Annotated in this window: 59 protein-coding genes (1 of these 59 running past the window's edge); 30 read left to right on the forward strand and 29 right to left on the reverse strand. The window is 52.4% G+C overall.

The genetic code is table 11. From position 1 onward, the window contains the following. Positions 1-178: 178 nt before the first annotated feature. Entirely contained in the window at positions 179-892 is a 714-nt protein-coding gene (locus BN8_RS16205) for a YebC/PmpR family DNA-binding transcriptional regulator (RefSeq protein WP_009282993.1), read from the reverse strand. Between the two features lie 84 nt (positions 893-976). Next, positions 977-2,260, reverse strand: a complete 1,284-nt coding sequence (lysA, locus tag BN8_RS16210; RefSeq protein WP_009282994.1) for a diaminopimelate decarboxylase — start codon at positions 2,258-2,260, stop codon at positions 977-979. A 41-nt stretch (positions 2,261-2,301) separates the two neighbouring features. On the opposite strand from lysA, the gene BN8_RS16215 reads away from it, so the two are divergent. After that, a complete protein-coding gene (locus BN8_RS16215; protein WP_040006165.1) occupies positions 2,302-3,705 on the forward strand; it encodes an alkaline phosphatase D family protein in 1,404 nt (467 codons plus the stop codon). 63 nt (positions 3,706-3,768) lie between these two features. Then, positions 3,769-4,497, forward strand: a complete 729-nt coding sequence (locus BN8_RS16220; RefSeq protein WP_009282996.1) for a 6-phosphogluconolactonase — start codon at positions 3,769-3,771, stop codon at positions 4,495-4,497. Between the two features lie 60 nt (positions 4,498-4,557). Here BN8_RS16220 and BN8_RS16225 read toward each other — a convergent pair whose 3' ends face one another. Continuing rightward, positions 4,558-5,085 carry a DUF2911 domain-containing protein gene (locus tag BN8_RS16225; RefSeq protein ID WP_009282997.1) on the reverse strand — a complete coding sequence of 176 codons (528 nt, stop codon included), beginning with the start codon at positions 5,083-5,085 and terminating at the stop codon, positions 4,558-4,560. Between the two features lie 149 nt (positions 5,086-5,234). On the opposite strand from BN8_RS16225, the gene BN8_RS16230 reads away from it, so the two are divergent. From BN8_RS16230 to BN8_RS16250, 6 genes are all read left to right on the forward strand, one after another. Further along, the gene (locus tag BN8_RS16230) at positions 5,235-7,028 is read left to right on the forward strand and encodes an acyl-CoA dehydrogenase (RefSeq protein WP_040006166.1); all 1,794 of its coding nucleotides are present in this window, start codon (positions 5,235-5,237) and stop codon (positions 7,026-7,028) included. Between the two features lie 151 nt (positions 7,029-7,179). Then, positions 7,180-8,271, forward strand: coding sequence for a YheT family hydrolase (locus BN8_RS16235; protein ID WP_009282999.1), 1,092 nt, complete (start codon positions 7,180-7,182; stop codon positions 8,269-8,271). A gap of 13 nt (positions 8,272-8,284) precedes the next feature. Next, positions 8,285-8,431, forward strand: coding sequence for a HepT-like ribonuclease domain-containing protein (locus BN8_RS33920; protein ID WP_009283000.1), 147 nt, complete (start codon positions 8,285-8,287; stop codon positions 8,429-8,431). Positions 8,432-8,464: 33 nt separating this feature from the next. Further along, a complete protein-coding gene (gene serA, locus BN8_RS16240; RefSeq protein ID WP_009283001.1) occupies positions 8,465-10,465 on the forward strand; it encodes a phosphoglycerate dehydrogenase in 2,001 nt (666 codons plus the stop codon). A gap of 98 nt (positions 10,466-10,563) precedes the next feature. Further along, a complete protein-coding gene (locus BN8_RS16245; protein WP_009283002.1) occupies positions 10,564-11,640 on the forward strand; it encodes an aminotransferase class V-fold PLP-dependent enzyme in 1,077 nt (358 codons plus the stop codon). Positions 11,641-11,806: 166 nt separating this feature from the next. Beyond that, positions 11,807-12,481, forward strand: a complete 675-nt coding sequence (locus BN8_RS16250; protein ID WP_009283003.1) for a hypothetical protein — start codon at positions 11,807-11,809, stop codon at positions 12,479-12,481. A 139-nt stretch (positions 12,482-12,620) separates the two neighbouring features. On the opposite strand, the gene BN8_RS16255 is transcribed toward BN8_RS16250, so the two are convergent. Both BN8_RS16255 and BN8_RS16260 read right to left on the reverse strand, forming a co-directional pair. Further along, the gene (locus BN8_RS16255; protein ID WP_009283004.1) at positions 12,621-13,739 is read right to left on the reverse strand and encodes an acyltransferase family protein; all 1,119 of its coding nucleotides are present in this window, start codon (positions 13,737-13,739) and stop codon (positions 12,621-12,623) included. A gap of 82 nt (positions 13,740-13,821) precedes the next feature. Next, positions 13,822-14,685: an SMP-30/gluconolactonase/LRE family protein gene (locus BN8_RS16260; RefSeq protein WP_009283005.1), complete on the reverse strand. Its 864-nt coding sequence runs from the start codon at positions 14,683-14,685 to the stop codon at positions 13,822-13,824. A gap of 198 nt (positions 14,686-14,883) precedes the next feature. On the opposite strand from BN8_RS16260, the gene BN8_RS16265 reads away from it, so the two are divergent. After that, positions 14,884-15,093 (forward strand): hypothetical protein, encoded by a 210-nt coding sequence (locus BN8_RS16265; protein ID WP_009283006.1) that lies wholly within the window; start codon positions 14,884-14,886, stop codon positions 15,091-15,093. A gap of 153 nt (positions 15,094-15,246) precedes the next feature. Then, entirely contained in the window at positions 15,247-15,825 is a 579-nt protein-coding gene (locus BN8_RS32535) for a dTDP-4-dehydrorhamnose 3,5-epimerase family protein (protein ID WP_009283007.1), read from the forward strand. Here BN8_RS32535 and BN8_RS16270 read toward each other — a convergent pair. Genes BN8_RS16270 through BN8_RS16280 form a run of 3 tightly spaced genes read right to left on the reverse strand, consistent with a single transcriptional unit; the run spans position 15,734 to position 18,791 of the window. Further along, positions 15,734-16,621, reverse strand: coding sequence for a glycosyltransferase family A protein (locus BN8_RS16270; protein ID WP_040006167.1), 888 nt, complete (start codon positions 16,619-16,621; stop codon positions 15,734-15,736). The genes BN8_RS32535 and BN8_RS16270 overlap by 92 nt on opposite strands. Further along, a complete protein-coding gene (locus tag BN8_RS16275) occupies positions 16,618-17,532 on the reverse strand; it encodes a Gfo/Idh/MocA family protein (RefSeq protein WP_009283008.1) in 915 nt (304 codons plus the stop codon). The genes BN8_RS16270 and BN8_RS16275 overlap by 4 nt, the downstream gene beginning before the upstream one ends. A gap of 5 nt (positions 17,533-17,537) precedes the next feature. After that, positions 17,538-18,791 (reverse strand): MFS transporter, encoded by a 1,254-nt coding sequence (locus tag BN8_RS16280; protein ID WP_009283009.1) that lies wholly within the window; start codon positions 18,789-18,791, stop codon positions 17,538-17,540. A gap of 119 nt (positions 18,792-18,910) precedes the next feature. Between BN8_RS16280 and BN8_RS16285 the strand changes: the two genes are divergently transcribed. Further along, positions 18,911-19,555 (forward strand): phosphoribosylanthranilate isomerase, encoded by a 645-nt coding sequence (locus BN8_RS16285; protein WP_009283010.1) that lies wholly within the window; start codon positions 18,911-18,913, stop codon positions 19,553-19,555. A gap of 91 nt (positions 19,556-19,646) precedes the next feature. On the opposite strand, the gene BN8_RS16290 is transcribed toward BN8_RS16285, so the two are convergent. Continuing rightward, positions 19,647-20,093 carry an Hsp20/alpha crystallin family protein gene (locus tag BN8_RS16290; RefSeq protein ID WP_009283011.1) on the reverse strand — a complete coding sequence of 149 codons (447 nt, stop codon included), beginning with the start codon at positions 20,091-20,093 and terminating at the stop codon, positions 19,647-19,649. A gap of 310 nt (positions 20,094-20,403) precedes the next feature. On the opposite strand from BN8_RS16290, the gene BN8_RS16295 reads away from it, so the two are divergent. Continuing rightward, positions 20,404-21,741 (forward strand): tetratricopeptide repeat protein, encoded by a 1,338-nt coding sequence (locus BN8_RS16295; RefSeq protein WP_009283012.1) that lies wholly within the window; start codon positions 20,404-20,406, stop codon positions 21,739-21,741. Positions 21,742-22,093: 352 nt separating this feature from the next. Here the strand turns inward: BN8_RS16295 and BN8_RS16300 are convergent, their stop codons facing one another. The 4 genes from BN8_RS16300 to BN8_RS16315 form a co-directional block, all read right to left on the reverse strand. After that, positions 22,094-23,617: a T9SS C-terminal target domain-containing protein gene (locus BN8_RS16300; RefSeq protein ID WP_009283013.1), complete on the reverse strand. Its 1,524-nt coding sequence runs from the start codon at positions 23,615-23,617 to the stop codon at positions 22,094-22,096. 221 nt (positions 23,618-23,838) lie between these two features. Then, positions 23,839-24,201 (reverse strand): DUF4180 domain-containing protein, encoded by a 363-nt coding sequence (locus BN8_RS16305; protein ID WP_009283014.1) that lies wholly within the window; start codon positions 24,199-24,201, stop codon positions 23,839-23,841. Then, on the reverse strand, positions 24,201-24,836 hold the full coding sequence (locus tag BN8_RS16310; protein ID WP_009283015.1) for a hypothetical protein: 636 nt from the start codon (positions 24,834-24,836) through the stop codon (positions 24,201-24,203). Before BN8_RS16310 ends, BN8_RS16305 begins: the two co-directional genes overlap by 1 nt. Before the next feature lie 696 nt (positions 24,837-25,532). Then, positions 25,533-26,288, reverse strand: a complete 756-nt coding sequence (locus BN8_RS16315) for a formylglycine-generating enzyme family protein (RefSeq protein ID WP_192579065.1) — start codon at positions 26,286-26,288, stop codon at positions 25,533-25,535. Between the two features lie 399 nt (positions 26,289-26,687). Between BN8_RS16315 and BN8_RS33340 the strand changes: the two genes are divergently transcribed. Further along, entirely contained in the window at positions 26,688-26,909 is a 222-nt protein-coding gene (locus BN8_RS33340; protein ID WP_040006168.1) for a hypothetical protein, read from the forward strand. On the opposite strand, the gene BN8_RS32910 is transcribed toward BN8_RS33340, so the two are convergent. Both BN8_RS32910 and BN8_RS16325 read right to left on the reverse strand, forming a co-directional pair. Further along, entirely contained in the window at positions 26,882-27,337 is a 456-nt protein-coding gene (locus BN8_RS32910; RefSeq protein WP_144051755.1) for a hypothetical protein, read from the reverse strand. The genes BN8_RS33340 and BN8_RS32910 overlap by 28 nt on opposite strands. Next, a complete protein-coding gene (locus BN8_RS16325; protein ID WP_192579066.1) occupies positions 27,325-27,867 on the reverse strand; it encodes a Panacea domain-containing protein in 543 nt (180 codons plus the stop codon). Before BN8_RS16325 ends, BN8_RS32910 begins: the two co-directional genes overlap by 13 nt. A 1,460-nt stretch (positions 27,868-29,327) precedes the next feature. On the opposite strand from BN8_RS16325, the gene BN8_RS16330 reads away from it, so the two are divergent. Continuing rightward, on the forward strand, positions 29,328-29,576 hold the full coding sequence (locus BN8_RS16330) for a hypothetical protein (protein ID WP_051041087.1): 249 nt from the start codon (positions 29,328-29,330) through the stop codon (positions 29,574-29,576). A gap of 10 nt (positions 29,577-29,586) precedes the next feature. Here BN8_RS16330 and BN8_RS16335 read toward each other — a convergent pair whose 3' ends face one another. Next, on the reverse strand, positions 29,587-30,129 hold the full coding sequence (locus tag BN8_RS16335) for a tyrosine-type recombinase/integrase (protein ID WP_009283018.1): 543 nt from the start codon (positions 30,127-30,129) through the stop codon (positions 29,587-29,589). A 246-nt stretch (positions 30,130-30,375) separates the two neighbouring features. Beyond that, positions 30,376-31,146: an AMP nucleosidase gene (locus BN8_RS16340; protein WP_009283020.1), complete on the reverse strand. Its 771-nt coding sequence runs from the start codon at positions 31,144-31,146 to the stop codon at positions 30,376-30,378. A 124-nt stretch (positions 31,147-31,270) separates the two neighbouring features. Between BN8_RS16340 and BN8_RS16345 the strand changes: the two genes are divergently transcribed. Continuing rightward, entirely contained in the window at positions 31,271-31,723 is a 453-nt protein-coding gene (locus tag BN8_RS16345) for a type I restriction enzyme HsdR N-terminal domain-containing protein (protein ID WP_009283021.1), read from the forward strand. Positions 31,724-31,735: 12 nt separating this feature from the next. Here the strand turns inward: BN8_RS16345 and BN8_RS16350 are convergent, their stop codons facing one another. The 7 genes from BN8_RS16350 to BN8_RS16380 all read right to left on the reverse strand — a co-directional run bounded on the left by BN8_RS16350 (position 31,736) and on the right by BN8_RS16380 (position 38,542). Then, positions 31,736-32,812, reverse strand: a complete 1,077-nt coding sequence (locus tag BN8_RS16350; protein WP_009283022.1) for an AI-2E family transporter — start codon at positions 32,810-32,812, stop codon at positions 31,736-31,738. A gap of 157 nt (positions 32,813-32,969) precedes the next feature. Next, positions 32,970-34,346 carry an L-serine ammonia-lyase gene (locus tag BN8_RS16355; RefSeq protein ID WP_009283023.1) on the reverse strand — a complete coding sequence of 459 codons (1,377 nt, stop codon included), beginning with the start codon at positions 34,344-34,346 and terminating at the stop codon, positions 32,970-32,972. A 150-nt stretch (positions 34,347-34,496) separates the two neighbouring features. After that, on the reverse strand, positions 34,497-35,279 hold the full coding sequence (locus tag BN8_RS16360) for an oxygenase MpaB family protein (protein WP_009283024.1): 783 nt from the start codon (positions 35,277-35,279) through the stop codon (positions 34,497-34,499). After that, positions 35,276-36,034, reverse strand: a complete 759-nt coding sequence (locus tag BN8_RS16365) for an OmpA family protein (RefSeq protein ID WP_040006169.1) — start codon at positions 36,032-36,034, stop codon at positions 35,276-35,278. The genes BN8_RS16360 and BN8_RS16365 overlap by 4 nt, the downstream gene beginning before the upstream one ends. Positions 36,035-36,086: 52 nt before the next feature. Continuing rightward, a complete protein-coding gene (locus BN8_RS16370) occupies positions 36,087-37,088 on the reverse strand; it encodes a bestrophin family protein (RefSeq protein ID WP_009283026.1) in 1,002 nt (333 codons plus the stop codon). 95 nt (positions 37,089-37,183) lie between these two features. Continuing rightward, complete coding sequence (locus BN8_RS16375; RefSeq protein WP_009283027.1) at positions 37,184-37,588, reverse strand: OsmC family protein; 405 nt, start codon at positions 37,586-37,588, stop codon at positions 37,184-37,186. Positions 37,589-37,627: 39 nt separating this feature from the next. Continuing rightward, the gene (locus BN8_RS16380; protein ID WP_009283028.1) at positions 37,628-38,542 is read right to left on the reverse strand and encodes a pirin family protein; all 915 of its coding nucleotides are present in this window, start codon (positions 38,540-38,542) and stop codon (positions 37,628-37,630) included. Between the two features lie 297 nt (positions 38,543-38,839). Between BN8_RS16380 and BN8_RS16385 the strand changes: the two genes are divergently transcribed. Beyond that, a complete protein-coding gene (locus BN8_RS16385; RefSeq protein WP_009283029.1) occupies positions 38,840-42,367 on the forward strand; it encodes a PAS domain S-box protein in 3,528 nt (1,175 codons plus the stop codon). Between the two features lie 114 nt (positions 42,368-42,481). On the opposite strand, the gene lepA is transcribed toward BN8_RS16385, so the two are convergent. Both lepA and BN8_RS16395 read right to left on the reverse strand, forming a co-directional pair. Beyond that, a complete protein-coding gene (gene lepA, locus BN8_RS16390) occupies positions 42,482-44,269 on the reverse strand; it encodes a translation elongation factor 4 (RefSeq protein ID WP_009283030.1) in 1,788 nt (595 codons plus the stop codon). 222 nt (positions 44,270-44,491) lie between these two features. Beyond that, on the reverse strand, positions 44,492-44,845 hold the full coding sequence (locus tag BN8_RS16395) for a hypothetical protein (protein WP_009283031.1): 354 nt from the start codon (positions 44,843-44,845) through the stop codon (positions 44,492-44,494). A 550-nt stretch (positions 44,846-45,395) separates the two neighbouring features. Between BN8_RS16395 and BN8_RS16400 the strand changes: the two genes are divergently transcribed. Next, on the forward strand, positions 45,396-45,875 hold the full coding sequence (locus BN8_RS16400; RefSeq protein WP_009283032.1) for an Lrp/AsnC ligand binding domain-containing protein: 480 nt from the start codon (positions 45,396-45,398) through the stop codon (positions 45,873-45,875). 6 nt (positions 45,876-45,881) lie between these two features. Here the strand turns inward: BN8_RS16400 and BN8_RS16405 are convergent, their stop codons facing one another. Further along, positions 45,882-46,961, reverse strand: coding sequence for an SMP-30/gluconolactonase/LRE family protein (locus BN8_RS16405; protein WP_144051757.1), 1,080 nt, complete (start codon positions 46,959-46,961; stop codon positions 45,882-45,884). Positions 46,962-47,083: 122 nt separating this feature from the next. On the opposite strand from BN8_RS16405, the gene hslV reads away from it, so the two are divergent. From hslV to BN8_RS16420, 3 genes are all read left to right on the forward strand, one after another. Further along, complete coding sequence (gene hslV, locus BN8_RS16410) at positions 47,084-47,623, forward strand: ATP-dependent protease subunit HslV (protein ID WP_009283034.1); 540 nt, start codon at positions 47,084-47,086, stop codon at positions 47,621-47,623. A 98-nt stretch (positions 47,624-47,721) separates the two neighbouring features. Then, positions 47,722-49,206, forward strand: a complete 1,485-nt coding sequence (locus BN8_RS16415) for a sensor histidine kinase (RefSeq protein WP_009283035.1) — start codon at positions 47,722-47,724, stop codon at positions 49,204-49,206. After that, the gene (locus BN8_RS16420) at positions 49,160-49,624 is read left to right on the forward strand and encodes a response regulator (protein ID WP_009283036.1); all 465 of its coding nucleotides are present in this window, start codon (positions 49,160-49,162) and stop codon (positions 49,622-49,624) included. Before BN8_RS16415 ends, BN8_RS16420 begins: the two co-directional genes overlap by 47 nt. Positions 49,625-49,742: 118 nt before the next feature. On the opposite strand, the gene dacB is transcribed toward BN8_RS16420, so the two are convergent. Together dacB and BN8_RS16430 are read right to left on the reverse strand one after the other, a co-directional pair. After that, positions 49,743-51,287 carry a D-alanyl-D-alanine carboxypeptidase/D-alanyl-D-alanine endopeptidase gene (gene dacB, locus BN8_RS16425; protein WP_229368092.1) on the reverse strand — a complete coding sequence of 515 codons (1,545 nt, stop codon included), beginning with the start codon at positions 51,285-51,287 and terminating at the stop codon, positions 49,743-49,745. 156 nt (positions 51,288-51,443) lie between these two features. Continuing rightward, on the reverse strand, positions 51,444-51,749 hold the full coding sequence (locus tag BN8_RS16430; protein ID WP_040006171.1) for a helix-turn-helix domain-containing protein: 306 nt from the start codon (positions 51,747-51,749) through the stop codon (positions 51,444-51,446). 145 nt (positions 51,750-51,894) lie between these two features. Between BN8_RS16430 and BN8_RS33345 the strand changes: the two genes are divergently transcribed. The 10 genes from BN8_RS33345 to BN8_RS16475 form a co-directional block, all read left to right on the forward strand. After that, entirely contained in the window at positions 51,895-52,068 is a 174-nt protein-coding gene (locus BN8_RS33345) for a hypothetical protein (protein WP_192579067.1), read from the forward strand. Positions 52,069-52,094: 26 nt separating this feature from the next. Further along, positions 52,095-52,682, forward strand: a complete 588-nt coding sequence (locus tag BN8_RS16440; RefSeq protein WP_009283040.1) for a hypothetical protein — start codon at positions 52,095-52,097, stop codon at positions 52,680-52,682. A gap of 59 nt (positions 52,683-52,741) precedes the next feature. After that, positions 52,742-53,071, forward strand: coding sequence for a hypothetical protein (locus BN8_RS16445; protein ID WP_009283041.1), 330 nt, complete (start codon positions 52,742-52,744; stop codon positions 53,069-53,071). Positions 53,072-53,131: 60 nt separating this feature from the next. Further along, on the forward strand, positions 53,132-54,025 hold the full coding sequence (locus BN8_RS16450) for a hypothetical protein (RefSeq protein WP_009283042.1): 894 nt from the start codon (positions 53,132-53,134) through the stop codon (positions 54,023-54,025). Between the two features lie 21 nt (positions 54,026-54,046). Then, the gene (locus tag BN8_RS16455) at positions 54,047-54,667 is read left to right on the forward strand and encodes an OmpH/Skp family outer membrane protein (RefSeq protein WP_009283043.1); all 621 of its coding nucleotides are present in this window, start codon (positions 54,047-54,049) and stop codon (positions 54,665-54,667) included. Then, positions 54,664-55,386: a hypothetical protein gene (locus BN8_RS16460; protein WP_009283044.1), complete on the forward strand. Its 723-nt coding sequence runs from the start codon at positions 54,664-54,666 to the stop codon at positions 55,384-55,386. The genes BN8_RS16455 and BN8_RS16460 overlap by 4 nt, the downstream gene beginning before the upstream one ends. A 1-nt stretch (position 55,387) precedes the next feature. After that, entirely contained in the window at positions 55,388-55,603 is a 216-nt protein-coding gene (locus BN8_RS33350) for a hypothetical protein (protein ID WP_040006172.1), read from the forward strand. Positions 55,604-55,851: 248 nt separating this feature from the next. Further along, entirely contained in the window at positions 55,852-55,989 is a 138-nt protein-coding gene (locus BN8_RS33355; protein ID WP_192579068.1) for a hypothetical protein, read from the forward strand. Beyond that, positions 55,986-56,204, forward strand: a complete 219-nt coding sequence (locus BN8_RS16470; protein WP_009283047.1) for a hypothetical protein — start codon at positions 55,986-55,988, stop codon at positions 56,202-56,204. The genes BN8_RS33355 and BN8_RS16470 overlap by 4 nt, the downstream gene beginning before the upstream one ends. 242 nt (positions 56,205-56,446) lie before the next feature. Further along, positions 56,447-56,714, forward strand: the 5' portion of a protein-coding gene (locus tag BN8_RS16475) for an HNH endonuclease signature motif containing protein (RefSeq protein ID WP_009283048.1). 80 nt of this gene lie beyond the right edge of the window; the window shows 268 of its 348 coding nt (coding positions 1-268); its start codon is at positions 56,447-56,449; its stop codon lies off the right edge, out of view.

Here is a 56,714-nt window from a genome sequence, read left to right on the forward strand (position 1 = left end):
CAACGCCCCCCCGCAGGTGCTCAAGGGCTGGGTGTAGCTCATCCGGGATGGTGTATCGATGAGATAGGAAGGAAGGGGGAGAAAGGAGGAAAGGGAGGAGAGGAGGAAGGGGAATGCGCTAGTCAACCAGCAAGCACTCCCCTTCCTCCTCTCCTCCCTTTTCTCCCTTCCTCCTTCTTTACCGCATATTATGATAAACGTTCTGCACATCGTCGTCTTCTTCGATGCGCTCGATTAGCTTCTCAACATCGGCAACTTCCTCGTCGGTCAGCTCTTTGTAATCGTTGGGAATCCGTTCGAATTCGGCCTGCTTAATCTCGTACCCCTTTTCTTCGAGGAACTTCTGAATAGCGCCGAAAGCCGTAAATTCGCCATAGATGACGTACTGATTGGTTTCTTCGTCCAGTTCGACTTCTTCGCCCCCTACGTCAATCAGCTCGAACTCAAGCTCTTCCTGATCAACACCTTCGGCCGAAATTCGGAATACGCTTTTACGATCGAACATAAAATCAAGCATCCCTTGTGTACCCAGGCTCCCTCCCAGTTTGTTGAGGTAGCTGCGGATGTTGGCAACCGTCCGGTTGTGGTTGTCTGTAGCGGTTTCAATCACCAGGGCAATGCCGTGGGGCGCATAGGCTTCGTATACAATCTCTTTGTAATCCTCCTGCTCCTTCGACGATGCTTTCTTGATGGCCCGCTCGACGTTATCCTTCGGCATGTTGGCCGCTTTGGCGTTCTGGATAACCGCCCGTAGCCGTCCGTTCGTATCGGGATCAGGACCGCCGTTCTTAACAGCAATCACAATATCTTTACCAATTCGGGTGAAGGTCTTGGCCATTTGACCCCACCGCTTCATTTTGCGCGCTTTCCGGTATTCAAACGCTCTTCCCATTGTACTAAAGGGTTTTCAGTTGACAGTTTTTGAGTTGTGATTTGGAGTTGTCGTTACATCAAGCAGACAACGACAAACCACAAACTATATGGTTTGCTCAATTACGTCCGCATTCAGCACAGGCACATCCACCTGACCACGCAGCAAATCCTCGAATGTTTCGCGCTGCCGGATCAGATACGGCGTTCCGTCGTATACCAGCACCTCGGCAGGACGCACCCGTGAATTGTAGGTTGAGGCCATACTAAAGCCATAGGCACCCGCATTCTCAAACGATAGCACATCGCCGGGTCGAACCTCCGGCAGCGACCGGTCGGTAGCAAACGTATCGGTTTCGCAGATATAGCCTACGACCGTGTACAGGCGCTCTGGTCCGGTCGGGTTCGATACGTTCCTGATGTGGTGGTAGGCGTCGTACATCATCGGGCGGATCAGGTGGTTGAGGCCCGAATCGACCTGCACGAACGTCCGTGACGGGTTTTCTTTTACGACGTTAACGCCCACCAGCAGGTGACCGCTCTCGCTCACCAGCAGTTTACCCGGCTCAAAGCAAAGCTCCAGTTCACGGCCGTAGCGTTCGCAGAACGCCCGGAACGCCGAAGAAACCTTAGCGCCCAGATCGGCCAGGTCGGTGGCATAATCGCCCGGATGATACGGCACTTTGAAGCCGCTTCCGAAATCAATGAAGCGCAGGTTCGGATAATCAGCGGCCATGTCGAACAGCACGTCGGCAATCTTCAGGAACGTATTGCCGTCTTTGAAGTCCGATCCGGTATGGATGTGCAGTCCTACGACCGGAATGTTATACTGCTCGATGAGCCCTTTGATCTGCACCCGGTAGTCGTTCGGAATACCAAATTTGGAATCGCCGTGGCCGGTCTGAATCTTGAAGTTCCCGCCTTCCGCAATGCTCGGATTGATCCGTAGGGCAATGGGGTACTGACTGCCGTAGGTCTGGCCGATCTGCTCCAGCAGAGGCAGACTGTCGACGTTCAGTTGTAGCCCCATCCCGATTGCTTCCTGGATTTCGGACCAGGCATTACCGCTCGGGGTGTACATAATCTGCGTCGGCTCAAACCCGGCCAGCAAAGCCAGTCGTCCTTCGTTGACCGAAACAACCTCCACATCGATTCCCTGCTGCCGCATAAGTTTCAGGATGGACAGGTTCGTCAGTGCTTTGGCCGCGTACTTTATTTTGAGATTAACTCCGCGGAACGAAGTCCGGAGCAAGCTGATTTTTTCGATAATTTTGTCGGCATCGTACACATAGAGTGGCAGGCCAAACTGGTCGGCAATCTGTAGTACGTCAACGCCCTGAATCTGATAGCGGCCCGTCGTAGTTGCCGAGCCTTGATTGTCAATATGCATGGTTCATGAAACGAACCGCAAAATTACTTTATCTTTCTCCCATGTACAAAATTAGCCGCGTACTCTTGTTGTTGATTTGGTGGATCGTAGCGGTAAGTCTGTCGTTTGGGCAGGTACCACCCAAAGCAGCATCGACGACCAGTGCCACATCCCGGCCCTCCCAGTCCGGAACTATCCAGTCCGGGACCATCCAGTCTGGGCCGATGGTGGGCTACTCCGAAATGCGGGAAGTCATGCTCTGGGTACAAACCAAACAGCCCGCCCGCGTCCAGATTCGCTACTACGAACCGGGTAATCCAACGCAGGCGCGTCTCACCAACGAAGTCAGGACGGAGGCCAAAACGGCTTTTACAGCCCACCTGCTCGCCGATCAGGTGGAACCCGGCAAAAAGTACGCGTACGACGTGTTGATCGAGGGCCGAAAGGCGAGCCTGCCCTACCCGACTCAGTTCCAAACCCAAAACCTGTGGCAGTGGCGGACCGATCCCCCGGCGTTTCGGTTCGGCGTCGGAAGCTGCACGTACGTCAACGAACCGGCCGTTGACCGCCCCGGGACGCCCTACGGCGACGGCTACGAAATCTTCACGGCGCTGGCCGCTCAGAAACCGGATTTCATGCTCTGGACCGGCGACAATACGTATACCCGCGAAGTGGACTGGAATTCCCGCACGGGTGTCCTGCGCCGGTATACCCACACCCGGTCGCTGCCCGAAATGCAGCCGCTGCTGGCCGCTTCCCACAACTACGCCATCTGGGACGATCACGATTACGGCCCCAACGATTCGGACCGTAGCTACTGGATTAAACCGGTTACCCTCGAAGCCTTCAAACTGTTCTGGGCGAACCCTAATTTCATCTTTGACGAGGGTTGCACCGGTACGTTCTTCTGGCAGGATTGCCAGTTTTTTCTGCTCGACGACCGCACGTTCCGCGCCCCCAATGAGATGCCCGATGGACCGGAAAAAGTGTATTTTGGACAGAAGCAGCTCACCTGGCTGATCGACGCCCTTCGCTTCAGCCGCGCTACGTTCAAGTTCATCGTAACGGGTGGACAGGTCATCAATCCAGTGAAAGCGTTTGAGAATTACTCGATGTACGGCACCGAACGCGACCAGTTGCTCAAAGCCATCGCCGACGCCAACATTCCGGGGGTGCTGTTCATCACCGGCGACCGCCATCATACGATTGTGCATAAACTGGATCGGCCCGGTACGTATCCCCTCTACGACCTGACCATTTCGCCCCTGACATCCGGCCCATCGAAACCACGTCCCGACGAACTACAGCAGCCTACCTTCGTAGACGGCACCCTCGTAACCGACCGTAACTTCGGCCTGTTCAGCGTCAGCGGCCCACTGAAAGACCGGGTGCTGACCATCGACGTATACGACCAGAAGGGGACGAAGCGCTGGAACCGGACCATTCGCGCCAGTGAGCTGAAGTGAGGCCGATGCTACGGTATCTCTGTTATCAGCCTGTGCGACTTACAAAAGCTACTACCAATTACCATGAATCTACAACGTTTCCCTGACCACAATACCTTATCCCAACACGCAGCCGAACGGATTGCCGCTATCATCCGCAAAAAACCGGACGCCATCATCTGCCTGGCCTCAGGCGATACCCCCATCGAAACCTATCGGCGGTTTGTCGCGCTGGTGCAGGCCGGAGCGGTCGATGTGAGCCGGTGTACGTTCGTTGGTCTCGACGAGTGGGTAGGCTTCGGACCGGACGACATGGGTAGCTGCTCGTATTACGTGTACCGCGACCTGCTGACGCCCCTGGCGCTCCGCCCCGAGCAGATCTACTATTTCAACGCTAAAGCCGACGATCTCCTGGCTGAGTGCGAACGCATCGACCGCGTTATTCTGGAGCGAGGTGGTCTGGATCTCCTGCTGGTCGGAATGGGCATGAATGGCCATATTGCCCTGAATGAGCCGGGGACGCCCTTTACCAACTACTGCCACGTGGTCGAACTGGCCGAAACCACCAAAACCGTAGGTCAGAAGTATTTCGCCGAGGAAACAACCCTTACGCAGGGCATCACCATCGGGCTGCGCCACCTGACCGAAGCCCACGAGGTGATTTTGCTGGTGAGCGGTGCCCAAAAAGCCCCCATGCTACATCAGGCCCTGACCGGCCCCGTAACGGAGGAAGTTCCGGCCAGCATCATGCAGACCCACTCCAACGCCTACGTCTGGGTTGACGAAGCCGCCGGGAGTCAGCTTCCGGCTTGAACTAAAAAACCGGCCAGGTGGCCGGTTTTTTAGTAATGATTACTACGTTTGGTCTTTTTACTACGACTGGCCGTGCTTTTGTACGGGTACTGACACCGTCATGTTATCCCAGGCAATGGTTATGCTGCTGTTCGCGGGCGTAATGGTCAGTTTCTCGATAGGCGTTTTAGCCGCCGATACCGGCACTTTCACCTGAGCGACGTCACTGCCTTTGATTTTATCATAATCATAGGCGCCCCATTGCCCCAGCGTGCTGTTCAGAATGACTGTCCACTCCTTCTCGTTGGGAATCGTATAAAGCGTATACGTACCGGCTTTTACCATTTTACCGCCAAACATTACGTCATTCTTAAACGTAATCTCAGTAGCTTCATTAGCGCCTGTCCGCCATACTTTACCGTACTTTTCCAGACCTTTATCACCAAAAATTACCCGTCCCCGCTTCGACGGCTGACCATAAGCAACTTTGATGGATCTGTCAGGACTTTCGGTAGTCACACGTGGACTCATGGGGGGCTTTTTTTCCTGAGCCTGTGCCATGGATACCATTGCAAACAGGATAATCAGAAAGGCACTGATCTTTTTCATACGTACGAATTGGTTTTGTAAGTATCGTTGAATACGACACAAAGTAAACGATAGTTTTTGGTGTCCAATATAAATAACAAGCAGATTTACTGTATTTTTACTGACTAATGGTATGCATGCATACCACTTTCCTCAACCGTTCTGTCCATATGGCAACTACTTATTTTAGCAAACGTAATCTGCAGTTTCTGCTCCACGAAGTCTTTCGGGCTGAGGAACTGACTCAATATGAGTACTTCAGTGCCCATGATCGGGAGACCTTCAATCTGGCTCTGGACTCGGCAACCTACATTGCCGACACCCTCATGCATCCATATCTGAAGGAGATTGACAAGAACCAGCCGGAGCTCAAAAACGGCCAGGTGACGGTGCATCCAAAAATCAAAGAATACCTCAAAGCCATGGGCGATGCCGGCCTGATTGGCGCCGGATTCTCCTTCGAACACGGCGGGCAACAGCTACCGGAACTGATCAGTTCCAGCATTGGCTTCATCCTGATGGCGGCCAATAACGGCATGATGTACACCGGCCTCACATCGGGGGCGGCTCACCTCATCACGTCATTTGGTTCGCCGGCGTTGCAGGCAGCGTACGTACCCAACATGCTGGCCGGTACGTGGCAGGGCACTATGGCCCTTACCGAACCGCAGGCAGGCTCCTCTCTATCCGACGTTGTTACGACCGCTTATCCGCAACCCGATGGCACTTTCAAGATCAAGGGGCAGAAAGTTTTTATTTCGGCCGGCGACCACGATGCCACCGATAACATCATTCACCTGATGCTGGCCCGCATCGAAGGAGCACCCAAGGGGACTAAGGGTATTTCGCTGTTTGTGGTACCGAAATACCGGCTCGACGGCACCGATAACGACGTTACGTCAACGGGGATTTACCACAAAATGGGTCAGCACGGGGTTCCGGCCATGCACCTGACGATGGGTGAGCACGACGATTGCGTCGGTTACCTTGTCGGTGAGCCGCACCACGGGTTGCCGTATATGTTCCAGATGATGAACGAGGCCCGGATTGGGGTGGGTATGACAGCCGCAGCCATCGCTACGGCGGCTTATCACGCGGCCCTTCAGTACGCCAGAGAACGGCCGCAAAGCCGTCGGCTGAACGAAAAGAGCCAGCTTGACAGTCCGCAAACGCCCATCATCAACCACCCCGACGTTCGGCGGATGCTGCTGTTTCAGAAAGCCGTTACCGAAGGAGCCCTGTCGCTGCTGCTCGAAGCGGCCCGGCTCTACGACATCAGCCAGGTAGCCGAGGGCGAAGAGAAAGAAAACGCCTTCCTGCTGCTCGACCTGCTGATGCCGATGGCCAAATCATACCCCTCGGAGATGGGCGTTCAGTCGGTGAGTCAGAGTGTGCAGACGTTTGGCGGGTACGGCTACACGGAAGATTTTCCGGTGGAACAGCTTTACCGCGACATTCGCATTACACCCATCTACGAGGGCACAACGGGCATTCAGGCACAGGACCTGCTGGGTCGGAAGATGACTATGAAGGGCGGCAAGGCTCCGCAGTTGCTATTCGCCGAAATAAGCAAAACCATTGCTGAAGCTGGTACGTTCGACGATCTGAAGCCGTACGCCGACCAGCTCACGGCCGAGTTGAAACGAACACAGGACGTTATGATAGCCCTGATGCCTCACGCACAGCAGGGAAATATCGAACGCTACCTGTCCGACGCTACGTTGTTCCTCGAACTGATGGGTATCGTAGTCGTAGCCTGGCAGTGGCTGAAGCAGGCTGTCGTGGCAAAACAGGCCCTCCTCACCCAGAATCCACAGGGCGACGAACTGGCCTTTTACGAAGGCAAAATTCACACAATGAAGTTTTTCTTCCACTACGAAGTACCCAAAACGCTGGGACTTGCCGTTCGGCTGAAAGATACGGAAGTGCTGACAATCGTGTCGGAGAAAGAGCTGGCGCTCTAGGTAATTAAATCAACCGTAAAGGCTTTTTCAATAAGAGCCTTTACGGTTGATTTAACCAGGCATAACAGCAGGTTATTGGGCATTCTATACTTTTAATCGGTCGCATGCTGATAACCTTGTACCTTTGCAGTTTAGTCAACTGCGTTGTCGAATGCCCTTGATTACTCCATCGAGTTATCAGCCACCGGCCCGGCTTTGGAACGGCCACCTGCAAACGATTGCTCCCTCCTTGTTCCGCAAGGTTACGGTTTCCTACACCCGCGAACGTATCGACACGCCCGACGATGATTTTCTGGATCTGGACTGGGCTGAGGGTTTGGGGCGTGGGGCTGGGGGTAATAGGCATGGAGCTGAAGGCATGGGGCTTAGGGCGAGGGAGGCAGCGTATGAAGGCATAAGCTCTGTGTCCCAGGCCCCACTCTCAAAACCGCCCTTGGCCATCCTCTCCCACGGTCTCGAAGGCGACACGACCCGGCCGTATCTGGCGGGCATGGTTCGGCATTTGACCCAGAACGGCTTCGACTGTCTGGCGTGGCACTACCGCTCGTGCAGTGGCGAACTCAATCGGCAGGCCCGGTTCTACCACATCGGCGAAACAAGCGATCTGGATATTGTCATTCAGTACGCCCTCAGCAAAGGGTATACGACGATGTATCTGGTCGGTTTCAGCGCAGGCGGCAACGTAACGCTCAAATACCTCGGTGAGCGGGGCGAAACGGTACATCCGGCCATTCAACGAGCCGTCGTGTTTTCGGTACCACTGGACCTGATCACCGCCACCAAACGACTCGAAACCTGGGATAGCCTCATTTACAACTACCGATTCAGCCGGACGCTCAAGCGTAAGGTGTTCGAGAAAGCCAGGGTGATGCCGGATAAAATCAACATCAACGGCTTACGAAAAGCCCGGACCGTACGTGAATTTGACGATCTGATCACGGCCCCGCTCCACGGCTTTCGGGACGTAACTGATTACTACACCCGCAATAGTTCGCTGCAATTTGTATCGAAGATTACCGTACCGACGCTCATTGTCAACGCCCGGAATGACCCGTTTCTGTCGCCCGAGTGTTTTCCGGAACAACTGGCGCGGGAACTACCAAACGTATGGATGGAGTTTCCACAGCAGGGCGGCCACTGTGGCTTCCCCCCAAAGACCGGCGGCATTAGCGGTACGTACTGGTCGGAAGAGCGGGCCGTATCGTTTCTGAAGCAGCCAGTGGAACCAGATATCGTTCCGTGATCAGCACCCGACTATGGCGTGGTTACGTATCATACAAACCCGCCACATTCCGGTTCATGATTACTTTGGTATCGATTATGAGATTATTTGGCGAATTATAACCGTACCTTTGCCTCCACTTCAACAAACTATCGGACAGATATTAAAAAGAGTCGCCTGACGACTCAGTTGTTGAATCAGCCTGAATACTACTATGCTTACCAAAGCTCCCAACGTTGGCACAGCCGACCAAGGTCCAACTCCGACAGATCGTAATTCAGCCGAGCGCGGCCCGGCCGAACGTGGCCCAGCCGATCGTGGCCCGGCCGATCAAACGTACTTTGTCATCGATTTCGACAGCACTTTTACGAAAGTTGAAGCGCTCGACGTGCTGGGCGAAATCTCACTCATCGGCCGGCCCGACCGCGACGATGTGCTGAATCAGATCAAGGTTATCACCGACCGGGGTATGTCGGGCGAAATCTCACTGGCCGAATCGCTTCGACTTCGGCTGGGACTGCTGAATGCGCACCGGGATCATCTGCCGGCGCTCATCGAAACCCTGATGGGTAAGATTTCGGATTCATTTCAACGTAATAAAACCTTTCTGACTGAAAACGCCGACCGCATTTACATTGTGTCGAGCGGTTTCAAAGAGTTCATCGTTCCCATCGTTACAGCGCTGGGTATCAAGGAAGAGCACGTATTTGCCAATACATTCGAGTTCGACGAAGCGGGTAACATTACCGGCTGCGACTGCGATAATCCGCTCTCGACCGACAAAGGCAAGGTGAAACTCATCCGCGACCTGAACCTCGACGGCGACGTATACGTCATTGGCGATGGCTACACCGACTACGAAATACGTGAGGCTGGGCTGGCCAATAAATTTTATGCATTTACGGAGAACGTAGTCCGTCCGAAAGTAATCGAGAAAGCAGACTCGATCTCGCCTTCTCTGGACGACTTTCTGTTTGAAAACAAGCTGAGCCGTAGCCAGTCGTATCCGAAGAGCCGGATCAACGTACTGCTGCTGGAAAACGTACACCCGGTAGCCGTACAGTTATTCGAGCAGGAAGGCTTCAACGTCGAGATTCGCAAAGGCGCCCTCGACGAAGACGAGTTGATCCAAGCGATTCAGGGCGTTCATATCCTGGGTATCCGGTCGAAAACACAGGTAACGCGCCGGGTCATTGACAGCGCCAATAAGCTGATGACCATTGGTGCGTTCTGCATCGGTACGAACCAGATCGACCTCGAAGCCTGCACCGAAAAAGGCATTGCGGTGTTCAACGCGCCCTACAGCAACACCCGGTCGGTGGTGGAGCTGGCCATCGGTGAGATTATCATGCTCATCCGGAACATCGTTCCCAAGAGCAACCTGATGCACCAGGGCGTTTGGGACAAATCGGCAAAGAATAGCTTTGAGGTGCGGGGCAAGAAGCTGGGCCTGATCGGCTACGGCAACATCGGTACGCAGCTCTCGGTTGTGGCCGAAGCCCTGGGCATGGAAGTGTACTTCTACGACGTAGTGGACAAACTGGCCCTTGGCAACGCCCGCAAATGCAAGTCGCTGGACGAGTTGCTGGCGGTTTCGGACATCATCAGCCTGCACACCGACGGCCGGAAGGACAATAAGAACCTGATCAGCTACCGGGAGTTCGGGATGATGAAGAATGGGGTCATTTTCCTCAACCTGTCGCGGGGCCATATCGTAGATATTCCGGCACTGGTCGATGCCATCGAGCGCGGAAAGGTAGCTGGAGCCGGCATCGACGTATTTCCCTACGAGCCCAAAACCAACCAGGAGGAGTTCATGAGCGATCTGCGCAACCTGCCGAACGTTATCCTGACCCCGCACATTGGTGGAAGCACAGAAGAAGCACAGGAGAACATCGGCAACTTTGTGCCGGGTAAGCTGCTCGAATACATCAACAACGGCAGCACCTACGGCAGCGTCAACTTCCCCGAACTGCAGCTTCCCTTGCTGAAGGGGTCGCATCGACTGCTGCACATCCACGCCAACGTACCGGGCATTCTGGCGCAGATCAATAACATCTTCGGCAAGTATCACATCAACATTCAGGGTCAGTACCTGAAAACGACTGAGCAGATTGGGTATGTTATTACCGACATCGCCAAAGACTACTCCGACGAGGTCGTGCAGGAGTTAAAGAATATTGATAATACCATCAAGTTCAGAATGTTGTATTAAAAGGAGGAGGGCAGAAAGGAGGAAGGGGAGGAAAGGGAAAGCAACAGTGCGCCCTTGCCCCTTCCCTTCCTCCTTTTCTCCTTCCTCCTTTCCTCCCTATGAAAAACACCTACTTCACGCCCGGCCCGGCCGAGTTGTATCCAACGTTTTATCAACACCTGCAAACGGCGCTGGATGAGCAGATCGGCTCAATTTCGCACCGCAGCCAGAAGTTCCGGGATATTTATAAGCACACCGACGAGCAACTCCGTATCCTGCTGGATATTCCGGCAACGCACGGTATTTTCTTCACCGGTTCGGCGTCGGAAGTGTGGGAGCGGATACTACTCAACTGCGTCGAGCACGAGAGCTTTCATCTGGTCAACGGGTCGTTTTCGAGAAAGTTCTACGATTATGCGCAATCCTTGCACAAATACGCCCATCTCTACGAAAAGCCGTTTGGCGAGGGCTTCGACTATGCCGACGTAGAGGTGCCGGAGTATGCTGAACTGGTGTGCGTGACCCATAATGAAACCTCGTCGGGGGTGCAGATGCGGCCGGCCGAAATCCATAAACTCAAACGGAAATACAGCAAGAAGCTGTTCTGCGTGGATATTGTTTCGTCGGCCCCCTACCCCGATCTGGACTTCAGCATTATCGATTCGGCCTTCTTTTCGGTGCAGAAAGCATTCGGTATGCCCGCCGGACTCGGTGTCTGGATCGCCGGGAAGTCCTGCCTGGAAAAGGCCGAGCGCCTGCAACGATACGATAGCATGACGATTGGTGCCCATCATACGCTGCCGACGCTCTGGAAAAACTACCAGACGTTCGAAACGCCCGCTACCCCGAACGTACTGGCCATCTACATTCTGGGTAAAATTGCAGAAGATTTCAACCGGATCGGCATCGACACCATCCGTCGGCAAACCGAGGAAAAAGCCCGGATGCTGTACAAATTCCTGGATAATCACGCCGACTATGAGCCATTCGTAAGCGAAGAACGGCACCGCTCGCAGACAGTCATTGTAGCAAAAACGAAGCAGCCTTCTGCCGACGTAATCAACGCGGCAAAGCAGGCCAATATGATTGTAGGCAGCGGTTATGGCAAGTTTAAGGAATCGCAGATACGCATCGCCAATTTTCCGGCAACGACGATTGAACAGGTAACGGCCCTTATTGACCAATTAAAAAAGTAAGCATCAGAATTAAACATTATAGAGTAAAAAGTCCTCTGTTGATCAACAGAGGACTTTTTTATTGCATTTTACCGATAATATCCATTTAAAGCCATAAACCTTAGATTTCTTTTTTTGTTAAAGAGTTAGTGGTATCAGATACACAAGAACGTATAACTCAACGACTATGAAATCTGTATTGATTACGTCAACCATATTGCTGTGTATGTCAGCAACTGCATTCGCGCAGAACGATTCGACAAACCGCGATCGACCCATTATCAGCAACGAAACCGAGCAGGAAATCCGACAGAAAGCGAATAAGGTTAAGGAGGATATCGAAGAAGAAGTTGAAGAAAGCCGTGCCTACATCCGCAATAACCAACTGGACTGGTTTCAGCCGGGCAGTGTCTTTATTGGCGGTGGTCTGGGCGTCGGGACGGGCGGTGGCAATGCCTACCTGGCCCTGAACACCCGCGCCGGTTATTTTTTTCAGGAGGGATTCATGGGTGGCCTTCGCTACGATTTTGATCGTCGGGTCGGCGAACGCTATCGGGCACGCCAGGCGGGTCTTTTTGTCCGGTATTATCCGTTCCGGACGCGGGTGAGCAGCTTCCTGGGGGCAGGCTATAACTTCGGCCGTGAGTTCTCGGACAACATTCCGGAAGACCAGAAAGCCCGCTACAACAGCGTTAATCTGGAAATTGGCATCATGTTCTGGATACTACCCAGCCTTGGCTTTGAAGGGGCGTTTGAAAACAACTACTACGACCGCGTCGACCCGGCAGCGGGACGTAGCAAAGGCGGCCGGTTCAAATTCGGCATCAACTACTATTTCGGCCGGACCGGGCAGCGGTTGTAATACTTATACAACTAAACTGGGACGGTGCCCTGGTGGTGTCAGGTTCGGAACCTGACACCACCAGGGCACCGTCCCAGTTTAGTTATACGGTTTACTGTTTACAGTGGGCGACTCATTGCCTAAACTGTGAACAGTATTCTTACGCGGCTACTTTCTGAACGGCGGGCTCCGGCGACATCGTGGCAATTCGCTTCTTAAGCTGCTTCTTCATATAGTTGCGGATCGGCTTCTCCATGCCTTCGTACACGGCCGCCGACACAGCAATCAGCACGACCAGGAACGCGACGCACACGTATTTGTAGGGCCAGTCGACGAATTCATCGAAGAAATACAGCATCAGAATGGACACGGGCACCTGTAGAATGAAGAGACCATAGCCAATCTCGCCGAGGTATATGAGCGGTCGGGTGCTCATCAGTCGGGTGAGCCAGTTCTCGGAAAGACATATGCTCATGATGATGAACAGGAAGACCGGCGCGAAAATGATGCTGTTTTTGAACAGTACCTGTGTGGCAAATCCCATGATAAGCAGCATTGCTACCCCTCCGGCCCAGGCAGCCATGTGGACTTTTGAGACACCGGCTTTCAACTGTGGGTAGTGACGTACCATAACGAATCCGCCAAGCATCCCAACAATGAATTCCGGTACGTGGAACGGAGGCCAGTAGAAGCCCCAGTCGACCGGCATCCCGCTCTGAACACAGACAAAATGTACCATTAGGCTAGCCACCCAGATCAGTATGATGTTACGGACCAGCGTCGGCGTTTCCTGCTTGTTCATCCAGCCGTAGAGAGCCGGTGCCAGCAGGCTAAGCAGCACCTCGATGCAAAGCGTCCAGCTTACGTAGTTGTAAATCAGGGCGTAGTCGGGATACCAGGCGTGCAGCAGCAGGGCGCTCAGAATCACTTTATCGGCCCGCAGCGGGGGGACATCGGCCGTAGGATTATAGCTCACAACGGCCAGTTGCAAGCCGATGGTCATTACCAAGGCCAGAATGTGGAGGGGGTAAATCCGGGCAAAGCGATTTATCCAGAACAGCTTGGAGGGGATAGCCTTCGGTGCTTCGCCGTTGCGTACGATCGACACGATCAGCAGAAAACCCGTCAGCACGAAAAAGTAGCTGAGCAGCGAATTGGCGTACTCGAGAATGTGGCCGAAGAACGGGACCGCCAGCATCGCTTCGGAGTGTCCGAAGTGAAACAGCAGCACGATCATGGCCGCAATGAAGCGGGTAAATGTTAGTTGGGGGAAGCGCATAACGGTAGCAGAAAGCGAGACGTATCAGCAAGGTTACCGAACTCCCCCCAACTTCGCAATGAAATTTAGTAGATGGATGTTCCTATTCTACGCGGTAAGCCACCAGCCTATTGGTAAAAAACGTAGGGACAACCAGCAGCTTACGGCCCGCAACGTACTCGATATCGGCCGAGTTGATCTTCTGGCCGCGGGTGTCGAGCAGTTGCTGCCTGGTGCCGTCGGCGCTGACGTGGAAAATCTGGCCGTTCCAGTCAGAAACGAAAAAGTTGCCTTTACCCTCCGGAACGATACCATCCGTGGCGGCCATACCATCTGCAATGGTCGTCATGGTTTTCGTATTGAGATCGAGCGCCCGCAGCGCACCGATTTTCGTGCTGCCGACCATCAGTCGGTTCTTGTCGACCGCCAGCACCCCGTTCGGGTTGTTCAGTTGATCACCCTCCATCAGCACCTCCCACTTGTCGTCTTTCAGGCGGTAGAGTTTATTGAAGCGGCTGTCGGAAACGTACACCGTCCCATCTTTAGCTACCGTAACGTCGTTCAGAAAAGCGGCTTTGGTATCAACTGCATCCCAGGTTTTCTCGGCCTGGCCGGTTTCGACATTGATCGCCACCAATCGGTACACATCGGTCACGTACAACCGGTTTTTGTAAAGCCCCATGCCTTTGGGTGCATTCAGCCCTGATGTCCAGCGGAGGTTTTCAATCTTTCCGTCGAGCGATACTTTCGAGATAAACCCATTTCCATCCAGGCCATCGGGCTTCCCATCAATATTGGCTACGTATAGCACCTTGGCTTTGTCGTCGTACAGCACCGATTCGGGCGTACGGAGGGTGGTATCAGTTTCCCAGGCTTTCACGAGCTTCATGGGCTTCGGCTTGAAGGCGGGAGACAAAGCAGCCAGTCCAAGGCTGGCCAGGAGTGCGGTTAAGGTAACAATCTTCATAGAACCACTAGGATATAGTATGACAAAAAACGCAAAAAATTTTATTGCAAAAAAAGGGGGCTTTATAGTGTATACGTTTCAAAAATGGTGGAAACCATAGAATTATTCCAACCAATCGATCAAGAACGCAAAAAATTTAATCAAACAATCTGAAAATGAACTCGTTTACTACCTCGCACACAAAAACAAAACAGGGTTATGGAACAACAACAGTCTCTCGCTACGTGGTCTCAGACACCCACGTTACAGCTAAAGGAAAGCATCCGTGACATGATCCGGCTGCAACGTGATTACCAGGTATCAGACGAACTTTTCTGGGAAATTTTTAACGTCAGGGTATTGCTCAACGAGCAGATCGACGTCAATACGTTTATTCGGGAACTTGAGTATCCGTCTGCCAGAGCCTGATTGTGTGTCCTCATCCGTCATGCCGGCCCCCCCTACCCCAGCATGACGGATGCCATGGCACATTGTTACATTCAGACGCCAAATCGCTTTCTCCCTGCAATTTTTGTTTACAATTACGTAATTTAGGGCCGATCTGCCACATATCTGCCCTTGATGATAGTAGAAATCCACCCTTCCTCTCCTGGTCTTTCGGCCGGTCAGCCACTGGCCGGTGTTGACTGTAAGTCACTTACCGAACATCAGGACCAACGCGGCTCGTTCACCGAAGTTTTCCAGCAATACTGGAGTACCTGCCTGACGCCAACGCAATGGAGTCTGGTCCGCTCTGAACCGAATGTGTTTCGGGGCATGCACCTGCACCAGCGCCACGACGAGTATTTTTGCCTGATCGAGGGGCATTGCCTCGTGGGTTTATACGACGCCCGGCCCGACTCGCCGACCCGCAACCAATGGGCACTGTATGAGTTGTTCGGTACGGATCTGAAAGCAATTGTTTTTCCAAGGGGTTTGCTGCACGGCTGGTATTTCTTCACGCCGTCGGTTCATTTGCAGGCCGTATCGGAATCGTTTGTCGACTATGGCCACGACGACAACCACGGTTGTCGCTGGGATGATCCGGATCTGGGCATTACCTGGGGTATTACCGACCCGATTCTTTCAGATCGGGCCAATAGCTTTCCTCCGCTGCGTCATCTGCTGGCGGATTTAGCCAACGCTGCACCTTCCAGCTAAACCAGCCTGGCAGTTCTGACAGGCTACGGCCTCGCAGGGCCAGCCACGATAACCGCATGTGATTTCGATCCTGAATCAGGTGCATCAACGCCTGATCGACTACCGCATCTATACCATCCGGCTGCTCCAGTCGGGCGCTCCAGGGCTTTAGCTCCTCGTAGCGTTGCTGCGTACTCCAGCCAGGGTGCCCGCCCCGTTTAAAATACAACAGGGTCGGTAGCCAACCCGCCACCGGCCGGCAATCCGGCTGGGCCAGCATCTGTTGCCACATATACCGATCGGTTGGGATGCCGGCCGGGGTTGTTCGCCAGCCGTATGGCAGTGACCGGTAGAAATCGAGGGTATGTCCAACGGCCGATAGAATGGCCTGCACGGCTACGTCGGCTTTGGTGGGTCGATACGGTATAAACAGCCGCTGGTCGCGCCGAACCTGGTAAAAGTTCGTGGCCGCCAGATTACCCGTTTCCAGCAGCCGGTCCAGCGTTTGCAGGTGGTTCGGTAGCCACAGGTCGCGGTCGCAGAGGTAGGCAACCAGCCGGCCCCTGGCTTCCTGCAGCGCTTCGTGCCGATATACCTCCCCCCGACGCGGGTGTTTTGGGTAATCGAAGAAACGAATTCGGGCATCCTGCCGCATCAAGTCGTGGATGGTGTCGCGTGTCTGGTCGTTTACCCCATCGCCGATGATGAACACCTCCAGATCCGGCACCGTTTGCCGCAACACGCTGCCAACGCAGAACGGCAGCAATGGCCCCCGGTCGGTAGTAGTGGGAATAAGAACTGTGGCCGTCAGGCTCATGCGTTTTTTTGGCTCAAAGCTATTAATTCTTCCAGAACCCGCACCACCTCAATCCCCTCGGCCAGATCGCTGACCGGTGGCTCTCCCCCTCGCAGATAGTTCAGAAAAGCAGCCAGTTCCCGTTGCAGCGGGGGCGCTGCGTCAAAAAACCGACGTTCGTGCAGACGGGCGTCGGGTGGGGTCTGGTCGGTTCCTCGCCAGATATCGACGTAATTGACCGTTTCATCTGCCAGCACCGCTACGCCCTCCGTACCATGAAGCCGGACCTCCCGGCGTTTATCCGCGTAGCGGGTCGATACGTCGATCACTAATCCGGGCCGATTGCCCAGTAGCGCAGTCATGCTCCGAATCGCCGTACCGTGCCGCTCCACAATTGCTGCCCTGGGCGCTGGAATATGTCCCAGTATTTCCAGCCCAATGGTGAGATCATGCGGTGCCAGCGTCCACAGACTATCCGTATCGGTGCGCGGGCTAGTCCAGTTGGTACGGGTCGTTTTCAGCAACAATACCTCCCCCAGTTCGCCGGAGCGGGCCAGGTCCCCGAGCAGTTGAACACCGGCATGGTAGCGCCAGATGTGCATCAGGAACGTAGGTGGTAACGACAACCGGCTAATGGCCACCGCATCGGCATAGGAAGTCGTCAGCGGTTTTTCGACAAAGATGGGTTTACCGAATGATCTGATCTGCGTCAGTACGGTCAGGTGCGTCGTAGCGGGCGTCGCCACAATAAGGCCATCGCAGTTACAAAGAGCATCGGGCTGGTTCGTTACGGCCAAAGCCCCATGCTGCAGGGCCCGCTGCCTTCGATCGGCATCCGGATCGCAGACCGTCACGGCAGCACCGAGCGTAATCAGATCGTTCAGTATGTTCCGGCCCCAGATACCGCAACCGAGCAGTCCAATGTGAAGCATAGGAATCAGCTTAATCGAACATCAAACAACTCCCTCGACCGGGCGTACACGAAGGCGACAACTACCAGGGTGACAATGCCCCCCAGCATGACGGATGGTACGGCCCCCAGCAGACTAGCCGCCAGACCAGACTCAAAAGCACCGATTTCATTAGACGAGCTGACAAAGATACCATTCACGGCCGCCACACGCCCACGCATGTGATCGGGCGGGAAGATTTGCAGGATTGTCTGCCGGATAATCACGCTGACACTGTCGAAAGCGCCGGTGAGGGCCAGCATGATCAGGGACAGGTAAAAATTGGTAGAAACGGCAAAAATTAGCGTTGCAGCGCCGAAGCCTGCTACGGCCAGCAGCATGTTCCGCCAGGCATTATACGTGGGTGGATATTTGGCCATGAGCAGCATCGTCACGACGGCTCCCACCGACGGAGCTGCCCGCAGAAAGCCCAGCCCCTCGGCCCCTACCTTCAGAATATCTTCGGCAAACACGGGCAGGATGGCCACTACGCCACCAAACAGCACCGAAAACAGATCGAGCGATATAGCGTAGAGCACGATGCGGGTTTTGAACACAAACTGAAACCCTTCTTTCAGGCTCTCGCGAAAACCCAGTACGGGTGCATCGCTAACTGGTACCGGCCGGCGTTTAATGAGCGTAATTAACAGGAAACATACCACGAGCAAGCCGATGATAACGATCAGGGTGTTATCGAAACCCACCCAGTTGTACAGAAATCCGGCTACGCCTGGTCCGGCAATAGCCCCGGCCTGCCAGAACGAACTGCTCCAGGTAGCGGAATTGGGATACAGCGGTCGGGGCACCAGAAACGGCTTCAGCGATGAACTGGCAGGCGAGTAAAAGCCCTTGGCCGTTCCGATCAGCATCAACACGCCATAAATCACTGCCAGTTGCGCCGTCTGCGTAAGCTGCCTGACCAGCGAAGGCTGAAACGCCAGATACAGGATAACAGACCCCAGAATAATAACCAGCAGACTGTACTGTAATAACCGCTTTTTATCGTACCGGTCGGCCAGATGCCCGCCAAACAGCGACAGCGCAATAAACGGAATCGCTTCGGCCAGCCCGACCAGTCCCAGCGCCAGTGGATCATGGGTCATCTTGTATAATTCATACCCCAAAATAACCTCCTGAATCAGCAACGTAGCCGTTATCAGGAAGCTGTTCATGATAAAATAGCGAAACTCAGGAATACGCAGAGACGCGTAGGGATCGTTGGGAAGCGGAACGGTTGTCATTAAGTTGAATCACCAAGTCAACGTTGGTTACGTTGATTAACCGATTAATCCTGAATTTTGTGCCGGAGTACTCAATAATCTGAGAAAGCAGTCGATGTCGCCCCGGCGACGTATGCCCTATGAAACTAAAAATCTGCTGCATCAGCAGCACCGATGAAGCCCGAACCGCCGTAACGTTCGGAGCCGATGCCCTCGGGCTGGTGGGAGCCATGCCCAGCGGCCCCGGCGTTATCGCTGATGACCTGGCGCAGGCCATCGTCCGCGTTACGCCCCCGCCGGTCGCCACGTTCATGCTCACCAGCGAAATCACCGTCGACGGTATACTCGCGCACCATCGCCGGGTCGGTGCCAATACCATCCAACTGGTCGATGCGGTACCGGCTGGTACATACACGCAGCTTCGGGCGGCACTTCCTTCGGTCAAACTGGTTCAGGTCATCCACGTACTGGACGATGTCAGCGTTGAGGAAGCCCTCCGGGCTGTCGACGAAGGAGTCGACGCCCTCCTGCTCGACTCGGGCAACCCGAATCTAACCGTAAAGGAATTAGGCGGCACCGGCCGGGTTCATAACTGGCAGGTTAGCCGGAAGATCGTTCAGCAGTCGTCGGTGCCGGTTTTCCTGGCGGGTGGCCTGCGGCTTCATAATGTACGGGAAGCCATCGATACGGTGCAGCCATTCGGGCTGGACATTTGCAGTGGTGTCCGCACCGACGGCCATCTGGACCCCGCCAAGCTGGAAGCCTTCGTAGCCGCTGTGCGCTAGGCCGACACGAGTCAACAAAAAAGCCGCGCCGGGAAGATCCTGGCGCGGCTTCGGTTATCTATCGGTGAGCCTTTGCGAAATCATGCGGCCCTTAGGCAATCGCGATTTCTTTCACCGTTTTTTCGTCTTTGACTTCTACTTTGGGCAGATCTATTTTCAGGATGCCGTCTGTATAAGCGGCCTGGATTTGATCGGCGTTCACGTTTTTCGGCAGGCGGAAGCTGCGCTCAAACGCCGTGTAGCCAAACTCTTTACGGGTGAATTTCTCGGTAGTTTCATCCGTCTGCTCTTCGTGTTTGTACGCGATGGTCAGGCGGTTATTCTCTACGTTAACTTTCACATCCTCTTTCTTCAAGCCAGGAGCGGCCAGTTCAAGGTGGAAAGCGGTTTCATCTTCTTTTACGTTCACAGCCGGAACATTCGAATTCACATTCTGGTAACGGGCAATGACCGGACGGCCAAAGAACCGGTTAAAATCGCGGGCAAAAGCCTGGTCAAACAAGGTTGGGAAGTTGTTATAACGAACTAAAGTTGCCATTGTCGTAGTGTTAATTGGTTGTTTATCATCAAACACACTCAGTTATTGGCAAACAGTGTACCACCCCTAGAAATTGAATTTTTAACAGACATTTTGTCTTGTTTTGAGCAAATTTACAGCCAATTGCTGACATTTTGACATCTTAGCACTTCTAATGTCTGTCAAAAACGCTACGTATGTTACTCCTAATACGCTCTGAATGAGGGCATCACGAAGAAACTTAACGCGTGTGGCCTTTTTTTCATCATATATAAACCCCTACTTTTGTCCCGCTAAATAAAATCACCTACCATTTCTACATTTTTATCGTATGACGCGACGTTTCCTGCCGCTGGCTCTGCTATGCATCTGGGCTGGTTTATCGACGGCCACGGCTCAGCAATCAGCCGCCGACTTCTTCGAAAACGGGATAACCCGCAGCAAAACCGGCGATTTCACGGGCGCTCTTCAGGCTTTCAGCATGGCCATCACGATGAATCCGGAAAACGCAGCCAGCTATTACAACCGGGGGTTGGCCAAAGCCAACCTTAAAGATCATCGTGGGGCCATTCTGGACTACGACCGGGCCATTGAACTCAATGCCAAGGATGCGCTGGCGTACCTCAGCCGGGGCGTCAGCAAAAGCAAACAGGATGATCACCGGGGGGCGCTGCTCGATTTCAGCCGGGCTATTGAACTTAACCCCGACGATCCACAGACTTACTACAGCCGGGGGGTTAGTCGCAGCCGACTTGAACAGCACCGGGGTGCACTCGCCGACTTCTCCAAAACCATCGAACTGGAACCCAATAATGCCCTTGCGCTCTATGCTCGCGGCATCACGAAACAAAAGCTGGAGGACTACGCCGGAAGCCTGGCCGATTTCAGCAAGGTGCTGGAGATGAATCCCCGGCGCGCACAGGCCTTTGCTGGTCGTGGCGTATCAAAACTGGAGCTGAAAGATTACACCGGTGCGATCGCCGATCTGAACTCAGCCATCGAACTGGGCCCCGAAGATGCCGAATCGTATTACTACCGGGGTTTTGCAAAGGCCAAACTGGACGATTACAAAGGGGCGCTGGCCGACTATAACCGGACGCTGACCCTCAACGGCGATAACTTCCGGGCGTACTACGGTCGGGGTTTCTGCCGTAGCAAACTGGGCGACCAGAAGGGGGCCATTCAGGATTTCAACACGGCCATCGAAGCCAACAACTCCAATACCGACGCCAAAGTCTACTACAACGGAAAGATTACGCGGGCAATCCTCGATAACCTCCGGAACCTCGTGCAGGAACGTAACAAAATCAACGACCTGTCCGACGAGCGGGCCGAAGCCTACTACAGCCGGGCCGTCAGCAAGAATAAACAGGGCGACGCCAAAGCCGCTATCGTCGACCTCAACAAGGCGATTGAACTCAGTCCGACCTACGCCGAAGCGTACTTCACGCTGGGTATGATCAAATCAGCGCAGGGCGACCAGAAAGGAGCCGTAATGGATTTAAACAGCGCCATCAAACTGAATCCGCGCTACGCCGAGGTGTACTACGTTCGGGGTATCATTAAACACGCCCTCGGCGACGAAAACGGCGGCTGCCTCGACCTTTCGAAAGCCGGCGAACTGGGCTACACGCCGAGCTACAAGGTGATCAGCGATTATTGTAATTAGAAGGAGAAAAGGAGGAAGGGGAGGAAAGGAGAAGGGGGGCTAGTCTGGTCTCCCTTTTTCTTTTTTCAGGCTGGTTGAATTTTTAGACCGTTTGAGTGACACCCCCAACCCCCTGAAGGGGGCTTAGCGCTGCTATCATCAGGCACCTTGGCCGAGCGGAGCTAAGCCCCCTTCAGGGGGTTGGGGGTGTCATACAAACACCAGTACTAGTTACACAGACTCATTTTCGACAGGGGCCTTTGGTGTTCAGAAAGCATAATCAGCAGGTGCCAGAATGAGGTCGACACCTACCGGGGTCTGGACAGAATTATGCCGTACGGTTAGATTCCAGACCTGACTAGCCAGCTTCTGACTAACGCACCAGCACGACGCGGCTCTGTTTTTGTCTGGTTACGGTTGCCCCGCCGGGTTGTCGCAGCGCGTAATCAACATTCCAGGTGTAGATGGCCGTCGGGCAGCGTTCTCCTTTGTAGGTTCCATCCCACACGAACGGCGGGCTGGTGGTCTGAAAGATGATTTCGCCCCAGCGGTTATACACCGACAGCGCCCGGAACGTAATGTCACCACAGGCAAAGGGTTCAAGCACATCGTTCAGCCCATCGGCATTGGGCGAGAACGCATCGGGAGCCGATACGGTACACTCACAGCCGCTGTAATCGACCGTCACGGAATCGGTAATCGTCGCGCAGTCGTTCGTCACCGACGCCCGAAACACATCCGATGAAGTTACGGTCCGCGCTACCTCCCCAAACCCGTCCAGCCACCGGAACGTACCCTGGGCGAACGACGGCGTGATGGTGTACACCTCCGTCCCGCACAGTTGTTTGTCGGCCCCCAGATCCAGCCGGGGCGGCAGGACGTAGCGCACCCGGATGGTATCGCTGGTGGTGCAGGTGGCATCAGACACCCGGACGGTATAGGTTCCGGACTGACGTACCTGGAACGAGTTCTGCTGCGTACCATCCTGCCAGCGGTACTGCCCCGATTCCGGAACGCGCAGCGTCATTGTCTGGCCTTCGCATAGCGTTGTGTCAGGTCCCAGGCTAAAATCGAGTTTATAGTTGACTGTGACGGTATCACGCAGCACCTTGCAGGGCGTCGTCACGACCACCCAGTATTTGCCCGGTCTGGTTACCTGCAGGGTGGGCGACGTACCACCCGTACTCCACCGGTAGGTTGTTGCACCGGGTGTTTTGGCGTTGAGCAGGTACGTACTGTTCCGGCCACACAGCGTCGTATCCTTCCCTAAATCAAGCCGGATGGGTTGCAACGATACGTCGTCGATGAACAGGTAATAATATCCGAGCGATACAGGCAGCGTTGTAAAATTGCCGATGGTCACGTATTTCTCTCCACCTTTGGCAATGAAGCAATCGCCCATTCGTTCCCATTGGAACCGTCGGGTGAGTCGCTGCGGCAGGTTGTCGATCACCCTCGCCTGCCCCGACGTTACGAACAGGTCCTTCTCAGGCGACGAAAGGGGCTGACTGGTGAAATAAGCCCCGAAAGAACCTACGGGATACCGGTTCGGCGTACCCGACGCAACGTAGAGGTCGAACTGATAGGCTTCACCGGCTTCGAGCGGCTGTTTGAGTGGCGTGGCCAGGTATTCGGCCCAGCCTAAGTCCATGAATAAGCGCCCCAATCCCTGCCCGCCGTGGGGCGGCAGTTCAATCTGATCCGTTGGAAAACAATAGTGGTAAAAATCGGGAGTCGCCCGGTTGGGGTTGTACCAGGGTACGGCTTCAAAAAGGAGGTTATCCTGCCGGGGACAGTTCTGAAACGTTTCGAATCCACCATTCGGAATCAGTTCCTGCGCAGCTACCACAGCCGGCAGCAAGACCAGAATCATCATCCAAACCAACGTCCGGCTCATTTGAAAACAGCAGCTTACAAAGCTATCAACGTAGACTTTTTTTAATAAATACTTGTAAACTTACTAGCTCTTGGCCGATTTTAAAATAGCTTGCCCCAGAAAGATTAGCCAGCTTCAACGCTGACTTACTTGCCGTTACCCAATGCCCATTCAACCGGGCCGAACGTTGATACGTAATGAGCAGTTTTCGACTGGTTCTGCGTCAGCATCGATCCGTTACGTTACGGCGTTGCCAGTCGGTTGACGGCTTCGGCCAACGAACCTACAAAGTTGATATGCCCTGCCTTGTTGCTTTCGAACATGAAGTCGTTGAAACTTTTGGATGAATACGGGGAGAAATCGCCGACGATTGCCAGACGAACCCGGTAGTTTGAAAACTTCTGAAGAATTTCGCCGGCCATTCCCGACCGTAAGTTGAAAAAATCGGGCGTGATATTCAGTTGATGCAGAATAACCCGGTCAAAACCCTGGTAGTACACAGTACCGAGCAGGTCCAGGCCATCTTCCGCCGTTTTGATGACGATACCTGTCGCAACGATCTCGGCGAGTTGTAGGCCGTTTACGTGGTGTGTCTTTATCTCCATTACCCTGGTTTGACAAGATTGATTCTGGCATCAAACATAGTAATCGTCGCCGACAATTTCTCCAGCAGCAAAGCGGTATCTATCTCCAAAGGAGGGCGACGCCATCGTACGGTTTGACCTTTGCTTTTGGTAGTATACCGCGGCCAGAAGTCATAGTTATAGTAGTAATCTGAGGCTTGTTTCAGTAGTGGATCGTCGTGGTACGGTAGCAGGTAGCTGTTTTGCCCGTCCTGGTAAGCAAAATCGCCAAACATATTGCGCCAGAGAACCAGGCGTTCAAGCGTCGATAGGTCTACTTTTTTATTCGCAATCGAATCGACCAACGCCTTCGTGTCATGACTGATATCAACAGACGGCTCAAGCCCCTCTATCCTGGCCAGCCAGGCAATAAATTGCTCGGGCAGCGTCAACTGAACCTGCGCCTTGAGGGTGCTTATCAACTCAGGGATTGATTCCGTTGCGATTATATTGCCTGCCTGATCGGTTAACAGACGATCGGTACTGTCCTCATCCGTATCCGTGTACCAGATCAGAAACAGGGGATTCGGCCAACGGGGCGATGTATAGCTGATGACAAAAATCAAATACTCCTGACTCAGAGCCTCGAATAACTTGGTGTTGTGGGATTGGCTCATTGAGTGTAAGATACAAGTTCAGCCAGTTTATTTTATCCAAAAGCTGTCTTATTGCCAAGATATTATCCGGAAGCAACGGCTGTGAGGCTATCCACCCAATGCCAACGGGGGTTGATGTTGATGACACAAGATAGAAGAAACGAACGTACTTGGACCTTTATAAGCCCGTTTGGATGGGATAAGGTACATCGTGTACCCGGTTGCAGCTTGTCATGCGACAAGCTACCCCTACTGAACCTAACAGGCAATAAACAAGTCACTGTTTAGGAGTGGATTTTCTCTTCCTCATCCTGTTGATGAATAAAGTAGCCCAAATTGCCACCACTATTATTAAAAAGATTTCTTGTGACATCGTATTTGGTTAAAGCGCTAGTAGATTACTCTGTCTAAGCGTTTGGTCTGTTGCGCATGTTTGCCAACAGGCCTACTTACTCGGATGTTTGGGGTGTTAACCGGAAGCCTAACTTGCGAGCCTAAGCGTTTACCTGTCAGTCAAGTGCCTCCTGTCGCCCGGATGCTGGCACTCACACTTTAGCTGTTTATCCACCCAACACCCCTGAATGTTGATGGACGAGAACGCTATATACCTGAACGCAAATCACTCCCAACCTTTACACACTCAGTCAGTTGGTCTACTAACTTTCCTTCGGGACGTGCTTCCTGTCGACGGGAAGCTACCCCACACAGACTCTTTTCTCACTGGTATACTAACCGAAACCCACATCTAAAATCGCGAAATTCTGGATTAATTATATACCGATCTACGGAGCGGCAAAACTGTGGGCTACAATCCCAAGAGCCGCCCCGCAATACTCTATATTTACTTCGTGTTTGATTCTCTGGATCTGTGTCAGGACTTTGGGAGTAATAGTTGATTGAATACCAATCACGCGCCCACTCCCAGACGTTGCCACTCATATCGTATATGCCTAATTCGTTGGGCCACTTTTGGCCAATAGGATGGACTTGCTCGTCTGAGTTTTTGTTAAACCAGCTAACCAAGTCTAAACTATCAGAACCAGCGTATATTCTACCTTGACTGCATTGGCCTCCACGGGCCGCATACTCCCATTGTGCTTCTGTAGGCAAACGGTAGGTACGACCTGTTCGTTCTGACATCCATAAAGCAAATTTGTTAGCATCGTTCCAGTCAATATTTGCAATAGGATCATTATCATTCCATCCCTTCTCTGGAGATTCGGGCATGGTAATATGTGTCTCCGTACAATATCTTCTATACTGAGCTACTGTTACCTCGTATTTGCCTATGTAAAAACTACTCAGTTTAACATTATGGAGTGGCTTCTCGTCCCCATGTGATTCATCGTTGTCACTGCCCATTATAAACGAGCCCCCTTCAACAAATATCATTGGCATAAAGGCAGTATCTTGAGCGTTGACTTCAGTCATTATTGCCGTGACAATACAAAGAATCAAGGTTTGAGTCCGCATAAATATCAGACGTAGCAGTAGAATTTTGATTAATCGAATTACCATTTTTTTCTTGCCTTGCCTAAGCGTTCACTTTGTCGCTGGAAAGCTGACCATTGAAGCCAAAGCCCGCTTAGTTCAGGCTCACTCTGTCAACCGAAAGCTGAAAATGGAAGCCTAAACCTGCCCATGCGGGACGTGCAACCTGTCGCCCGGATGCTGGACTTTGACGCACTGCTTAGACGGGCCACCCAACGCCACTGAGGACGATGGCGACCGTAGGGAGCCTTTACGTCCTCAGGCTGTTGGGTGCCCTCACGCAATACTACGCGTGATAATGCCTGCTGGCTTGACCTCAATCACCCGTATCAAGCCCAACTACACCAATCATTCACCCTGTCGTCAGAGCCTAACTACGCCATGATAGAGCCACCCGAATTGCCAGACCTACCCGCATCCCAGATGGATACCGATGCGCTCAGTGTGCTGAGCTACATATTCTGTGACAATATACGCTTTGATCGCTTTGTCGAGCTGTGGGCTTACTTTATGGCGGGAATGCCTGACAGTGAGCAGGTTAAAGAGTTCTGGGAAGAAGTCGAAGGTTTGGGATATTATTCAATACCAAACCTTCTCTTGTAAATCCGGGAAATGGTTTTAGCGGAATATATTGTACTCAGTATGGTTCCTGTTTCCCTCTCATCTAATTGTCCACGAACATACTCAGGATTAGAGATAACCAAATCGTTTATGTGTTCAGCTTCCTTTTCGTATATTTTTGAACAATCAATATAGCAATCTTTATCAACCAGCTTTCGGTGGTCAAGCTTAATTGGAACGTGAAGCCGCCTAAGTTCTTCTGTAGGGAATACATTGGGGTTGATTACTGAGTTGATATACAAAACCCCTAGTGCTATCTTGTCATTGCTGTAACCAACAACGACATAAAATTTGAAATCACGTCCAGGAACGTCGGTAACAGGAACACGTAAAATAGTACCAATCTTTAAATTTCGCTCTGCGTATTGCTTACGAAGATCTTCCGGGAAAGCATCACTTAAAAAGGGCATTCTGATAGTGCGGATTCGTTCTCTGAAACGGAACGAATGTACGAAACCATTGTCTCATTTGCACCACCAGCTTCTGCAATCGCAATTAATCCCATTTGTTTATTGGGTTGCGCTTGCTTCCATGCTATATCGTGAGATAGTTCTCTAAGCTCAGCGAACGTCATATCCTTACATAAAGCAATAGCGCGATCTAGAGCTTCTACTTCTGTTTCAGATAAGTAGTCTGTATCAGCCTTTTTTTTGCTTGTTATATTGTAACGATTCTCTACAGAAACAGCTTCGCTAAATGCATGAATGGTTGAAGTATTGATATTGTTTTCCCGGATAGCCTTTAATATATCGAATAGCTTAGAAGGAACTGGTCCATTATCCATGCTTATGAAGGTATCATAAAGGATAGCAGAGCCGTATAATGACAAATGTTCGCGTTCAGCAAAATACATCACTTTGAACGCCTTGTGAAAGCCTGTCTTACCCAGTGCGTTAGTGATGTAAAGGAGTGTATTAAGTGCTTTCTCTTGATCAAACATGGGCATACTCGCCATATAGGGTGGATTTGGGGCAATATATCTATTTTTCAGTATGTTAGCTTAAAATTTTTAAGCTTGCCGCTTCTCGGCGGTAGAACAGGACTGCAAAGATACAACAATTGTTTACTTACCTTTGTTCTATAATAAAATTATATTATAAATTATAATTAATATATATTATAGTGTACAAAAGGGTGCAGCAAGATTTTTTGTTATGTGACCCAGTAAAGGCTACGCCTTTCACATATATTTATTTTACATTTATTTTACATTTTTAATATCAAAAAGAAATATAAATTATTGCTGATTATCAGCACTATATGAGCAAAACTAACTGATAGATAGCGAGTTACAATAATTTTCATTTGACAATTATGAATCAATTATATATCTTTACATATCCTTACGTCGCGGTGGGCGTGGTGGGTTCAATATTTGAAAGCCATCATTGATAACGTAAAGCACTGACTAAGGGGCCTCGTGTGGGTAGAAAAAAAGCAAATTAAAAAGGCATGGCTGGTACCCATGCCTTTTTGCATTTGTAGCTTGACAACAGTAAATCACATTGAATTTTTGTTATATTTGCAATGACCTGACTGAATTGTGCGGTGTACCAGCCCCGCAGTCCGGGTGTCTCTTGTAGGCGTAGGGTCGTAATGCTTTTTTTCTAACTGCAACGCAAGTGCCCAACGCGACTACCATCACGCTTTACGTCGAAGAAATTCTGCTATTCGGCCTCTGTGCATTGATCTACATCGAAAAGGGTGTGCGTTGCAAAAACCCCCTAACACGATGGGAGCACAACGAAGCCCTTCGAGTACAGTGGGTCAAACCAGGGTTCTTATCCTAAAAATCGTCTTAGCTATTCTAACCGCATTGGGAGTGTGGATGGTTAGCAAAGAAGTGATTTTCAATTACAAGGATAAGGATCGGGTAATCCACTTTACGTTTAGAAAGTGACTGGCTAGGAATTCGTCGGCAGAATGACGAATTCTTTTTTGTTTGATTACAAAACAAATAAAAAAGATAGAAATTAAAAAAGATAGAAATATTTTCAAAAAATATTTTACGTGACCTTTGCTCTTATATGTAGTATACTTACTTCTACCCGTATATCACGCAAAAGGCGCGGCAAAGCTACCTGCTGACAGTGTCTGATTCACCCGCCTACCCACTTATCCCACTACGTTCTGCTGTGTCGGCAGTCACGTGGCACACCACTAACAACCCCGCAAAGAGCGTAGCAAACGAACCTGCCGGGGATTGCCCCGCACACCCGCGCATCGCGTAGCAAAAGCATGGGCAGCGCACAACGTATTATTGTACGCAAAATCACTTAATATCAATTCGCTGATAATTAGGATGATCGTATTAAGTGTATATGTACTTTTACAGCTGCAAAACGCGAGTTTTTGCAACGGCCAACAAGTGTACAAACAGGTTCGCTACTACGCAAAGAAATGACTAAAAGAGTAGCTTTGATTCAGACCGAATTGATTATACGGTGGTGGGACATCGAGGGGTATCCAAACTACTTCTTCGGTAAAGACAAACAACTCTACCGATTTGACTCGCAAGGGCGTATCAAACGTAACAAACGGGTTGTTATTGGGACAACGCAGGGGTACATCCTGAAAGAAAAATTTTTCAGCCTTACCCAGCTGCGTCCGTTGCTACGTCGGCACGAGCCGGGGCCGCTACCTTGGTAAGCTAGTCTGTTCACAAATCATCCAGCGGACTCTTGAGCTGGCTAATCTTATCCGCCGTTACGTGCGTGTACCGCATCGTGGTCAGGATACTTTCATGGCCCAGTAACTGTTGAATATAACGGATGTCTAAGCCCGATTCAAGTAGATGCCGATGTGTCGGACCAGTAGCGAAAGAGTGGCGCAACGTATGAATACCGCCCCGCTTTTGAATAATAGCGGCTTGAGTGGCCTGACTGTACACCTCCTGAATCGTACGATTCTGTAACGGTTCCCGTCGGTCAGCTTCTTCAAAAAGGTATATCTTAGGTCTGTACGCGCTTAAATAGTTGGCAACGTCCAGTTCCAGCTTCTCAGAGAACATCACTACGCGGTCCTTCTTTCCCTTTCCGCCCCGAACGATGATGACTCGACGGACACGGTCGATATCGGTTAAACGCAGATGCGCCACTTCGCTCAGCCGAAGTCCAGTAGCGTACACCAACTTGAATAGCGTCCGGTATTTTAAGCTGGTAGTAGCTTTAAAAATGGCTTTTACCTCAGCTACACTGTACACGGTCGGTAACTTCGTGGCCTGTCTTGGATAAGCTATGTCATAGTATTCCTTGGCTCGCTGTAGTACCTTTTCCCGCTTCGGCCCTCAAACCTAAAGGCCGAAGCGGTCGTTGCCGATGGGGTCATGAGGAAACGAGACCGTCAGCAGCGCCGGGTCGCGTTCGTCAAGGTGAATGGTTATCATGTACGTACGGTAGGGAGGCTGCAAAGATGCAGCATTCTTCCGAAACGTATGGCGGACCGGTCTCTATTCAAACCGCAGGTGCTTCACCGATTCGCCTGATGAGGCCAGTTCCTGCAAGGCGTCGATGCCAATCTCCAGATGCTTGTTGACGAACTGGGTCGTGACAACCTTATCGCTTTCTTCGGTTTTGACGCCCTCCGGTACCAGCGGATTGTCCGATACGAGCAACAGCGCCCCGTGCGGGATGGAGTTCACGAAGCCGACCGTAAAGACCGTGGCCGTTTCCATATCGATGGCCATCGCCCGGATTTCGCGGAGGTATTCTTTGAAGGTTTCATCGTGTTCCCAGATACGCCGGTTGGTGGTGTAGACGGTACCAGTCCAGTAGTCGAGTTCGTGGCGCTTGATGGTCGAGGAAACCGCCCGTTGCAGCCGGAACGACGGCAAGGCCGGAATCTCGGGGCGCATGTAATCATTGCTCGTGCCTTCGCCCCGAATGGCCGCGATGGGCAGAACCAGGTCGCCGATCTGCGTTTTTTTCAGCCCGCCACACTTTCCCAGAAACAGCACCGCCTTGGGGTGAATCGCCGACAGCAGATCCATGACCGTAGCGGCCATAGCGCTGCCCATGCCAAAGTTGATGATCGTAATGTTGTTCGCCGTAGCGGTTTGCATGGCCCGGCCAAGGCCGTAAATCTCAACGTCGAATTTCTGGGCGAACAGCTCGACGTAGTTGATGAAGTTGGTCAGCAGGATGTATTCGCCAAACAGCTCAATGGGCGTACCGGTATAGCGGGGCAGCCAGTTCTGAACGATCTCGTCTTTGGTTTTCATTAGTTAATGAGTGAACGAGCGAAAGAGTGAGTGAGCGAAACCAGGACTCAAAATTGGCGTGAAAACGGGCAAAAAGATTCACTCTTTCGCTCATTCACTCTTTCGCTCTTTATATCTTTGACACATGGACACGTTGAACCTGCCCGCGTTTGGCCACAAAATTAAGCAAGTCGAGGGGAAACCCTATATTTTCGATGAGCTCCGGCGCAAGTACGTCCGGTTGTCGCCGGAGGAGTGGGTGCGGCAGCACATCGTTCACCTGCTCATGTCGCACTACGCCTATCCGAAAGCACTGATCCGGACCGAAGGCGGACTAACGCTCAACCTGACCCAGAAACGGACGGATGTGGTCGTGTTCGACCGGGAAGGCAAGCCGTTCCTGCTGGTCGAGTGCAAGGCTCCACACGTACCGCTGACGCAGGCCGTGTTCGACCAGATTGCCCGCTACAACCACGTGCACCGGGCTCCTTACCTGATCGTTACCAACGGCCTGACGCACTACTGCTGCTGCGTGGACCACGATACGGCCGCCATTACGTTTCTGGACGATTTTCCGGTATTCGACCGGGCGGAGTAAACAGTCGGGCGGCTACGTTCCAGTTTCGGCGTTTTCGGCTTTCTTTTCCACCTTGACCTCATCCTGCACCGCTTCGGCCCGTAGCTGACGGTTCTCGCGCTCGAATACGTTCATCAGCACGATGAAGTACGACAACAGCAGCGGACCGATAACCAGACCCAGAATGCCGAAGATAGGGACGCCCAGCACGATACCTGTCAACGTAACGAGCGGGTGAATATCGCCCATGCGTTTGGCCAGCATGATCCGGAGCAGGTTATCGATGTTGATAATCACTATGATGCCGACGATCAGAATACCAACGCCCTGGCCGGTGTCGCCCTGCGAGAGCTTGATAAGTCCGGCCGGCCCCCACACCAACGGCGTACCCAGCACGGGAATAAAGGCCATGAAGAAGGCCACGACGCCCCAGAATGGCGCATCCGGAACACCAAAAATCCACAGCGTAATACCGGTCAGGACACCCTGCACCAGCGAGACCAGCGCCTGCCCCAGTACGTTCGCGTTGACGTTGTTTTTGAGCGATTCGCCCAGTTCTTTCTGCGTATCCCGTTTGAACGGCAGATACTTCTGAAGTCCCTTCTGAAAACTCTCCTGCTGCACGAACATGAAGTACAGCGTGAAGAACATTAACCCGATGATGACGATGAAGTCCAGCGCTCCGCCCGCGATGGAGGGCAGTAGTCGGCTGGCGTAGGTGGCTCCCTGCTGCAAAATCTGACGCACATTCTGCGGACTGGTGACCTTAAAACCCGTCAGTTCTTCGCCTTTATGAATCAGGTTGAGAATATCGTCGACGTTCTGGCTGTAGTACTGTATCCGGCCAATCAGCAGCAGACTCAGCGTCAGAAACGGCATGATGATGACCACCGTCGAGAAAATGATGATCAGGGTTGTAACCAGCGACCGATTCCAGCGCCGTTTGATGGCCAGCGCCGTAAACCACGGCCGGAACACGACGTACAGAATCCCGGCTCCTAGAAACGCGGTTGCATAGCCGCGTAGCCCCGCCACGATGAATCCGGCGATGATGACCAGACTCGTGATCAGCAGTAAGCGTTGCTGACGGGGGGTATATATGTTTGCCATTGAGCGAATAAGTAATTTTCCTTACTGTAAATAAGTAATTCGTCAATAAGTTTAAAAAAGTTGATCGTATGAATGATAACCCACTTATTACAAACTACTTGACTCAACAGAATTCACCCGTCCCCATTCGCCCGAATCCGTTCAATCAACTCCTTGCTCAGCACTCCGTCGCGCTCAGGGCCAGGCCCGCTTCCGAGGTCTCTTTGTATTTCGTAGACATATCCCGGCCGGTGGCTTTCATGACCTTAATGACCGAGTCAAGCGAAATTTTCTGCATCGAAGCCGCCCCCGACGTAGCCAGTAGAAACGCGTTATACGCCTTGACAGCTCCCATAGCGTTACGTTCAATACAGGGAATCTGCACGTAGCCACCGATGGGGTCGCAGGTCATGCCCAGGTGATGTTCAATGCCGATTTCGGCGGCTGCTTCGATGGCTTCGATCGGTTTGCCGGCACACTGCGCCAGGAAAGCCGCGCCCATCGCCGAGGCCGTTCCGATCTCTCCCATGCAGCCCATCTCCGCCCCCGAAATACTGGCATTGTGCTTCACCAGAAACCCAATGGCCGCTGCCGCCAGCATACCCGCCCGGAGCGTGGAGCGGTCGTAGTGGAAATGGTGCCGGGCCAGGAACGTCAGCCCCGGAATCACCCCCGACGCACCGGAGGTTGGAGCCGTCACAACGATGCCCCCGGCCGCGTTCTCTTCCGACGCAGCCAGACAGTAGGCGTTCAGAAAAATCAGGAAGCTGTCCGATGAGTGAGCGAGCCCTTTCGCCTGCTGATACAGCACCGGCGCTTTTCGGCGTAGGCGGATGGAGCCGGGCAGTTCGCCTTTGTGCCGCAACCCGCGCCGGACCGCCTTGTGCATGAACTCCAGAATCTGATCAATCCGCTGGTTCACCTCCGACCGCGACCGCCCCGTCAGGGCGATTTCGTTGCGCAGGATCAATTCATCGAGCGTCAGTTTATGGGCGGTCAGCAGCGCCTTCAGTTCGTTCATGGTACCGTACGGATACGGTGGTGGCGTAGTCACCGGTGCGGTTTCCGGCTCACCCTTCCGCAGAATGAACCCGCCCCCGATGGAGTAATATTCCTCTTCCAGCACTACGTCCTCACCGGCCGTGAGCCGGAGCACCATCGTATTAGCGTAGGCTGACTCGTAGCGCTTCTTCTCGAAATGAATGTGCTGTGGTCCGACGCCCAGCGTTCGTTCACCGACCACTACGTCGTACTGAACGGCCGGGTCTTTCAATAACGCCAGCAGGGCATCCGGGTCCGTGGTTTCGGGTTGCCAGCCGAGGAGTCCGGCCACAATAGCGCGGTCGGTGCCATGGCCCTTGCCCGTGGCGCTGAGCGATCCGTAGAGGTGAATATGAATAGCATCGGCCCGTTGCTGCTGTTCGGTTGGCAGGGCATTAATCCGCTGCCGGAAATCAAAAGCGGCCTTCATGGGACCGATGGTATGCGAGCTCGACGGCCCCGGCCCGACCTTGAACAGGTCGAAAACTGAGGTCGTAATGGGTGTTGTTGTCATTGTCGATGGAAGTGCAAAAGGTTGAGAGTTTACGCCCCCCGCGCAGCTCTGATCAGGGTCGAAACTTAATCTTACCCGGGCGGCTGTGTTTGTGTAGTTGTGGTGGTGTTAGGTTCGGAACCTGACACCACCACAACTACACAAACACCATTACTGATCCAGCGCCCGAATCTGGTCCAGATAGGCGGTGGGTAGCAGAATTCGTTGCACCACCGAGCGTAAGCCAACGGCGTTAAACACCTTGTATAGCCCCATGGAGTAGGTCAGTAGTGGCTTCTTCGGCAAGTCGAGTAATTGGCTGACCTGCTCGGGTACCAGCAACGCCTGGGCCTGCCGGAGCAGATCGTACCGCCAGCTGCCGAGTTGTTCGCGGTAGCGCCGAAACAGCCGGTCGGTGTACTCACTACGGACCAGGTCGCGGTTGAGGTGAATCTGCCGGTCAGCCTGCCAGTCGGCATACGTAGTTGGTAGATCGGGAACGTGCATCCCCGCCCCTACTTCCCGAAACGTACTGAACACTTCGTCTTTTTCAGCCGAGGTCAGCGGTCGGTGCAGGCGTTCGTAGGCTCGCACGGAATAATCGATCAGCATGTAGAGCACATCACGGTAGGCCCAATCGGGAATCTGGTAGCCACGCTTCTGCTCTACGCCTTTGTGAATGCTGCCCATGCGGCTGATGGCCTGGCGGGCTTTGGGTCCGGGCGCAAACACAATCTCCTGGGCGTAGCGCACCGTCGAGAACAGGCGGGCAATCGGATCGGCGGGCAACTTACCCGTAAAAAACAACCAGTCGACGGCGCGGTTTAACGCGAACTCAGCCGCCGAACCGGCAAAAACCAGCAATATGACGTCAGCGTCGCCCCAGATACGGCGAACGATAGAATCGGGCTGCACAAACGGTGCTGCCGACTTCGAAACAACTGGATAGCTCATATTGCTAGAACAACGAATTCAACCCTTCGATTCTTTTTCTTGTTTTCTTCTGAATCATTTGGGGCCGCCGGGCGTGAATCGCCATAACCGCGGTGCTGGAGTCGGTTTTCAGCGATCCCGCTACGAATTAAGTAGTTGGTAATCACTTTTGCACGATTTTCCGACAAAAGTTGGTTCAGTCGCCGGTCGCCTACATTATCGGTATGGCCCGCGATTTCAACCACCAGCTTAGGCGTAGTAACCAAGGTTTTAACCAGTTTGTCCAGTTGTGGGTACGACTCCGGCCGCAGTATGTAGCTGCTCTGGTCGAAATAAACGTTGTCGAGCCGAAACGCCTGATTGACCTGAAGATTCCGGAATACGGTATCCGGCTTCGGTTCTTTTTTCTCGACCACAACCGGAGCCGGCTCGGCTTTCTCCAGCCGAACGACGTATTCGTAGTCGGCGCAGGTGTCGCAGGAAACGACCATCACCTCCTCGGTTTCGTAGTAACCTTTCGTAGTGGCTATGACATTCAGCGTGTCCGTACGTTCGAGCACAAACACGTACGGCTTCCCGGGCTGGCTCTGGCCTGCATACCGCTTCCTGGCTGTCTGAGCATCAATACGAAACTGCGCCGGCAGTTCGGCCGATGTTTTATCGTCAACGGCCTTGATGGAAAACACCGTTTTTATCGGTTTTTTAGGCAGCGACTGAGCCAGGCTACAGGACCACGATAGGCAGAACAAAAAGGCAAGTATCAATACGGAGCGCACGGTACAGTTCGGGTAGTTTGTGCCAAATAAACTACAAAAAAAGTGCCGTTCTTTACATGAGGATATTATTCTGCGCCGTGATGGGAGCCGGCAGGTTGGTTTCGTCCAGCATGTCGCGCATGTCGATTTCAATCGTGCGGGAGATGTTGCTGATCGGTACGTCGTTGGCTCCACCTTCAAACGGATTGGCGCTGCTGTCGCCTACCCGGTCGAGCGAAACGAAAACCCAGTTCAGTAACGTAGCAAACGGAATGTTGAACCAGACCGTGTATCCTTCCAGAAACGTCCCCTGCCCCATCGCGTTGAACTCCTTCAGCAAGCCGAACGGCACCAGCACAATGAACAGGTACAGCAGGATAGACGAGATGGATGAGAAGTTACGCGGATACGGAAAGTTCTTGATTCGCTCGGCCCGCCCCTGCAGGTCGTAAAAATTGGTGATGGCCGTTTGTAGCTGCATCAACTGAAAGTCGTTCAAGTCGCCCCGTAGTTCGTTAACGTGCTTCGATTGCAGCGCCATCAGTTGCGTAGCCCGGTTTTTCTTGGTCAGTACGTAGGTGTGTTCGTCGTCCGACAGGTAGTTTTTCAACACTACGTCGAGTTTTTCTTCCCGTTCGGGAATGGTATACAGACGCTGGTACTCAATGTTGTTGACTTCGTTGGTGTTCTCCCAGGTACGTGGTTCGCGCAATTGATACCGTAGGGCAGTCAGCCAGGCAAAATGCCGGTAAAACAACTGCCGAACATCGTCGGTCTGCCCGGCCGCCAGAAAATCGCGGACCATCACCCCAAACGCCCGGCTGTTGTTGATGATACCACCGTAGATCTGCCGCCCTTCCCAGAGCCGGTTGTAATTGGCGTTGTTTTTAAAGCCGACAATGAAGGCCACGGCCGTACCCAGCATGGCCACCGGAACCCAGGGCAAGGCCAGGAACGTGAAGCCGAACAGGTGATACAAAACCGTCGGGACGATCGACAAAAGAGCCAGTTTATAAATATCCCGGCGGGTCCAGAATACAAATTCAGTGAAGGTGTAGCGTTTACCGGCGTGCATAAAAGGATAACGTAATGGCTGATGGTGCCGAAATATATCAAATGACCGACAGTCCGCCTATTGCACTCACGTTATCAATACGATACGTCTTCCATCTACGCAGCATCCCGCAGCGATACACGTACGCCCTTTCGGAGTGTATTATGGATTTCGGCTACCGTATCGACGTGGCGAATCAGGTCCTGAATCTCGCTATCCGGGCTGTCGGAGTCGATCTGCACCTGGTAGCTAATGTTCGAGGCCGGGTCGCCTTCACCACCAAACTCACCCGTAACCGTTACCGCTACGGATTCGATGGTCACGTTCCGTCGGGCGGCTTCCCGGTAGATGTCGTTACAGAAACAGGTAGCCAGCGCCAGAAACAGTAGCTCGCCACCATTTACGGATGACCCTCCACCGGCCGGTTTGCCGGGGATGGGTATTGTCTTCTGATTTCCCTGGGTTTCAACCACGATGTCGTTGTCCTGGCGGCTGTTTCGGATGGTGGCGGTAATGTTCATACCGGATTGTCTGATTTGCAGTGATTACTAAACAACTGGTCACGAAAGCGCCTGGGGCGGTGGGCTCCCGGCTGGTCGGGAATGATCCTCCGGAAGCGGCACAAACTCCTGATTGTCGGAAGGAGGCAGCAGGATTCGGCCTTCTTTCCAGTCGGCTTTGGCCTGCTCGATCCGCTCTTTCCGGGACGAGACAAAATTCCACCAGATGAAGCGTTCGCCCAGCGGTTCGCCACCCAGCAACATCAACGTAGCCGGCTCTTTGGCCACCAGCATCGGGTCGATGCCTCTGGTAAAGACCAGCATTTGACCGACGGTGTAGGTCCGACCGGCTACCTCAATGCTGCCCTTGGCTACGTAGATGGCACGTTCGGCATGTTCCTTCGGTAGTCCGAACCGTGCGCCCTGTTCCAGAACCACGTGCAGGTAAAACATAGGCGAGTGCGTTTTCACCCCGTTCCGCAACCCGAACGCATCGCCCGCGATCAACCGCATCCATACGCCGGTTTCGGTGAAGATGGGCAACTGGTCGGCGGTGTAGTTCGTAAACGAAGGCATGGCTTCTTCCTCTTTTTCCGGCAAGGCCACCCAGGTCTGAATCATTTCCAGCGTACCACCAGCGAGGGCGGCCGGCTCTTCAAACCGCTCCGAATGGGCAATACCCCGACCGGCCGTCATCCAGTTCACTTCACCCGGCCGGATAATCTGCTCCACGCCCAGGCTGTCGCGGTGCGTGACCTGCCCGCCAAACAGATAACTGACGGTCGACAGACCAATGTGTGGATGCGGCAGTACGTCCATATCATGAGCAGCCTGCGGTTGTATAGCTACTGGTCCTGCGTGATCCATAAAGATAAACGGACCGACCATCCGGCGCAGCCGAAACGGAAGAATCCGGCGCACCTGCATACCTGGCCCAATGGCCGCCTGACGAGCTTCGATGACAATATCCAGCATAATACCCGTGAATGTACCAGTAATTTACCGAGTTGCTACCCCGACGCACACATCAATGCTCGGCGCGCTGCCTTAATCAACCAGCCTGTTTTGTCTTATTTTTAGGCGCTATAAAAGTACGTATAGGCTTGATCGTCATTCGGAAAGCCCTTTCTTGGCTTGTGTATTCAATAATGAATACAAACTGATAATCAGCTTTTAATTGTGAGGAAACGGGGAGATTCAAGTAAAAAAGTTAAATTTACTCAGCCAAATTTTTTCGTCAATTGTTATTATGAACGCGATTGTACTTGTCTAATGTACCCATCTGACACAGAGCATTCTTTACCATACCTTGAGAACGACCAGGGCATGGCTCAGCAGATCCAGACGTTCGACTGGTCTGTGACTCCCCTCGGTCCGCTCCAGGAATGGCCCCGTAGTTTACTGACTACGGTTGATACGTTATTGGATGCCGATTATCCTGTGTGTCTATTCTGGGGAAGCGAGTATACATTCCTGTTCAACGATGCCTTTGTACTAGCCTTTGGCGACGATACCCCAAACCTGCATCCGGATGCAGCGATCGTCTGGCCGGCCCTCTGGACTACCGTAAAGTCAGAGTTGGATGCCATCCTGAACGGCCGTAGCGCCGGCCGGCTCGACAATGTCCTCATCCCAATCGAGAGAGGGGGTCTGTTACAATCCGCCTACTGGACGCTTTCGTTCAGCCGCGTCAAAGAAACCGGCTCCGTTTGTGGGGTAGTTATCGCCCTGACCGAAACCACACCGCAGGTGTTGACCAATGACTCCCTCGACCAGCTTCATTACTCACTGGAAGCCTGCGACCTGGGCACCTGGGACCTGAACCCGGCGACACTTCTGTTTAGCTGTAATGAGAAAACAAAAGAAATTCTGGGGCTGTCGCAGGTTGATAATAACAGTCTGCAGGCAGCTCTGGACGAGATTATAACTCCTCCCGATCAGTTAGCCGTACAGGACGCCGTACAACGGGCTCTGCATCCATCGTCGGGTGGCCACTATGACATCACGTACTCTATTGTTCACCCGATCACGGGCGAATTACGATTCATCAAGTCAAAAGGTAAAGCGTATTTTGATCGGGCAGGGAAACCCATTCGGTTCGCCGGAACCAATCAGGACATAACCACAGAAGAGCTTTCCAGAAGGCGCAAGGAAAAACTCCAGCAGCTTGTCGAAAATGCCAAAGACTTCATGGCAATGGTGACGATCGACGGGCGCATTACCTACATGAATACGGCGGGGCGGTCGCTGGTTGGCCTGGCAGTCGAACAGGACCTGAACGGCATCGTGATTAGAGATTTTTATTCGGCCGAGCAGTTTCAGGTAGATCAACATGTAATCGTACCCGCCCTCGAAAAAAGCGGGCATTGGTCGGGTGTTGTCTCCGTCAGGCATAGTCAAACAGCCGAAGAAATTCCCTGCTACGGCAACTACGCGCTGGTGTACGATACAATCACCGGCAAGGTCATTTCCCGGGCTGTGACATTCCGGGATCTTCGTCCCGAGCTGGCCGCCCGCAAGGATTTGGAAGAAAGCGAAAAGCGCTTCCGAAACCTGGTGCAGGAAGCCCCCGTAGCCACGGCTATCTACGTTGGTCGTGAGATGAAGATTCAGTGGGCCAACGACGCTATGATAAAGCTATGGGGCAAAGACAAATCGGTCATCGAAAAAACCGTACGGGAAGCGTTACCGGAACTCGAAGGGCAACCGTTTCATGGGCTGCTGGATCAGGTGTATACCAGCGGAAACATGTATCAGGCAACCGAAGACCGGGCCGATCTGGTAGTCGATGGCCTATTGCAAACGTTCTATTTTAATTTCAGCTACAAACCGCTGCGGGATACGGAAGGCAACGTCTACGGCATCCTGAACATGGCCATCGACGTAACGGAGCAGGTGAAGACCAAACGGCGGCTGGAAGAGAGCGAAAAGAATTTCCGGAACCTGATCATGCAGGCTCCTATTGGGATCTGCCTGCTTACGGGCGATGACTTCCGGATCGAACTGGCCAATGATCAGTACATGGAACTTGTGGGTAAATCGCTGGACGGGTATTTATACCGACCCATCTGGGATTTATTACCGGAAGCTAGGGAACAGGGGTTCGATGATTTGCTGAAACAAGTAAAGCAGACCGGAACGCCTTATTTTGGGTATGAACAGGAAGTTATCCTTGTTCGAAATAACAAGCCGGAAACCTTGTTTATCAATTTCGTTTATGAACCGCTACTCAATGAAGACGGCAACACGCATAGTATTCTGGTCGTTGCCATCGACATTACCCAGCAGGTCACGTCCCGGCGTCTGATCAAAGAAGCTGCCGACCGGGCCCGCCTGGCCGTAGAGTCTGCCAAACTGGGAACGTACGAAGTCGATATCCTAACGCAGAAAGTTATATCGTCGCCCCGTTTCCTCGATCTCTTCGACGCCGATGAAACGGCTGAACATGCTGAATACATCTCCCGGGTTCATCCGGATGACCTGCCTCTGCGGAAAGCAGCGCACGAAAAGGCCCTCCAAACGGGTCTTCTCACCTACGACTGCCGGATTATCCGACGCGACGGCACCCAGAACTGGCTACAGATTTTCGGGCAGTACTATTTCAACGAGGAGAACCAGCCCGTTAAAATCATCGGCATCGTACAGGATATTACGCATCAGAAACTGGCCGACGAGGAGCGGGAAAAATTTCTGTCGATCTCGCACTACAGCCGCGATTTCATTGGCATGTGCGATATGCAGATGAAAACGCTTTTCGTTAACAAAGCGGGAGTCGATATGTTGGGGATCGAAGGAAACGTACTGGAAGCCAGCCCCTGGGACTGTTTCTTTCCGGAAGACCACGCCTACCTGAACGATCATTTCTATCCGATGGTGAAGCGGGATGGACATGGCGAGGTAGAGATACGGTTCCGCCATTTCAAAACCAATCAGCCAATCTGGGTTATCTACAGCGTGTTCATCATCCACGACAGCAAGGGCGAACCCGCCGTAATGGCAACCATCAGCCGGGATATTACCGAGCGGAAAACCATGGAAGCTGAACTGGAACGTCGCGTCAAAGAACGTACCGCCGAACTGGAACGACTCAACGAAGAGCTTCAGCAGTTTACCTTCGTTTCCAGTCATGACCTGAAAGAACCCCTGCGAAAAATTCAGCTTTTTGCCGGATTAGCCCAGCAGGAGGCTACGCTGTCGGACACTTCGCTGGTCGGCCATCTGGAAAAAATCAAGCAGTCGGCAAATCGTATGTCGGGCTTGCTGACCGACCTGCTGAATTATTCTATCCTGGCAAATCCGGAGAGGGTTTTTGAAGACGTTGACCTCAATGAGGTGATTCGGGACATCGAGGACGACAACGAACTGCTGATTCAGGAGAAAAATGCGGTGCTACGGACCAACCGGCTGCCAATCCTACAGGGTATTCCATTCCAGTTGAAGCAACTCTTCTATAACCTCGTCAACAACGCGTTGAAATTCAGCCGGACAGACGTACCTGCCCTGATTCAGATCATCGCAGCCGAATTGACGTCCGACGAAAAACGCGCCCTTCAGCTTCCCGGCGACGATACGTATTTCAGTATTCATGTTATCGACAACGGGATCGGTTTCCGGCAGGAATTTGCGGAAAAGGTGTTTGTTGCCTTTCAGCGACTGAACGATAAAAACCTCTACTCGGGTAACGGCATCGGCCTGTCGATCTGCAAGAAGATTGTAGAGAATCACAAGGGTAAAATCACCGTTCGGTCGGCCCTTGATCAGGGAACCGTTTTCACCCTGATTCTTCCCCGGCAGCAGTAACGTTGTCACAAAAGCAAGCTCGCTGAACTCGCTAATAACCTAACTTACACTAAATAGAAAGGCCCGACAGGATAAACTGTCGGGCCTTTCTATTTAGAAACAACATCCCGTGCCTTAATTAATCTTCAGCACGGCCATGAAGGCTTCCTGCGGAATCTCGACGTTGCCGACCTGGCGCATCCGCTTCTTCCCTTTTTTCTGCTTTTCGAGCAGTTTCCGTTTCCGCGAAATATCACCACCGTAACACTTGGCCAATACGTCCTTGCGCAGGGCTTTCACCGTTTCGCGGGCGATGATCTTCTGACCGATGGCCGCCTGAATGGCAATCTCGAACTGCTGACGTGGCAGCAGCTCGCGCAGCTTTTCGCAAAGTTTTTTACCCCACTCGTATGCTTTGTCGCGGTGCACGATCGCCGACAGCGCATCGACCCGGTCGCCGTTGAGCATGATATCCAGCTTCACCATGTTCGATTCGCGGTTGCCCATGAACTCGTAGTCGAGCGACGCGTACCCACGCGAGATAGTTTTCAGCTTGTCGAAGAAGTCGAACACGACCTCGGCCAGCGGCATCTCAAACTGAAGCTCCACCCGGTCGGCGGTCAGGTACACCTGGTTCTTCAGGATACTCCGCTTTTCCATACAAAGGCCCATAATGGCACCAACGTATTCAGCCTTACTGATGATCTGCGCTTTAATGAACGGCTCTTCAATCCAGTCAATCGAGCTGGGATCAGGCATATCGGCCGGCGCCGACACAATCAGCGTTTCGCCCCTGGTCGTAATCACTTCAAACCGCACCGACGGCACGGTCGTGATCACGGTCATGTCAAACTCGCGCTCCAGACGCTCCTGCACAATCTCCATGTGCAGCATCCCGAGGAAGCCGCACCGGAAACCGAAGCCAAGGGCCGCCGACGTTTCAGGTTCCCACACCAGGGCCGCGTCGTTGAGCTGGAGTTTTTCCATGGCTTCGCGCAGGTCTTCAAACTCACTGGTATCCACCGGATAAATACCGGCAAACACCATCGGTTTTACTTCCTCAAAACCCTGAATCGGCGAGCTCGCCGGTTGCTCAATGTGCGTGATGGTATCCCCCACCTTCACTTCCTTAGCCACTTTGATGCCGGAAATCAGGTATCCTACGTCGCCACACTCGATTACATCCTTCGGTTCTTTGTCAAGCCGGAGCGTACCGATTTCGTCGGCGAAGTATTCTTTGCCGGTCGCCATGAACTTAACGCGGTCGCCCTTGCGGATACGGCCGTTCACGTTCCGGAAAATAACCTCAATACCCCGATACGAATTAAAGACCGAATCGAAAATCAGGGCTTGCAGCGGCCCGTTGGGATCACCTTTCGGAGCCGGAATACGCTCGACGATAGCCGCCAGAATTTCGGGAACGCCGATTCCTTCCTTGCCACTCGCCGGAATGATTTCGTCGCGTTCGCAGCCGAGCAGGTCCACCATTTCGTCCTTCACCTCCTCCGGCATGGCACCCGGCAGGTCAATCTTGTTCAGGACAGGGATGATAACGAGGTCGTTGTTCATCGCCAGGTACAGGTTCGAGATCGTCTGCGCTTCAATCCCCTGCGAGGCATCGACCAGCAGCAACGCGCCTTCGCAGGCGGCAATCGACCGCGACACTTCATAGGAGAAGTCAACGTGGCCCGGCGTATCGATCAGGTTGAGCGTGTAAGTTTCGCCTTGATACGTATAATTCATCTGGATGGCGTGGCTCTTGATGGTGATGCCCCGCTCCCGCTCCAGATCCATATCGTCCAGCAATTGCGCCTGCATATCGCGCGCTCCGACGGTCTTGGTAAATTCGAGAAGCCGGTCGGCCAGCGTACTTTTGCCGTGGTCAATGTGGGCGATGATGCAGAAATTCCGGATATGTTTCACGTAGCTAATTACGGTTTATAACGTACTATCCATAACGTAGTTGCTATAGGTGTACATTCATAAAACACAAAATTAGACAAAAATGTCCGTTGCTATACTGCGAATGACGATTTAGGTTCAACAGCTTTTTTGGCCGATCCTTTGGATGAGCCAGACCAACATTCAACAAAAAACCGCGACATACCAGGTATACCGCGGTTTCTGATCTGCTTCTGGATTCGTTTATCGACGAGGTGGCTGGCTTTTAGCACCCTCCGACCGGTTGGCCGACTGCTTTCGGCGCATTCGATTCTCTTTACGCGTGGCCTTGTCGACCCCACGTGGTGAGCCCGAGCTTGTCAGTTCAGACTGGCGGGTACTGTCGCCGGGCACAATGCCCAGCATCCCCGACCCGACCGCCGTTACGGTCATGCTGTTCACATTGCTCGTTGGGGTATTTACGGTCTGTCCGCTATAGTAACCGGCTCCCGTTGAAGCCGTTGAGCCGCCACTCTGCCCACCCGTCATTGACTGAGCCTGAACAGAAAGCGCCCCCATAGACACCGCGATCGCTCCTATCATTATGCCTGCTTTCATATCCGTGTTTATTTAGCGTCTGTTCTTTTATTAACCACCAGCGGAAGAGAAAGGCCAGCCATAGGAGTCGATCTGAGCGAATGGCACCTGGCACAGACAGCCTGTAAAACAAACAACGCCGGTCTCATCGCGGAGCCGGCGTGTCTAATTACACTTCATCAACAAACTAAAAACCAAATTTCGCGTTTTTATTCGAATTAATCGAACAAATCTGGCTGTAGGAGGGGGACTCGAACCACCCACGGTGCAGTTAGCCACAGTACAACATCTGGTGGTCAACCCCAGTCGCTCCGAAGAGCGGCATTATGCTGCGTTTATCCCGTTATCACCACCCCCGAGACAGGAGGGCACGTCTGCCAATTTCGACACCCTACAGTGTGAGAAAACTTCGCCAAATTATCCGCCGTATGACCTCGTTCGTTTAACTTGACATTGCAAAGTTAATATAAACGCCCTATCTATTGCAAATTTTTTATGAAAATTTCTAAAAATTTAGAAAAACCATAAAAAATGACTATCATTGTTGACACTTCTCAAAAACCACGTAACTATGTCGGAGAAAAATTTAGAAATTGATAATGTCGATCTGAAAATCTTAACCTTACTGATGCAGGACGCCAACATGCCTTACACCGAAATTGGTAAGCGTATCTTTGTATCGGGGGGTACGGTACACGTCCGGATGAAAAAAATGGAGCAGATGGGTATTGTAAAGGGCTCCCAACTGGTTATTGACTACACCAAACTTGGCTGGGATATTAGTGCCTTCCTGGGAATATACCTCGATAAAAGCTCCCTGTACGAGGAAGTAGCGGTTGAACTGATGAAAATTCCGGAGGTGGTCAATATCCATTATACCACAGGTGTTTACAGCATTTTCGCCAAGATTGTCTGCCGCGATACCCAGCACCTGCGCGAAGTGCTGCACGACAAAATCCAGAAAGTGCAGGGCATTCAGCGCACCGAAACCATCATTTCGCTGGAAGAGAGCGTAAACCGACCGATTCCGTTCGGGGAACTGAAGGAGTAATTTGCGTTATAGCTTCACCCGGTACAGCCAGAACGGATACTCCACTTTATCCTGACCTTCGTTGAACTTCGGTAACCGCTCGTACTGAGCGACTGTTACGTACAGGTATCCATCTGCGCTGACCGCGTAGCTATCAGGCCAGCGCAGCCGCTCGTCGGTCACGACGGTTTCAAATTTTCCAGCCGGAGTATAACGACGAATGGTTTTGGCCGGCGAATCGCCCATGTATACGTTGCCGGCCCGGTCGGCGATCATCCCGTGCGAAAACCCGGCGTCGCCCAGGTCCTCCACACCAGCCGCGACCTGTTCGGGTGCCAGAGTCGAATCTGTCAGGAAGCGAGTCTGGATACGGTATAGCCGTTTTTTTGTGATGGGCCGGTAGTAGAGATACCTAAAGTCTGGCGTCAGCGCAATACCATTCACGTTGCTGGAAAAGGGCTTGCCGGACCGATCGCGAACCTCCTTGCCGTCGATCGTCATCACTACGTTCGGGTCGGCGGTAGTAGACGCGTGCTTCTGAAGCAGGCTACGGCTCTTCCCGGTTTTCAGATCAAGTACAACAAGGCACGCCCGGCTCGGGTCTGAAAGGTAGGCAACCTGCCGACGCGCATCCACCTGAACGTCGTTCAGCCCGGCCTGATTCAATGGCAGGTCGTTGAACCGATACACGCGGGTAACCTGATTCGTGCGGAGGTCAATACGAAGAAGTTTAACCCCGGCGGGTTTCGGTTTACCCAGATTTGGATTGGCCGGGTCGAGCGCCCACAAAATATCATCGTCGTCAATGAACAGGGCCTGTAAGCTGATGAAATGCTGCTGTGGAGCCGTTGTATCCCATCGGTTCCAGTCGGCATCCGGATACGGTCGGCGCTGCCCGTCTTTCGTCATTTCAACCAGCCCGTACTGGTACTGATCGGTCCAGTGCGGGAAGCTTACGAACATCCGGCCAGACTTCGAAATGGCCAGCCCAACCGGCTGATAGCGCCCGAACGAGTGAACTTTTTCGAGCACCCGACCGCCCGACTGAGCCAGGAGAACCGTTATGGCAACGCACCCGATCAGCAGCGTAAAAAGGCCCTTTTTCATGATGAAAAATGTCATCTTACAGAAGAAGAACCCTCATGAGCCGGTTTTGTTGACCATTTTTTTACAACATTGTGGACAAAATTTCGGAGCACCTTGTTATATAAGCCAACGTAATTCGATTCATGCAACCTAAGATTCACGCTACTACCGTTGTTGGCATCCGACACAACGGACAGGTTTCCCTCGGAGCCGATGGGCAGGCAACCATGGGCAATACAGTCGCCAAAAGCAATGTACGCAAGGTTCGCACCCTGATGGGTGGGAAAGTACTGGCGGGTTTTGCCGGCTCAACGGCCGATGCCTTCACCCTCATTGAACGGTTTGAAGAAAAACTCAACAGCTACGGTGGTAACCTGAAGCGGGCAGCCATCGAACTGGCTAAAGACTGGCGCACCGACCGCTACCTCCGTCGGCTCGAAGCGATGCTGATCGTGGCGACTAAAGACGATCTGCTCGTTATTTCAGGTACCGGCGACGTACTGGAACCCGATAACGACATTGCCGCTATTGGCTCGGGCAGTATGTACGCGCAATCAGCGGCTGTCGCGTTAAAAAAACACGCAGCGAATCTGTCGGCAGAGGAGATGGTGCGTGAAAGCCTGCACATTGCTGCCGATATCTGCATCTACACCAATCATAATCTGACCGTCGAGACGTTGTAACATTGGCTTGAAACCAGGGGCCTCTGTTCGCATACCCTGGTTTAATCCCAAAACCAACCGCTTTTATTTATATTTGCTACGTTTATATACGTCGCGTTATGAATTTCATCCGTCAATTACTGCCTCGCACCACGAACCGACGCATTGCGTTGGGATTTGCGGTAGCCTTGGTGATGATTGCGGTGGGCTTCCTGATGTCTTTCTACAGCTATACCCGCAATGGTGAAGATAGCACTGAAGTCCGGCGAACGTATCAGACGATGGGGCAGTTGGAAGATATTCTCTCGACGGTTAAGGACCTCGAAACCAGCGTACGAGGGTATATGCTCAGTGATGACAGGTCGTTCCTGGAACCCTACAAAGCGGCCCTCATCTCGTTGCCCAAACGTATACAAACGCTTCGAAAAAGCTTGGCCGACAACCCTTTGCAGCAGCAGCGGGCCGATAGTCTCGCCTGGATGATCGAAGAAAAAATGGTGTATGCCAACCGTTTGCTTCGGGAAGCCGGCAATATGGATTCGCGTGTGCGGCCTATTTACCTGCGGCTGGGAAAAGTGAAAATGGATCAGATCCGACGGGCCGTCGCCACGATGATGGAAACCGAGCAGGCGCTGATGAAAGAACGAATGGCTCAGTCGGCCCGGTCGTATCGAAATACGCTGTTGATTATTTTTGCCCTGTCGGTGCTGACGTTCATCAGTTTGATCATGTCCTACACCGTGCTGGAAAACGAATTGGACCAACGGCAACGTACGGAAGACCAGCTCCGGTCGTATGAACAGGAACTGCGGGAGAAAATCCGGCAGTTGGAAGTGTCGAACGAAGAACTGGAACGTTTCGCCTTCGTGGCATCGCACGACCTGCAGGAACCACTCCGTAAGATTCAGTCGTTTGCGGACCTGATCACCGAACGTTATCGAACACTCCTCGACACCGACAGCCAGATGTTCATGCGTAAGATTACGCATTCGGCTGAACGGATGTCCCGCTTAATCAAAGACCTGCTCAACTTTTCGCGGGTGTCGAACGAACGAACGGGCTTTCGGATGGTACGTCTGGGCGACATTGTGCAGCGGGTTCTGGACGATCAGGAATTGCGGATTAAGGGAATGGACGTCGACGTATCTGTAGATCGGCTGCCGGCTATTGAAGCGATACCGGTTCAGATGGACCATCTGTTTACGAACCTGGTGTCAAACGCACTTAAGTTCACGCGGCCGGGGGTTCGGCCGATGATCAGGATACGCGCGCAGATAATCGATGGCAGCCTGTATCCTGAATTAGTTCCGCAGAAGAGTTACGTAGAAATTACCGTCGAAGACAACGGCATTGGCTTTGACGAAAAATATTTAGACCATATTTTTAAGGTTTTTCAGCGACTGCACGGCAAAACTGTCTTTGAAGGCACCGGCATTGGTTTGGCTATCTGCAAACGGATTGTGGTTCATCATCATGGCCACATCACCGCCCGCAGCCAACCGGATCAGGGCTCGGTTTTCGTGGTGGTTCTTCCCGAACAGCAGTCGACTTTAGACTATGAGCAATCAACTTCAGGCGAAACCTATTCATATTTTGCTGGCTGATGATGATGAGGACGACCGGTACCTCACTCGTGAAGCGTTTCACCAGCACTTTCCAGTCAGTAAGATGTCGTTCGTAGAGGACGGCGAAGAGCTTATGGAGTTTCTGTGTTTTACTGGTCGCTACGCCAATGCCAGTCATAACCTGCCGGAGTTGATCCTGCTGGATCTGAACATGCCCCGAAAAGACGGCCGCGAAGCCCTGCGCGAGATCAAAGCCAGTGATCAGCTGCGCCACATCCCGGTGGTGGTACTAACGACCTCCGATGCTAAAGACGACATCGAAACATCGTACTACAACGGAGCGAATAGTTTCATTACCAAGCCCTCAACGTTCCAGCGACTTAGCGAAGTGACCAAAGCCATCGGTCAGTACTGGTTCAACGTAGTCACTATCTGCGAGCACGAAGTAGAAGGATAGTAAAGAGGAGACAGAATTCGGTTTACGGTTTTCAGTGGCAGAGGCCAGCACGAATTGCCGGAACGTCGGCCACCAAAAACCGTAAACCGAATTCCAGCCACCGTACCCCTCCCCTCTATCACTTCCCCGTCAGGCCGACCAGCCCGGCCATTATCTTCTCCAACTGCGCCGTTACGGCCCGATTCTGTCCAGTCGTATATTTATTGACCAGTACGGCAAACGTCATCAATTCGCCGTCGGCTGCCGTGAAATACCCGGCATAGGCCCGCACCCCTTCAATCGAACCACTTTTGGCTCTGATGTTCCCGGCAGCCGCTGTTCCGCGGGCCAGTGATCGAACGGTACCGGTTTCGCCGACCACGGGGATGGTACCGTAAAACTGCGGAAACACCGATTCGCGGCTCATGGCGCTCAGAATTCCGGTCATATTGTCGGCTGTCAGTCCGCCGACTGTCGATAATCCGCTGCCGTCCTTGATACGAAAGCCGTCCAGGTTCACTCCTTTTTTACCCCAGAACTCCGTGATCACCTTTATGGACGCATCCGTCGACCGAACCGTTTTGTCGAGCGACACGGCCGTTGTACGGAGCAGCGCTTCGGCGTAGAGGTTGATACTCTGAAAATTGGTTTGCTGCGCCAGTTCGAGCAGCGCCGGCGATTTCTGCTGATGCAGTACCGTTCGCTTAGCCCCCACGACTGGTACCGTAGCGGGCAGCCCCCCTCCTATCGACGCTACCGGCCCCGACACGGCTACCCCATCACGCTGTAATTGGTCACGCAGGGCAAAGGCGGCAAAATAGGCCGGATCAGGCAACGCCCCCTTGACACTGAATTCGCTGTTCCGCGCTGATGTGCTGAGTGGTACCTGCCCCGTCAGCCATTGCTGCGTGGCAAACGGGGCACCGTAGATGTTCACCTGATCGCCGGTTCCGGCCGCATCGGTTGTAACGCTGTTCATAAACGTCATGTACGGCAGGGCTGGGTCCGTGCGCAGCACACCGGCCGCTGCCCCGATTGTTCGACCGGGTTTGAAAAATACGCGGTACAGGTTTTCATTGATGTTAAGCGCGCTCAGGCTGGCTCCGTAATAATTACCCAGATCGCCATATGGCCACGTATCGGGCGTGGTCAGGTCACCGTACAGCGAGGCATCGCCCACAACGGAGCCCTGTACCTGCCGAATCCCCGCCTTTCGGACCGCATCTGACCAGATGGTCTGTACCGTAGCCAGGTCTGGATAGCCCGTGTATCGCCAGCTACCCAGCGATGGATCACCCGAACCCCGAATGTACAGATTGCCCGTCAGCACACTGTCTTTGATCGTGCCGTCGTATTCGAGCGTAGTTGTGTACGTATACGTACTACCCAGCACCACCAGGGCGGTGCCGGTCGTAATCAGTTTCAGCGTCGAGGCCGAGGGTAAACTTAGGCGGGCGTTGTAGCCAATCAATTCCTGTCCATCGCGGGCACGCCGAACCGACAGCGCTACGGTGCCAAAGCGGGCGGCCGGTCCAGATTGAAAAGCTTCGACAGTAGCCAGCAGGCGTTGAGTCGCTACGGTATCGATGGTACCCGGCTGAACGGGCGGCAGGTCCTGGGCCGACGCAGACATGACCGTCCAGCTCAGAAACAGACTGACACAGAGCCAACGGAACGTGAACATGGGCATAAAGTGAACTAAACGGTAGTTAGGCGATTCGGGCTTCATTTCGTAAGTTTGCAAAAAGACTAAAAATAAACCTATAATTGTCTATAAATCAGTCTATTGTATAGTATTTTTATGTGAAAAATAAAAACAATAGTAAAACATAGTCGATAATTACGGATGTTTAGCCAGTTGTTCGCCCGAAATTTCATACACTTTACGTAGTGCCTTGCGGTCACCTGATTCATCACCGATTGAGCGCAAAGGGTCACCTTCCGCCCGTAGTAAGTACTCCGCTGAAATACGGCTTTCAACCAGACAGACCTTTTCGATGGTGGAATAACTTGGTTTACGCTCCCCATTGATGATGTTGTAGAATGTGCCTGGAGGCATCTCGCAGGCCTCAGCCATTGCCTTGATTGACCAGCCAGCCGCCCTGATGGCAGTGTCGAGTCGCTTATTGATCGTATCGTGTTCCATACTACAATAGTACGTAATGATTAGCTATCTAATCAAATAGATTAAACAATCTCACAAAAAGATTAGGAATTTAATCAAAACGATTTGCAAATCTAATCAAAACGTTATAGTTTTGATTATCGATCAATTTAAAACTAATCAGGCCATGAATACATCATCTTTCAGAACTTGGTTCAAGCAACTCAAAGCTGAGGTCGTCAAGGTTAACCCAGCTTTCACTGCGGGGTGCTTTGACCGTTTGTTTCGGGCGTATGCCTACATGGACTATTCGGTTCGTTCACTCACGCCCCAGCAGGCAGCCGCTCAGTATGCTTTGTAATGTTTAATCGTTAAACCTCCTTTTATATGTATCGCAACGTAGACGAATTGACCGGGGATATTACCTGGAACATCAAGTGCTTGGCGCCGGGTCGCCCTAAACAGTACCGGTTTAATGGGCAAACCGGCCGCTTCAATCTGAATGGAACCAAAGACATGGGCACCTCTTTGAGTATCCAGCCAATAACATGGCGAATCTTTGAGGATAACCTTTTTGGTCGAGAACGTTTTGAGCAATGGGCCGAACTGTTCTTTGTGGATGAAACGGGAGCCTTATCCACCATTATGTTCAACAATAACAGCGTCAATGAGCTATTTAACCTAATTGAACCGCTGTTTTACGATGATTTGACCTTAGCTGACGTAGTGTTAACAGTCACTTCGGAGAAGCATACCAACGAAAAGGTAACCCCAAAAGGAACGTGGTACCTGGCCAAGTTTGAGTATGCGCCAGCTGACCCTGCGGTTGTTGCTGAATTGAAAGAGTATGCCAAATACCATCCGGTTTATCGAGCTGATACGCTTTCGCCCAGTGCAGTCCATACGCTAATAGCTGAAAACTTCGCTTTTGGCTTGAATTTGCCAAAGCCAGCCGAATTGCAGCAGGCTGCTTAATAATCTTTCACACCTGCCCGCTACTGGAATAGGTAGCGGGCTTTAATCAACCTTTTAGGATGAAAACTGGAATTGAATTAATCGCCAAAGAGCGAGAAGAACACACCACAAAACACGAGTGGACACCTGAGCATGACGATCAACAGGATCAGTCACAACTAGCTACGGCAGCGGTGGCGGTTTTACTGATGGATACACACGTCGACATTTGGGTTGGATCAGGTGAAACAGCCTTTTCGGTTTGGCCCTGGAAAGAAATTGATCCGTGGTTCATCAATATCCAGAAGAAAAGCCGAATCGATCAGTTGGCGGTAGCTGGGTCGTTGATTGCGGCTGAGATTGACCGTCTGCAACGATTGTCTGCAAAAGAAGCTACCTCTGCTGCTTAAAAACTAACCCAACCCGCCCGCTACCAGAATCAGTAGCGGGCATAACTCACCCATCTTCCAATGACCTCCGCTGCACCAACCTCCACGTTTCTGGATAGCTTCTACGGTCTTGATGCGCATATTCTACGTAAAAACGATTTGGGTAGTCTGGCCGACCTGTACCGGTTTCGGCACTTTGCCGCCTGTCAGCAGGACGATCTGAACCCCGTATCGAAGTTGCTACTCAATGGGTGGAGTGCTGAATATGCTTTGCGTATAACGCCCATCGTCAATGATGAACAGTATTTGCAAAGTTCGCTGCACTGGACATTCCCCCAGGCGTATTATAGTATCCACTTTACAGCCCGGGCGTTTCTGGCTGTGCAGGGGCTATGGCTCAGCAATGAAGAGCTGATTGGTAAGCGTCTGGCGAACTACGTTGTCAATGGGTTCTATCCCGAATCGCTTGGTTTCTATGCGTATGGATTTGGAGACACGTATAGGGTTTGCCGTTTATCGGATTCTGCTGACGAAAAACAAGTGGCCGACCTGCTTCATTCAACCCGCACTCGTCAGTTCAAGCGAGCTAAGGAAGCGCTGCAAGCCAATCCCAAAACCGCCTTACGCCGTCCGGCTACCGGTGAGATACTGACCCGGTTCAGTGCCAATCAGTACAAGGAGCTCTCGCGTCACATCGGTTACACGACTTATTACGACGTCATGAAGCGGCTCCGTATCTCATCGGTTAATCGGGATCTGGAACGGACGTTTGGGGCTACCGATGAGGTTGATGTACGTTCGTTTCATGCGTCGCTGGTCAGGATCGTGTCCCATATCAATTCGGTACATGAAGCCTACATCTGCAAAAGCGTAGGCTATCTGAATTACTGCCAGATCGTCAACAACCTGCCTTTCTACCTGCGTGAAAACTTCGTAGGGGAACGTCTCCATAGCAACAAAATCAATCCCATGTGACGGGCTTTTACTCGCAATCCCATGAGCGACACGAATCAAACTACCCAGGCGCAAGAAACCGGTCTTTCGCTAAATACCGACCTCGGCCGTGAACTCTTACAGGCTTCGATTGACGACTACGTTGCGACGCTGGATAAACTATCACCCGAGTGCAACACCCCCGACGATCAGGCGCGGCTACTCAAACACATGGTTGAGGGCAAGCAGCTGATCAATCTGATCGAGTCGGAGCGAAAAAAGATCACCAGCGAACTGGACGCGCTGAAACAGAAATGGATGAACGCGCAGCGGAAATTCCAAAAGCCTATTCAGGATGCGATGGCGCCGTTTGTGGCTGCCGTTGAACAGTATAACCGCGAACAGATCCGGCTCCGTCAGCAGGCTGAAGCGATGCAGCAGCAGGCCACCCAGCAGCAGATTCAGCAGACTGGTGAAGCCGACTGGCTGGCCCCCGCCGTGCCGGTAGTAGCTAGACCCAAAGGGGTGCAGATGCGCTGGAATTATGAGGTAGAAGACTTTTCGAAGGTGCCTGATGATTTCAAGATGCTCAATTCGGGAGCCGTGAGCCGCGTCTGTGGTCCCGATGCGTCGGTGCCCGGTATCCGCTTTTTTAAGGAACCTGTAACGACGATACGCGCATGAGTACGCTCCCACCCATTGAACCAAAGCCGGTTCGCTCGTTCGACATCGACGATCACCCCTATACGGACGGCGATACGATGCAGGTAATCACCCCTGAGCTGGGTTTACTGACTGGCACCATCAAGTTTGAGGATTACAGCCGACCAGCCATCATCACGATGGATTTAGGCTGGGTGACCACGCCCTTACCCTGCCGGATGAATTCACGGCCTGATAGCCCCAATGCCCGACTATCGGCCCGCTTTACCCGACTGGAAGCAACCAGGAACTTCAAGGCCTACTGGTCGAACGAAATCCGGCTGGTGTACTTCTGCAACTGCCGAACCGGCAAGCACACCGAAGTACTGGTTTGGTTTGAGGTCACGCTGGAAGGTAACGTACTGCGTTCTACAGTGATCGGCCGGGATGTCAACGGTAAGCCCCATAATCACCCGCTTGTGGAGGGGCATGAGGATCTAAAGCCTGACGCGCCAATAACCGAGCCAGAGCCAGACGAACGGCCGAAAGTAGATCCGGTTAAGGTCGTTGAGTTTATGCGCTACTGGAAGCGACAAAAGAGCGTTGAGTACTTCAATTTTGACGAGAAGGGCGTTCTGGCCGGTACGCACTCGCCGAACATCGTTCTCAGGAATGGAGCCGGATTTATGCTCGATTGGCCCGGTGATCACGAGAAAGCCGTTCTAGCGGCTGGGCTTGCTCCTCAACTATCCTTATTCTAAAATGAAACCACCCGAAACATTGGTCTACGTTCTGCAAAAAGGCAACGGCAAGATATATTTAGATCATCTTTCTTGTAACTCTTACGTCGGTATTCCGCAAAAGCATGATGTTTTGTACTACGAAGGACGGCAGTTTCAAGTTGTTAACCGAACCTTTCACATCCATTTAGGCGGAGGCATTAAGCAAGTTGATCTTAACGTAACAGAATACGAATGAACGAGATCATTACGTACTTCAAAAACGCCACGGCTGATCAGCTCTTGGGCGGCCTGATCCTGGTGGCTTTTGTAATCTGCATCGTTTACGAAATAATTACCGATCAAGACTAGCTGCTTAGTATATTCGTGAGCTATGTGTTAGTGAAGGCAATCGAACACGTGGTGTACAATCGTTTTAACTAACCCTAGGACCGATGGCACTAGGGTTCTTCGTTAATTGAAGGTGATTTGATTGCAAAAAAAAGCATGACAGAAACCACTATCCTCTTCCAAAACGCCACACTCGATCAATACCTGTGTGGCCTGATCGCTCCAGCATTTGCCCTCTACGTTCTTTACGAGAAAGTAATGGATCAGCTCCGCAGTAGTAACCGCATAAAATGAAAACCTACCGTATCCCGTTTAACGATGCCGGTCAACCCATCGAACACCCTGCCGGTACGTTTCAGACCAAACCTGCCCTACTGGTTGAGGATGTGTATACCGTTCTGCAGGAAACCCTGCAACTGGGTGAGTACGGCGTTAGTGATCAGCAGCGCGTACTGGCCATGACCCGGCTGCTGGAACAGATTTATCAAAAACGCCAAGTGGAGAAATGACCTTGATTTTACGACTGATTCCGATCCTGATCGAACCGAAGATATTTATTGAGTAAGTCTAATCAGAATAAAGTTACGATTGTGGACAAACCCGCTGGCATTGCTGGCGGGTTTTCTTGTTTTAAAGCCCCTCCTATCGTAACGGTTTATCGAATCTATGTATTTGTATTTTACATAGAGAACATCTATACTTGTACATACGTTACCGGTCATCCGGGTACCCACCGTAATCCCTCTATTTCGTGGCCACCATCAATCGCCCCAGCAGGCCCAAGCCATCGGCTCAGCAGGCCGCTATTCGTGCTGCGTTGTCTGCTCAGCAGCAGTCCAATCCCAATCAGGGCCGCGAAAACCCGCACCGGGAAATCTACGGTTCATCGCGCTGGAAAAAGCTCTCCAAGTCATTTCGTGATAAAAACCCTCTCTGTCGGCAGTGTAAGCAAACAGGCCGGTTAACCCCTACGTATTGCGCTGACCACATCGTACCCATCAACGAAGGTGGTGACCCCT

Source organism: Fibrisoma limi BUZ 3 (assembly GCF_000296815.2).
GTDB classification, from domain to species: domain Bacteria; phylum Bacteroidota; class Bacteroidia; order Cytophagales; family Spirosomataceae; genus Fibrisoma; species Fibrisoma limi.

Coding starts and splice junctions, on each gene's coding strand:
- BN8_RS16205 (WP_009282993.1), bottom strand. CDS start 892: ATGGGAAGAGCGTTTGAATACCGGAAAGCGCGCAAAATGAAGCGGTGG.
- lysA (WP_009282994.1), bottom strand. CDS start 2,260: ATGCATATTGACAATCAAGGCTCGGCAACTACGACGGGCCGCTATCAG.
- BN8_RS16215 (WP_040006165.1), top strand. CDS start 2,302: ATGTACAAAATTAGCCGCGTACTCTTGTTGTTGATTTGGTGGATCGTA.
- BN8_RS16220 (WP_009282996.1), top strand. CDS start 3,769: ATGAATCTACAACGTTTCCCTGACCACAATACCTTATCCCAACACGCA.
- BN8_RS16225 (WP_009282997.1), bottom strand. CDS start 5,085: ATGAAAAAGATCAGTGCCTTTCTGATTATCCTGTTTGCAATGGTATCC.
- BN8_RS16230 (WP_040006166.1), top strand. CDS start 5,235: ATGGCAACTACTTATTTTAGCAAACGTAATCTGCAGTTTCTGCTCCAC.
- BN8_RS16235 (WP_009282999.1), top strand. CDS start 7,180: ATGCCCTTGATTACTCCATCGAGTTATCAGCCACCGGCCCGGCTTTGG.
- BN8_RS33920 (WP_009283000.1), top strand. CDS start 8,285: ATGGCGTGGTTACGTATCATACAAACCCGCCACATTCCGGTTCATGAT.
- serA (WP_009283001.1), top strand. CDS start 8,465: ATGCTTACCAAAGCTCCCAACGTTGGCACAGCCGACCAAGGTCCAACT.
- BN8_RS16245 (WP_009283002.1), top strand. CDS start 10,564: ATGAAAAACACCTACTTCACGCCCGGCCCGGCCGAGTTGTATCCAACG.
- BN8_RS16250 (WP_009283003.1), top strand. CDS start 11,807: ATGAAATCTGTATTGATTACGTCAACCATATTGCTGTGTATGTCAGCA.
- BN8_RS16255 (WP_009283004.1), bottom strand. CDS start 13,739: ATGCGCTTCCCCCAACTAACATTTACCCGCTTCATTGCGGCCATGATC.
- BN8_RS16260 (WP_009283005.1), bottom strand. CDS start 14,685: ATGAAGATTGTTACCTTAACCGCACTCCTGGCCAGCCTTGGACTGGCT.
- BN8_RS16265 (WP_009283006.1), top strand. CDS start 14,884: ATGGAACAACAACAGTCTCTCGCTACGTGGTCTCAGACACCCACGTTA.
- BN8_RS32535 (WP_009283007.1), top strand. CDS start 15,247: ATGATAGTAGAAATCCACCCTTCCTCTCCTGGTCTTTCGGCCGGTCAG.
- BN8_RS16270 (WP_040006167.1), bottom strand. CDS start 16,621: ATGAGCCTGACGGCCACAGTTCTTATTCCCACTACTACCGACCGGGGG.
- BN8_RS16275 (WP_009283008.1), bottom strand. CDS start 17,532: ATGCTTCACATTGGACTGCTCGGTTGCGGTATCTGGGGCCGGAACATA.
- BN8_RS16280 (WP_009283009.1), bottom strand. CDS start 18,791: ATGACAACCGTTCCGCTTCCCAACGATCCCTACGCGTCTCTGCGTATT.
- BN8_RS16285 (WP_009283010.1), top strand. CDS start 18,911: ATGAAACTAAAAATCTGCTGCATCAGCAGCACCGATGAAGCCCGAACC.
- BN8_RS16290 (WP_009283011.1), bottom strand. CDS start 20,093: ATGGCAACTTTAGTTCGTTATAACAACTTCCCAACCTTGTTTGACCAG.
- BN8_RS16295 (WP_009283012.1), top strand. CDS start 20,404: ATGACGCGACGTTTCCTGCCGCTGGCTCTGCTATGCATCTGGGCTGGT.
- BN8_RS16300 (WP_009283013.1), bottom strand. CDS start 23,617: ATGAGCCGGACGTTGGTTTGGATGATGATTCTGGTCTTGCTGCCGGCT.
- BN8_RS16305 (WP_009283014.1), bottom strand. CDS start 24,201: ATGGAGATAAAGACACACCACGTAAACGGCCTACAACTCGCCGAGATC.
- BN8_RS16310 (WP_009283015.1), bottom strand. CDS start 24,836: ATGAGCCAATCCCACAACACCAAGTTATTCGAGGCTCTGAGTCAGGAG.
- BN8_RS16315 (WP_192579065.1), bottom strand. CDS start 26,288: ATGCGGACTCAAACCTTGATTCTTTGTATTGTCACGGCAATAATGACT.
- BN8_RS33340 (WP_040006168.1), top strand. CDS start 26,688: ATGATAGAGCCACCCGAATTGCCAGACCTACCCGCATCCCAGATGGAT.
- BN8_RS32910 (WP_144051755.1), bottom strand. CDS start 27,337: ATGCCCTTTTTAAGTGATGCTTTCCCGGAAGATCTTCGTAAGCAATAC.
- BN8_RS16325 (WP_192579066.1), bottom strand. CDS start 27,867: ATGTTTGATCAAGAGAAAGCACTTAATACACTCCTTTACATCACTAAC.
- BN8_RS16330 (WP_051041087.1), top strand. CDS start 29,328: ATGACTAAAAGAGTAGCTTTGATTCAGACCGAATTGATTATACGGTGG.
- BN8_RS16340 (WP_009283020.1), bottom strand. CDS start 31,146: ATGAAAACCAAAGACGAGATCGTTCAGAACTGGCTGCCCCGCTATACC.
- BN8_RS16345 (WP_009283021.1), top strand. CDS start 31,271: ATGGACACGTTGAACCTGCCCGCGTTTGGCCACAAAATTAAGCAAGTC.
- BN8_RS16350 (WP_009283022.1), bottom strand. CDS start 32,812: ATGGCAAACATATATACCCCCCGTCAGCAACGCTTACTGCTGATCACG.
- BN8_RS16355 (WP_009283023.1), bottom strand. CDS start 34,346: ATGACAACAACACCCATTACGACCTCAGTTTTCGACCTGTTCAAGGTC.
- BN8_RS16360 (WP_009283024.1), bottom strand. CDS start 35,279: ATGAGCTATCCAGTTGTTTCGAAGTCGGCAGCACCGTTTGTGCAGCCC.
- BN8_RS16370 (WP_009283026.1), bottom strand. CDS start 37,088: ATGCACGCCGGTAAACGCTACACCTTCACTGAATTTGTATTCTGGACC.
- BN8_RS16375 (WP_009283027.1), bottom strand. CDS start 37,588: ATGAACATTACCGCCACCATCCGAAACAGCCGCCAGGACAACGACATC.
- BN8_RS16380 (WP_009283028.1), bottom strand. CDS start 38,542: ATGCTGGATATTGTCATCGAAGCTCGTCAGGCGGCCATTGGGCCAGGT.
- BN8_RS16385 (WP_009283029.1), top strand. CDS start 38,840: ATGTACCCATCTGACACAGAGCATTCTTTACCATACCTTGAGAACGAC.
- BN8_RS16395 (WP_009283031.1), bottom strand. CDS start 44,845: ATGAAAGCAGGCATAATGATAGGAGCGATCGCGGTGTCTATGGGGGCG.
- BN8_RS16400 (WP_009283032.1), top strand. CDS start 45,396: ATGTCGGAGAAAAATTTAGAAATTGATAATGTCGATCTGAAAATCTTA.
- BN8_RS16405 (WP_144051757.1), bottom strand. CDS start 46,961: ATGAAAAAGGGCCTTTTTACGCTGCTGATCGGGTGCGTTGCCATAACG.
- hslV (WP_009283034.1), top strand. CDS start 47,084: ATGCAACCTAAGATTCACGCTACTACCGTTGTTGGCATCCGACACAAC.
- BN8_RS16415 (WP_009283035.1), top strand. CDS start 47,722: ATGAATTTCATCCGTCAATTACTGCCTCGCACCACGAACCGACGCATT.
- BN8_RS16420 (WP_009283036.1), top strand. CDS start 49,160: ATGAGCAATCAACTTCAGGCGAAACCTATTCATATTTTGCTGGCTGAT.
- dacB (WP_229368092.1), bottom strand. CDS start 51,287: ATGTTCACGTTCCGTTGGCTCTGTGTCAGTCTGTTTCTGAGCTGGACG.
- BN8_RS16430 (WP_040006171.1), bottom strand. CDS start 51,749: ATGGAACACGATACGATCAATAAGCGACTCGACACTGCCATCAGGGCG.
- BN8_RS33345 (WP_192579067.1), top strand. CDS start 51,895: ATGAATACATCATCTTTCAGAACTTGGTTCAAGCAACTCAAAGCTGAG.
- BN8_RS16440 (WP_009283040.1), top strand. CDS start 52,095: ATGTATCGCAACGTAGACGAATTGACCGGGGATATTACCTGGAACATC.
- BN8_RS16445 (WP_009283041.1), top strand. CDS start 52,742: ATGAAAACTGGAATTGAATTAATCGCCAAAGAGCGAGAAGAACACACC.
- BN8_RS16450 (WP_009283042.1), top strand. CDS start 53,132: ATGACCTCCGCTGCACCAACCTCCACGTTTCTGGATAGCTTCTACGGT.
- BN8_RS16455 (WP_009283043.1), top strand. CDS start 54,047: ATGAGCGACACGAATCAAACTACCCAGGCGCAAGAAACCGGTCTTTCG.
- BN8_RS16460 (WP_009283044.1), top strand. CDS start 54,664: ATGAGTACGCTCCCACCCATTGAACCAAAGCCGGTTCGCTCGTTCGAC.
- BN8_RS33350 (WP_040006172.1), top strand. CDS start 55,388: ATGAAACCACCCGAAACATTGGTCTACGTTCTGCAAAAAGGCAACGGC.
- BN8_RS33355 (WP_192579068.1), top strand. CDS start 55,852: ATGACAGAAACCACTATCCTCTTCCAAAACGCCACACTCGATCAATAC.
- BN8_RS16470 (WP_009283047.1), top strand. CDS start 55,986: ATGAAAACCTACCGTATCCCGTTTAACGATGCCGGTCAACCCATCGAA.